Origin of the sequence: Gilliamella sp. B2923 (genome assembly GCF_026536565.1) — a bacterium.
Taxonomy (GTDB): Bacteria; Pseudomonadota; Gammaproteobacteria; order Enterobacterales; family Orbaceae; genus Gilliamella.
Window position 1 is genome coordinate 346,028 of the sequence record NZ_JAFNNZ010000002.1, and the last position, 57,671, is coordinate 403,698.

The 57,671-nt window shown below is 38.2% G+C and carries 56 protein-coding genes and 2 CRISPR repeat arrays (2 of these 58 running past the window's edge); of the genes, 26 read left to right on the forward strand and 30 right to left on the reverse strand.

All coding sequences use genetic code 11. The annotated features are described in order from the left end of the window. On the reverse strand, positions 1-845 hold the 5' portion of the coding sequence (locus J3U42_RS04275) for an MFS transporter (RefSeq protein ID WP_267335686.1). The gene continues 475 nt to the left of window position 1, outside the view; 845 of the gene's 1,320 nt are visible here — the first part of the coding sequence; its start codon is at positions 843-845; its stop codon lies beyond the left edge, outside the window. A gap of 255 nt (positions 846-1,100) precedes the next feature. Here J3U42_RS04275 and J3U42_RS04280 point away from each other — a divergent pair, with 255 nt between their 5' ends. Then, positions 1,101-2,135, forward strand: a complete 1,035-nt coding sequence (locus J3U42_RS04280; RefSeq protein WP_416380439.1) for a tagatose 1,6-diphosphate aldolase — start codon at positions 1,101-1,103, stop codon at positions 2,133-2,135. Between the two features lie 113 nt (positions 2,136-2,248). On the opposite strand, the gene grxB is transcribed toward J3U42_RS04280, so the two are convergent. Together grxB and J3U42_RS04290 are read right to left on the reverse strand one after the other, a co-directional pair. Further along, on the reverse strand, positions 2,249-2,896 hold the full coding sequence (grxB, locus tag J3U42_RS04285; RefSeq protein ID WP_267335690.1) for a glutaredoxin 2: 648 nt from the start codon (positions 2,894-2,896) through the stop codon (positions 2,249-2,251). After that, positions 2,893-3,525, reverse strand: a complete 633-nt coding sequence (locus J3U42_RS04290; RefSeq protein ID WP_220218810.1) for a Pr6Pr family membrane protein — start codon at positions 3,523-3,525, stop codon at positions 2,893-2,895. The genes grxB and J3U42_RS04290 overlap by 4 nt, the downstream gene beginning before the upstream one ends. Before the next feature lie 275 nt (positions 3,526-3,800). Between J3U42_RS04290 and xerD the strand changes: the two genes are divergently transcribed. From xerD to J3U42_RS04320, 6 genes are all read left to right on the forward strand, one after another. Further along, complete coding sequence (gene xerD, locus J3U42_RS04295) at positions 3,801-4,700, forward strand: site-specific tyrosine recombinase XerD (RefSeq protein ID WP_366518701.1); 900 nt, start codon at positions 3,801-3,803, stop codon at positions 4,698-4,700. 25 nt (positions 4,701-4,725) lie between these two features. Further along, positions 4,726-5,421: a bifunctional protein-disulfide isomerase/oxidoreductase DsbC gene (gene dsbC / locus J3U42_RS04300; protein WP_267329308.1), complete on the forward strand. Its 696-nt coding sequence runs from the start codon at positions 4,726-4,728 to the stop codon at positions 5,419-5,421. A gap of 73 nt (positions 5,422-5,494) precedes the next feature. Beyond that, a complete protein-coding gene (recJ, locus tag J3U42_RS04305; RefSeq protein ID WP_267335692.1) occupies positions 5,495-7,231 on the forward strand; it encodes a single-stranded-DNA-specific exonuclease RecJ in 1,737 nt (578 codons plus the stop codon). Positions 7,232-7,342: 111 nt separating this feature from the next. After that, a complete protein-coding gene (gene mpl / locus J3U42_RS04310; RefSeq protein WP_220218806.1) occupies positions 7,343-8,740 on the forward strand; it encodes a UDP-N-acetylmuramate:L-alanyl-gamma-D-glutamyl-meso-diaminopimelate ligase in 1,398 nt (465 codons plus the stop codon). Positions 8,741-8,804: 64 nt separating this feature from the next. Continuing rightward, positions 8,805-10,289 (forward strand): NAD(P)H-hydrate dehydratase, encoded by a 1,485-nt coding sequence (locus J3U42_RS04315; RefSeq protein ID WP_267335694.1) that lies wholly within the window; start codon positions 8,805-8,807, stop codon positions 10,287-10,289. A gap of 55 nt (positions 10,290-10,344) precedes the next feature. Then, positions 10,345-10,704 (forward strand): helix-turn-helix domain-containing protein, encoded by a 360-nt coding sequence (locus tag J3U42_RS04320; RefSeq protein WP_267329311.1) that lies wholly within the window; start codon positions 10,345-10,347, stop codon positions 10,702-10,704. 72 nt (positions 10,705-10,776) lie between these two features. On the opposite strand, the gene J3U42_RS04325 is transcribed toward J3U42_RS04320, so the two are convergent. Both J3U42_RS04325 and J3U42_RS04330 read right to left on the reverse strand, forming a co-directional pair. After that, positions 10,777-12,144 carry an L-serine ammonia-lyase gene (locus tag J3U42_RS04325; RefSeq protein ID WP_220218803.1) on the reverse strand — a complete coding sequence of 456 codons (1,368 nt, stop codon included), beginning with the start codon at positions 12,142-12,144 and terminating at the stop codon, positions 10,777-10,779. A 255-nt stretch (positions 12,145-12,399) separates the two neighbouring features. Next, the gene (locus J3U42_RS04330; RefSeq protein ID WP_267335696.1) at positions 12,400-13,704 is read right to left on the reverse strand and encodes a serine/threonine transporter; all 1,305 of its coding nucleotides are present in this window, start codon (positions 13,702-13,704) and stop codon (positions 12,400-12,402) included. A 359-nt stretch (positions 13,705-14,063) separates the two neighbouring features. Here J3U42_RS04330 and proS point away from each other — a divergent pair, with 359 nt between their 5' ends. From proS to J3U42_RS04345, 3 genes are all read left to right on the forward strand, one after another. Then, positions 14,064-15,785, forward strand: a complete 1,722-nt coding sequence (gene proS, locus J3U42_RS04335) for a proline--tRNA ligase (RefSeq protein ID WP_267335698.1) — start codon at positions 14,064-14,066, stop codon at positions 15,783-15,785. A 62-nt stretch (positions 15,786-15,847) separates the two neighbouring features. After that, positions 15,848-16,390: a tyrosine-protein phosphatase gene (locus J3U42_RS04340; protein WP_267335699.1), complete on the forward strand. Its 543-nt coding sequence runs from the start codon at positions 15,848-15,850 to the stop codon at positions 16,388-16,390. Between the two features lie 138 nt (positions 16,391-16,528). Next, positions 16,529-17,992, forward strand: coding sequence for a M48 family metalloprotease (locus J3U42_RS04345; protein ID WP_416380437.1), 1,464 nt, complete (start codon positions 16,529-16,531; stop codon positions 17,990-17,992). Positions 17,993-18,049: 57 nt separating this feature from the next. On the opposite strand, the gene J3U42_RS04350 is transcribed toward J3U42_RS04345, so the two are convergent. Genes J3U42_RS04350 through J3U42_RS04360 form a run of 3 tightly spaced genes read right to left on the reverse strand, consistent with a single transcriptional unit; the run spans position 18,050 to position 20,194 of the window. After that, positions 18,050-18,712: a histidine phosphatase family protein gene (locus tag J3U42_RS04350; protein WP_267335703.1), complete on the reverse strand. Its 663-nt coding sequence runs from the start codon at positions 18,710-18,712 to the stop codon at positions 18,050-18,052. A 22-nt stretch (positions 18,713-18,734) separates the two neighbouring features. Further along, positions 18,735-19,718: a 23S rRNA pseudouridine(955/2504/2580) synthase RluC gene (rluC, locus tag J3U42_RS04355; protein WP_267335705.1), complete on the reverse strand. Its 984-nt coding sequence runs from the start codon at positions 19,716-19,718 to the stop codon at positions 18,735-18,737. Next, positions 19,688-20,194, reverse strand: a complete 507-nt coding sequence (locus tag J3U42_RS04360) for a hypothetical protein (RefSeq protein ID WP_267335707.1) — start codon at positions 20,192-20,194, stop codon at positions 19,688-19,690. Before J3U42_RS04360 ends, rluC begins: the two co-directional genes overlap by 31 nt. A gap of 262 nt (positions 20,195-20,456) precedes the next feature. Between J3U42_RS04360 and dsbB the strand changes: the two genes are divergently transcribed. The 4 genes from dsbB (at position 20,457) to rapZ (ending at position 23,338) form a co-directional block, all read left to right on the forward strand. Then, a complete protein-coding gene (gene dsbB, locus J3U42_RS04365) occupies positions 20,457-20,990 on the forward strand; it encodes a disulfide bond formation protein DsbB (protein ID WP_267335709.1) in 534 nt (177 codons plus the stop codon). Between the two features lie 72 nt (positions 20,991-21,062). After that, on the forward strand, positions 21,063-21,719 hold the full coding sequence (rluA, locus tag J3U42_RS04370) for a bifunctional tRNA pseudouridine(32) synthase/23S rRNA pseudouridine(746) synthase RluA (RefSeq protein ID WP_267335711.1): 657 nt from the start codon (positions 21,063-21,065) through the stop codon (positions 21,717-21,719). Between the two features lie 78 nt (positions 21,720-21,797). Continuing rightward, the gene (locus J3U42_RS04375; protein WP_267335713.1) at positions 21,798-22,394 is read left to right on the forward strand and encodes an XTP/dITP diphosphatase; all 597 of its coding nucleotides are present in this window, start codon (positions 21,798-21,800) and stop codon (positions 22,392-22,394) included. Positions 22,395-22,489: 95 nt separating this feature from the next. Further along, positions 22,490-23,338 (forward strand): RNase adapter RapZ, encoded by an 849-nt coding sequence (rapZ, locus tag J3U42_RS04380; protein ID WP_220218792.1) that lies wholly within the window; start codon positions 22,490-22,492, stop codon positions 23,336-23,338. Positions 23,339-23,341: 3 nt separating this feature from the next. Here rapZ and J3U42_RS04385 read toward each other — a convergent pair whose 3' ends face one another. Then, on the reverse strand, positions 23,342-24,163 hold the full coding sequence (locus J3U42_RS04385) for a divergent polysaccharide deacetylase family protein (RefSeq protein ID WP_267335714.1): 822 nt from the start codon (positions 24,161-24,163) through the stop codon (positions 23,342-23,344). Then, entirely contained in the window at positions 24,160-25,368 is a 1,209-nt protein-coding gene (envC, locus tag J3U42_RS04390; protein WP_220218790.1) for a murein hydrolase activator EnvC, read from the reverse strand. The genes J3U42_RS04385 and envC overlap by 4 nt, the downstream gene beginning before the upstream one ends. A 213-nt stretch (positions 25,369-25,581) precedes the next feature. On the opposite strand from envC, the gene glyQ reads away from it, so the two are divergent. The 4 genes from glyQ to ybaK all read left to right on the forward strand — a co-directional run bounded on the left by glyQ (position 25,582) and on the right by ybaK (position 30,051). Continuing rightward, positions 25,582-26,517 carry a glycine--tRNA ligase subunit alpha gene (gene glyQ / locus J3U42_RS04395; RefSeq protein ID WP_220218789.1) on the forward strand — a complete coding sequence of 312 codons (936 nt, stop codon included), beginning with the start codon at positions 25,582-25,584 and terminating at the stop codon, positions 26,515-26,517. 10 nt (positions 26,518-26,527) lie between these two features. Further along, a complete protein-coding gene (gene glyS, locus J3U42_RS04400) occupies positions 26,528-28,600 on the forward strand; it encodes a glycine--tRNA ligase subunit beta (RefSeq protein ID WP_366915707.1) in 2,073 nt (690 codons plus the stop codon). Positions 28,601-28,660: 60 nt separating this feature from the next. Next, positions 28,661-29,479: a hypothetical protein gene (locus tag J3U42_RS04405; protein WP_267335719.1), complete on the forward strand. Its 819-nt coding sequence runs from the start codon at positions 28,661-28,663 to the stop codon at positions 29,477-29,479. 86 nt (positions 29,480-29,565) lie between these two features. Further along, positions 29,566-30,051, forward strand: a complete 486-nt coding sequence (gene ybaK / locus J3U42_RS04410) for a Cys-tRNA(Pro) deacylase (protein ID WP_220218786.1) — start codon at positions 29,566-29,568, stop codon at positions 30,049-30,051. 173 nt (positions 30,052-30,224) lie between these two features. Here the strand turns inward: ybaK and J3U42_RS04415 are convergent, their stop codons facing one another. The 4 genes from J3U42_RS04415 to J3U42_RS04430 all read right to left on the reverse strand — a co-directional run bounded on the left by J3U42_RS04415 (position 30,225) and on the right by J3U42_RS04430 (position 33,389). Continuing rightward, positions 30,225-30,497, reverse strand: a complete 273-nt coding sequence (locus J3U42_RS04415) for an HU family DNA-binding protein (RefSeq protein ID WP_220218785.1) — start codon at positions 30,495-30,497, stop codon at positions 30,225-30,227. Between the two features lie 165 nt (positions 30,498-30,662). Further along, positions 30,663-31,265: a YjaG family protein gene (locus J3U42_RS04420; protein WP_220218784.1), complete on the reverse strand. Its 603-nt coding sequence runs from the start codon at positions 31,263-31,265 to the stop codon at positions 30,663-30,665. Then, complete coding sequence (hemE, locus tag J3U42_RS04425) at positions 31,258-32,331, reverse strand: uroporphyrinogen decarboxylase (protein ID WP_267335721.1); 1,074 nt, start codon at positions 32,329-32,331, stop codon at positions 31,258-31,260. The genes J3U42_RS04420 and hemE overlap by 8 nt, the downstream gene beginning before the upstream one ends. 152 nt (positions 32,332-32,483) lie before the next feature. Then, positions 32,484-33,389 carry a LysR family transcriptional regulator ArgP gene (locus tag J3U42_RS04430; RefSeq protein WP_267335722.1) on the reverse strand — a complete coding sequence of 302 codons (906 nt, stop codon included), beginning with the start codon at positions 33,387-33,389 and terminating at the stop codon, positions 32,484-32,486. A gap of 208 nt (positions 33,390-33,597) precedes the next feature. Here J3U42_RS04430 and rpiA point away from each other — a divergent pair, with 208 nt between their 5' ends. Both rpiA and serA read left to right on the forward strand, forming a co-directional pair. Next, positions 33,598-34,254, forward strand: a complete 657-nt coding sequence (gene rpiA / locus J3U42_RS04435; protein WP_220218781.1) for a ribose-5-phosphate isomerase RpiA — start codon at positions 33,598-33,600, stop codon at positions 34,252-34,254. Between the two features lie 61 nt (positions 34,255-34,315). Next, on the forward strand, positions 34,316-35,557 hold the full coding sequence (serA, locus tag J3U42_RS04440; RefSeq protein WP_220218780.1) for a phosphoglycerate dehydrogenase: 1,242 nt from the start codon (positions 34,316-34,318) through the stop codon (positions 35,555-35,557). Positions 35,558-35,816: 259 nt separating this feature from the next. After that, positions 35,817-36,205: a CRISPR direct-repeat array (repeat unit 28 nt; unit sequence TTTCTAAACGGCTTATGCAGCCGTGAAG). Positions 36,206-36,836: 631 nt separating this feature from the next. Then, a CRISPR array of direct repeats spans positions 36,837-37,224; the repeat unit is 28 nt. A 188-nt stretch (positions 37,225-37,412) separates the two neighbouring features. On the opposite strand, the gene J3U42_RS04445 is transcribed toward serA, so the two are convergent. The 7 genes from J3U42_RS04445 to srlA form a co-directional block, all read right to left on the reverse strand. After that, entirely contained in the window at positions 37,413-37,619 is a 207-nt protein-coding gene (locus J3U42_RS04445) for a hypothetical protein (protein WP_267335725.1), read from the reverse strand. A 292-nt stretch (positions 37,620-37,911) separates the two neighbouring features. Further along, the gene (gene srlR, locus J3U42_RS04450; RefSeq protein ID WP_267335727.1) at positions 37,912-38,691 is read right to left on the reverse strand and encodes a glucitol operon DNA-binding transcriptional repressor SrlR; all 780 of its coding nucleotides are present in this window, start codon (positions 38,689-38,691) and stop codon (positions 37,912-37,914) included. A gap of 101 nt (positions 38,692-38,792) precedes the next feature. Next, positions 38,793-39,158: a transcriptional regulator GutM gene (locus J3U42_RS04455; RefSeq protein ID WP_220218778.1), complete on the reverse strand. Its 366-nt coding sequence runs from the start codon at positions 39,156-39,158 to the stop codon at positions 38,793-38,795. A gap of 74 nt (positions 39,159-39,232) precedes the next feature. Further along, the gene (gene srlD / locus J3U42_RS04460) at positions 39,233-40,012 is read right to left on the reverse strand and encodes a sorbitol-6-phosphate dehydrogenase (RefSeq protein WP_220218777.1); all 780 of its coding nucleotides are present in this window, start codon (positions 40,010-40,012) and stop codon (positions 39,233-39,235) included. Between the two features lie 10 nt (positions 40,013-40,022). Then, a complete protein-coding gene (locus tag J3U42_RS04465) occupies positions 40,023-40,391 on the reverse strand; it encodes a PTS glucitol/sorbitol transporter subunit IIA (protein ID WP_220218776.1) in 369 nt (122 codons plus the stop codon). 102 nt (positions 40,392-40,493) lie between these two features. Continuing rightward, on the reverse strand, positions 40,494-41,501 hold the full coding sequence (locus tag J3U42_RS04470; RefSeq protein WP_267335730.1) for a PTS glucitol/sorbitol transporter subunit IIB: 1,008 nt from the start codon (positions 41,499-41,501) through the stop codon (positions 40,494-40,496). Positions 41,502-41,535: 34 nt separating this feature from the next. Beyond that, positions 41,536-42,084 (reverse strand): glucitol/sorbitol-specific PTS transporter subunit IIC, encoded by a 549-nt coding sequence (srlA, locus tag J3U42_RS04475; RefSeq protein WP_220218774.1) that lies wholly within the window; start codon positions 42,082-42,084, stop codon positions 41,536-41,538. Between the two features lie 268 nt (positions 42,085-42,352). Between srlA and J3U42_RS04480 the strand changes: the two genes are divergently transcribed. From J3U42_RS04480 to J3U42_RS04495, 4 genes are all read left to right on the forward strand, one after another. Beyond that, a complete protein-coding gene (locus J3U42_RS04480; protein WP_220218773.1) occupies positions 42,353-42,907 on the forward strand; it encodes a Dps family protein in 555 nt (184 codons plus the stop codon). A gap of 77 nt (positions 42,908-42,984) precedes the next feature. Beyond that, positions 42,985-43,533 carry an NADPH-dependent FMN reductase gene (locus J3U42_RS04485; RefSeq protein ID WP_267329034.1) on the forward strand — a complete coding sequence of 183 codons (549 nt, stop codon included), beginning with the start codon at positions 42,985-42,987 and terminating at the stop codon, positions 43,531-43,533. Between the two features lie 73 nt (positions 43,534-43,606). Then, positions 43,607-44,278, forward strand: a complete 672-nt coding sequence (gene mutH, locus J3U42_RS04490) for a DNA mismatch repair endonuclease MutH (RefSeq protein ID WP_220218771.1) — start codon at positions 43,607-43,609, stop codon at positions 44,276-44,278. 395 nt (positions 44,279-44,673) lie between these two features. Further along, a complete protein-coding gene (locus J3U42_RS04495; RefSeq protein ID WP_267329036.1) occupies positions 44,674-45,927 on the forward strand; it encodes a PTS ascorbate transporter subunit IIC in 1,254 nt (417 codons plus the stop codon). A 95-nt stretch (positions 45,928-46,022) separates the two neighbouring features. Here the strand turns inward: J3U42_RS04495 and argA are convergent, their stop codons facing one another. The 7 genes from argA to J3U42_RS04530 all read right to left on the reverse strand — a co-directional run bounded on the left by argA (position 46,023) and on the right by J3U42_RS04530 (position 53,791). Continuing rightward, the gene (gene argA, locus J3U42_RS04500; RefSeq protein WP_294834426.1) at positions 46,023-47,351 is read right to left on the reverse strand and encodes an amino-acid N-acetyltransferase; all 1,329 of its coding nucleotides are present in this window, start codon (positions 47,349-47,351) and stop codon (positions 46,023-46,025) included. Positions 47,352-47,679: 328 nt separating this feature from the next. Continuing rightward, positions 47,680-48,960 carry an MFS transporter gene (locus J3U42_RS04505; protein ID WP_267329038.1) on the reverse strand — a complete coding sequence of 427 codons (1,281 nt, stop codon included), beginning with the start codon at positions 48,958-48,960 and terminating at the stop codon, positions 47,680-47,682. A gap of 91 nt (positions 48,961-49,051) precedes the next feature. After that, positions 49,052-50,251 (reverse strand): MFS transporter, encoded by a 1,200-nt coding sequence (locus J3U42_RS04510; protein WP_220218766.1) that lies wholly within the window; start codon positions 50,249-50,251, stop codon positions 49,052-49,054. 294 nt (positions 50,252-50,545) lie between these two features. Beyond that, a complete protein-coding gene (gene aroL, locus J3U42_RS04515; protein ID WP_220218765.1) occupies positions 50,546-51,058 on the reverse strand; it encodes a shikimate kinase AroL in 513 nt (170 codons plus the stop codon). Positions 51,059-51,270: 212 nt separating this feature from the next. Continuing rightward, entirely contained in the window at positions 51,271-51,624 is a 354-nt protein-coding gene (locus J3U42_RS04520; protein WP_267335733.1) for a DUF1870 family protein, read from the reverse strand. Between the two features lie 148 nt (positions 51,625-51,772). Continuing rightward, positions 51,773-52,603, reverse strand: coding sequence for a shikimate dehydrogenase (gene aroE / locus J3U42_RS04525; RefSeq protein WP_267329041.1), 831 nt, complete (start codon positions 52,601-52,603; stop codon positions 51,773-51,775). A 288-nt stretch (positions 52,604-52,891) separates the two neighbouring features. After that, entirely contained in the window at positions 52,892-53,791 is a 900-nt protein-coding gene (locus J3U42_RS04530; protein ID WP_220218762.1) for a LysR family transcriptional regulator, read from the reverse strand. A 300-nt stretch (positions 53,792-54,091) separates the two neighbouring features. Here J3U42_RS04530 and rpmB point away from each other — a divergent pair, with 300 nt between their 5' ends. Further along, on the forward strand, positions 54,092-54,328 hold the full coding sequence (gene rpmB, locus J3U42_RS04535; RefSeq protein WP_220218761.1) for a 50S ribosomal protein L28: 237 nt from the start codon (positions 54,092-54,094) through the stop codon (positions 54,326-54,328). Positions 54,329-54,343: 15 nt separating this feature from the next. Next, positions 54,344-54,511 (forward strand): 50S ribosomal protein L33, encoded by a 168-nt coding sequence (gene rpmG / locus J3U42_RS04540; RefSeq protein WP_034884348.1) that lies wholly within the window; start codon positions 54,344-54,346, stop codon positions 54,509-54,511. A 124-nt stretch (positions 54,512-54,635) separates the two neighbouring features. Here the strand turns inward: rpmG and gltP are convergent, their stop codons facing one another. Beyond that, a complete protein-coding gene (gltP, locus tag J3U42_RS04545) occupies positions 54,636-55,946 on the reverse strand; it encodes a glutamate/aspartate:proton symporter GltP (RefSeq protein ID WP_416380440.1) in 1,311 nt (436 codons plus the stop codon). 87 nt (positions 55,947-56,033) lie between these two features. Next, positions 56,034-57,671: the 3' portion of a DNA topoisomerase (ATP-hydrolyzing) subunit A gene (gene gyrA, locus J3U42_RS04550; RefSeq protein WP_267335737.1), read on the reverse strand. Its footprint extends 1,056 nt past the window's final position; 1,638 of the gene's 2,694 nt are visible here — the last part of the coding sequence; its start codon lies beyond the right edge, outside the window; it ends in the stop codon at positions 56,034-56,036.

Genomic DNA, 57,671 nt, shown 5'->3' on the forward strand with positions numbered 1-57,671 from the left:
GAATAGCCAAACTGTTTTTGTAATAAAATTGGGGTCATGAGCATTATCACCATAATGCCTGCTGATAACACCCAAGTAAGTAACATTGATAGTATGGTTTGCGGCAGATATTGGGTTAAGACAGTGACTACCGGTAATTTTTGGGATTGTTCTTGCTGTTTACGTTTTTGGATCTCAAGAAAAATTGGGGTCTCTTTCAACCAACGACGTAAATACATCGCAATTAAGCCAAAAATACCGCCGATAATAAAGGGTATACGCCACCCCCAATCAACCATTTGTGCTGGAGATAAGCTTTTATTCATGACGGTTGAAACTAACGATCCAAGTAAAATACCTAAACTTAATCCGCTGGTTAAAATGCCACAGGCTAAACCGATTTTATTTCTGGGAACATGCTCAGCCACAAATGTCCATGCGCCTGGCACTTCGCCGCCAACGGCTAAACCCTGACAAAGCCGCATGAGTAAGAGTAATATCGGCGCAAAAATACCAATACTGGCATAAGTGGGTAAACAACCAATAAACAAGGTGGGTAGTGCCATAAGCAAAATACTGAGTGTAAACATTCTTTTGCGACCAAACAGATCACCAAAATGCGCCATAACAATGCCACCAAACGGGCGAATCAGATAGCCAGCGGCAAAAATACCAAAGGTTTGTACTTGACTTAGCCATTGCGGCATATCTTGCGGAAAAAACAGATGACTAATGGTGATAGAAAAAAAGACAAAAATGATAAAATCATAAAATTCTAAAGCCCCACCCAGAGCAGAAAGCGCAAGCGTTTTATAGTCTTGATTATTGAGTTTGCGCAATGGAGCGTGTGAAACAAAGTCTGACATAGTAATCCTTGCAAATTATTGTTTACAAACAGTCGGTTATGCTGCCTTACTATACCCGAACGTCTTTTTATTGTGAAGAAATTATCATTTGAAACCTGTTTTATTAATGACATAATAGTGACATCAGTTATCATATCAACTAATTAAATCAATTAAATGTAGAATTGGATTGAAACTAGCACAAATGATTAATAAACGGTCATTCATCCAATCTATAATAATTTCTCATTATTAAATGGAGAGTTGAAAATGGCTATAAAACGTATTTCTCGCGGCAAATTTAACCGTATGCAACAATTATCAAACCAAGATGGTGTGATTGCCGCTTTAGCTATCGACCAACGCGGCTCAATGGTCAAAATGATGGAAGCCGCAGTCGGTAAAGATCGTTATCACGTTGATATGGTCTATGAATTTAAGGAGCTGGTTTCTCAAGAATTGACGAAATATGTCAGTGCAATTTTACTTGATGAGCAATACGGTTATAAAGGCATGGCAGCCAAAAATGAGAATGCCGGATTAATCATGTCGTATGAAAAAACAGGCTATGATGCCAATATGCCGGGACGTTTACCCGATATTTTGCCCGAAGACTCACTCCAACGCCTTATCAAAAAAGGGGCCGATGCTGCAAAAGTATTGGTTTACTACAATCCCGATGATCCACAAGATATTTTAGATAAAAAGCATGCATTTTTAGAGCGCTTAGGCAACGAAGCAAGAGCAGCCGATATTCCTGTTTTTGTTGAGCCAATTGTCTATGACAATCAAATCACCGATGATAAGAGCCCCGAATTTGCCAAAATTAAACCACAAAAAGTGATTAAAACTATTGAAGAATTTACTAAAGATCACTATTACATCGATGTGTTAAAAGTTGAAGTACCGGTACTTTTCAAAAATGTCGAAGGCTTTAATGATAATAACGTTGTGGTTTATTCCCAAAAAGAAGCAGCAGACTATTTTAAACAAGCAAGCGATGCCGCTACTCGTCCTTTCATCTATTTAAGTGCCGGCGTACCGACGAAGACTTTCCATGAAGAACTAATTTTTGCCGGTGAACACGGCGCAAAATATAGTGGTATTTTAGGTGGTCGAGCTACATGGTTTGAAGGTGTTGCCGCTTATGCTAAAGGTGGTAAAGATGAGCTAAAACGTTGGTTAGATAAAACCGGACGTGAAAATGTTGAACACCTCAATAAAATTTTAAAACAATATGCTACCCCTTGGTATGATATCTACGGTGGTAAAGATAATATCGAAGTAATCGATATTAAATTGGGTAATTAAGGACGTTAGATTTTATTATTAATGGATTAAAAAAAAGAGTACAAGTTTTCTTCCTATTTTGCTTGTACTCTTTCCCCCGCAGGAATCGAATGCAATCTGCAATAACGACAATCTTAAATAGCTCTATCAAAAAATAGCTCCACGCCGCTATCTGCCGCCATAGATAAAAGATAGGCTTTTATTTTCGGTGGAAAAGTTAACCCTTTCACGCAGGTTAAATTACGTAGCACCGGAAATAAGCAAATATCATCTAACGATAGTTCGCCATTACACGCATTTTGCGAAACAATAACAGCGTCAAACTGGTTTAAAATTTCACTCACCGCTAAAATTAATTTTTCACTTTGAGCTAAACACTCGTCGATAGAACCAATTTTTGCCACTTTACTGTTAATAAAATAATCAATCGCACTTTGGGTGGCAAATTCCGCTAACCCTAGCTTGATATAACGAGGGATTTCAAGCTTATAATCATATTGCTGTAGCTGTTTAATCAAGTCGGCTATTTGAGGAGATTTAGCGCCGGTTAAAATAGGCTGACCATAGTTATTATCAATATATTCGACGATATCTAAACTTTCTGGCATATAACTACCATCCGCTTTTTGCAAAATCGGCGCCATTTTTTTGCCAATCATCTTTTCGGGCGTTTTAAAATCATCACTCAGCAAAACATGTTGCTCAACGGGTATATGTTTTAAACCAAATATCATTCTTGCTCTTACACAAAATGGACAGTGCTCATAGATATACAGTTTCATTTTCGTCTCCTTAAGGCATCTATACCCCAAAACAATAAAGCTAAGGCTACAAACATGAGGAAAACGATACCGGCAGCAAGCAAAGCTTTGGGATAACCAATGCGAGTAACATTGATAAATGGATAGGGGTATCGATTAGTATAATAACCACGCACAAAAATATAAACCCCATAAGCCAACAACGAAAGCGCTGAACCCATTACGACCTTAAAATTGATACGCCTAAATGGCCCCCAAATCAGCCAGGTCAGTACAGCCAGAGCAGGCGCAATAACATGTAAACTTTCATTGGCAAACCGAGCGATGCTGTTTGGAGGTATATGGATCTTTCGTAAAACTAAATTATAAACAATAGCCGTAATGACTACACCAATTAAGCCATTTAGCCGAATCACCTTAAAACCATATCGATCACATTGAGGATTTAAGCTTAAAAATATGCAACTTACCGCTAACAGAATATTTGAAAGCACAGTAAAAAAACTGAAATAATATTCAAGGCGCCCTAATGGTGATTTTGGTTGCCAAGGGCGAAGTTGGATATGCCAATAGGTATAGGTCTCAATACCAATTACAAAAAAAATATATAACGCAATAAGACAATAGATATTTCGTTTCAACATGATCATAAAGTGAACAGCCCAAATTTTGGCAGGAAGTATATATCAGAAAATAAAAAAAATACAAAACAATGTATAAATTAAAATCCTTTTAGCAACGTTTGACAAGAAGTTTCAGAAATACCCTATGTTTAAGTATAAAAATAGGTAAATTTATAGCAATTTAAACTCAATTGAATGAGCTTCGTCTAATCTTATCGCCGAAACTGCAACTTGACTCTTGTTGGTATATAATAGTTGCAATACGTGTCATAAAGAGCAGGCTTTTTATGTCTGAAAAAGATATACCACCACAAAATAAAATGTTAATTGAACAATTTTTAGACTCAATTTGGTTAGAACGCAATTTAGCCGAAAATACGGTTGAATCTTACCGACACGATCTATTTGCATTAAGCCAATCGCTACAACAGCAACAAGTTAATTTTGTCAACGCACAAACGCATAACTTGCAAGAATTTTTGATGTCGAGAGTCAATGCCGGTTACCAAGCCAGTAGTTCAGCCCGGTTACTGAGCGCAACTAAGCGCTTTTTTCAGTACTTATATCAAGAAAATTATCGCACTGACGATCCGTCAGCGGTTTTATCCGCGCCCAAACTACCGAAAAAGCTCCCGAAAGATCTCACTGAATCACAAGTTGATGCTTTACTTCAATCGCCTAGTATAGACGATCCAATCGAATTACGTGATAAAGCCATGTTAGAAGTGCTTTATGCAACAGGTTTGCGGGTTTCTGAATTAGTTAATTTAGAAATCAGTGATATTAGCCTTCGGCAAGGAGTGATAAGAGTTATCGGTAAAGGCAATAAAGAACGGCTAGTCCCGTTAGGGGAAGAAGCAGTCTACTGGCTTGAATACTACTTTAAATATGCCCGTAATGATCTGTTAAAAACCGGGCCAATTGATATCCTGTTTCCCAGTCGATTGGGCAAAAAAATGACACGACAGACGTTCTGGCATCGGATAAAATATTATGCCATACTAACCGGGATTAATATTGACTCGCTATCTCCCCATGTACTACGGCATGCGTTTGCAACACATTTGCTTAATCATGGCGCCGATTTGCGTGTTGTACAAATGTTACTTGGACATAGTAGTTTATCCACCACGCAAATTTATACACACGTGGCAACAGAGAGATTAAAACAGTTACACACTAAACATCATCCTCGAGCATAAAAGTTCAAAAAATAAGGGTAATTGAATGAAAAAATTAGTTTTAGCTTTAGCATTAATTTCAACCTCTGCGCTTGCAAGCAATAGTGATATTTTAAAAAGCTTCGAAAAACTGGGGTACAATTCCAATACAATAAAAATTAATAATTCGCCGATAAAAGGCTTAAAAGCGGTTACCACAGATGACGGAATATTTTATGTTACTGCTGATGGGAAATATCTAACACAAGGTCCTTTTTATAACGTTGAAGGTGATGAACCGGAAAATATTGCCAATAAAGATAATTTAAATGCAATTAAAAAAATTGAAAAAGATGCAATCGTTTATCAAGCTAAAAATGAAAAGTATGTCATTTGGGTTTTCACTGATTATACATGCCATTACTGTAAATTACTCCACGAAAATATTGATCAATATTTAGATGCGGGCATTTCTGTTCACTACTTTGCCTTCCCACGAAGCGGTGTTAATAGTGAAGCAGGAAAAAATATGCAGTCAATTTGGAGTGTAGCTGATCGTAAAGCAGCCTTTGACGATGCTTACAAAGGCAAAAAAATCTCACCAGCAACAAGCATGGTACCTTACGTCACCCAACAATTTGATGTGGGTAGAAGTTTAGGTATTTCTGGTACGCCAGCCATTGTTTTGCCTGACGGACAACTTGTTTCGGGTTATGTACCGGCCGATAAGTTAATTGAAATTTTAGATAAAAAAAATCCTTAAAACATTTTGATTAATTAATAATTTAGCACCAATTTAATATCCATGTTAGCGCCAATGCGCTAACATTTACATTATGAGAAAAAATAGACTATTACATCGTCCGTTACCGCAATCGCTCCCGGAATTACCGAAAGATATTCCGCAACTATTGCAGCGAATTTATGCACTACGAGGCGTAAAATCAATAAAAGAACTTGACTATACCACACGCAATTTAACCGGTTATGATAATTTAGATGGTATCAATGATGCTGTCGAATTGCTTTATCAAGCAATGAAAAATAATCAACGTGTTATGATTGTCGGTGATTTTGATACAGACGGCGCAACCAGCACCGCTTTAACAGTCAGAGCCCTAAAAAAAATGGGGTGCCAATTTGTTGATTATATTATACCTGATCGTTTTCAAGACGGTTATGGCTTAAGCACCAGTGTGGTTGAGAAAGCCATAGCTCAAAAAGCCGATCTTATTGTGACTGTCGATAATGGGATATCTTCATTCGATGCGGTTGAATTTGCCAAACAATCGAATATTGCGGTTATCATCACCGATCATCACTTATGTCCGGAGCAGTTACCTAATGCTGATGCCATAGTCAATCCGAATTTGCCTGATTGCGCTTTCCCTTCTAAACATTTAGCCGGCGTAGGTGTGGCGTTTTATTTAATGCTGGCTTTACGGGCTAAATTGCGCAAGGAAAACTGGTTTGCTAGCAATAACTTAGAAGAATATAACATTGCCAGCTTACTAGACTTAGTGGCTTTAGGAACGATTGCTGATGTGGTGCAATTAGATCATAACAATCGTATATTAGTACATCAAGGAGTCAATCGGATTCGTTCCGGCTATTGTTGTGCTGGTATCAAAGCATTATTGCAAGTTGCGAAAAAAGAGGCGGCTTGTTTTACCTCTATCGATCTTGCTTACTATATTGCGCCGCGCTTAAATGCCGCAGGAAGAATGGATAATATGTCATTGGGAGTGGAATTATTACTCTGTGATGATTTTGACACCGCCATTAAACAAGCAACCGAACTTGATGCGTTAAATAACGATCGCAAATTAATCGAACAAACAATGCATAAAGAAGCGTTATCGCTTATTGAAAAGATAGAAACACAAAAAGCGGCAATTCCTAGTGCATTAGTTGTTCATCATCCACAATGGCATCAAGGGATTATTGGGATATTATCGGCTCGGTTGAAAGAGAAATATTATCGGCCAGTGATTTCATTTGCTTCAACACAAGACGGTCTATTAAAAGGCTCCGGCCGATCGATTACCGGTTTACATTTGCGTGATCTGATTGAACAGTTAGATCAGCTTCATCCTGATCTTTTAGTCAGCTTTGGTGGACACGCTATGGCGGTGGGTTTGTCTATTCGAGAACAAGATTTAGCCCATTTTACCGACAGTTTTGAAGCACTGGTTGATCAAGTATTAAATGATGAACTGCTTGAACAAGTGATTGAAACCGACGGTGAGATAGCCGGTCAAGATTTCAATTATGCTATAGCCAAACAGCTAAAAGATTCCGGCCCATGGGGAGAAGGCTTTTCCGAACCAATTTTTGACGGTGAGTTTATCGTTCACAGACAGCAGTTATTTGCCGAAAAACATCTTAGATTAGTACTGGAGCCGAAACAAGGTGGACCCATTATTGAAGGGATATATTTCAATGCTGATACAACTAAATGGCCTGATCAATCAATCAAAAATGTAACCATCGTTTATCACTTAGGTGTCGATGAGTTTCGAGGCAATCAAGCTGCAAAATTAATGATAAGGCATTTATGGCCTATCGCATAAGCCATAAAAATCGACTATAATTAACGAAACTACTTCAAAAAACCTATTTAACCAAACTGGTAACAAAACCATTATTTTTTACTACAATTTATACAAAGTTAAGGACTAAAAATGCATATTCATATTCTTGGTATCTGTGGCACATTTATGGGAGGAATTGCATTAATAGCCCGCTCACTAGGTCACAAAGTCACCGGTTCAGACAAAAATGTTTACCCGCCGATGAGCACCTTGTTACAACGAGAAAATGTCGAAATCATTGAAGGCGACGATCCAGCGCAATTAAATCCTACACCGGATTTAGTTATCATTGGTAACGCATTATCACGGGGTAATCCTTGTGTGGAATACATTTTAGATAATAACATTCCTTATATCTCAGCACCGCAATGGTTGCATGACAATGTATTAAAAGATCGCTGGGTGATTGCGGTTGCCGGTACTCATGGTAAAACTACTACTGCCAGCATGGTAAACTGGATCTTAGAACAACAAGGCTTTAAGCAAGGCTTTGTTATTGGTGGCGTACCTGGAAACTTTGACATATCAGCCAGATTAGGCGAAGGAAATTTCTTTGTTATTGAAGCTGACGAGTATGACTGTTCGTTCTTTGATAAACGCTCCAAATTCATGCACTATTGCCCGAAAACGCTAATAATGAACAATTTAGAATTTGACCACGCTGACATATTTGATGATCTCAGCTCAATTCAAAAACAGTTTCATCACTTAGTGCGCTTAGTGCCAAGTAAAGGTCTGATTATTGCACCTCAAGAAGATGTCAATCTTAAACAGGTGTTAGCCAAAGGTTGTTGGAGTGATCAAATTTTTACTGAATCGGAAACAGGTTGGTTAGCCCAACGAATGAATAACGATGCCAGCCACTTTGCGGTCTACTTTAATGGTAATAAAGTAGGCGAAGTTCGATACTCTTTAGTTGGTGAACATAATATGCACAACGCCATAATGGCTATTGCCGCTGCCAACAATGTCGGGGTTAAAGCTGAAGATGCTTGTCAGGCATTAGGCTCATTTATCAATGCCAAACGACGTTTAGAGTTATATGGTCAAGTGAATAATATTGAAATTTATGACGACTTTGCGCATCATCCAACCGCAATTTTAGCGACGTTAGAAGCATTACGCAGTAAAATTGGTGCTAATCGCCGAATTTTAGCCGTACTCGAACCACGTTCCAACACCATGAAACTCGGTATATCTAAAGATGAGCTTGCACCGTCGCTTGGGCGGGCTGACGAAGTTTACATGTTCCAACCGGAACAGTTACCTTGGTTGGTTGTTGATGTTGTTGATGCCTGTATTCAACCGGCTTATTGGTCGGGCGATATCGATCTTTTAGTTGAAATGATCACAAAATCCGCAAAACCGACCGACGCCATATTGATTATGAGTAATGGTGGTTTTAATGGTATTCATAAAAAGATTTTAGATAGTCTTGAAAAACAACAAATTAAAAATCAGCAAGACAAACCCTTGTTAATCAAATAGTCGTTTTCACCCTTTCAAAGATATGCCACAGCGTGTGGCATATCGTTACCAACAAGGAGACTGCATGCAATACTTAGTCACCTCGTCTGAAATGCAGCACTATGATGCTCATACTTCGCAAACAATCGGCTTACCTTCACTAGTGTTAATGGAACGAGCGGCATTAGCGGTCGCCAATCAACTTCAAACTGAAGATTTTAACCTAAGCAGAGTTGCGCTCATATGTGGTTATGGTAACAATGGTGGAGACGGCATTGCCGTTGCGCGTTTACTCAAATTACACCATATCGATGTGACAGTCTATTTAGTTGGCTTACCTAATAGTGCATCAGCTCAAACATTACAGCAAATTAAAATCGCTCAGCACTATCAAATCCCTGTCATGACATCGTTACCCGATTCACTTTCGTCCTATACAACGGTTGTCGATGCTATTTTCGGTATCGGTCTTAATCGCAATGTTAGCGGTGAATTTTTGCGGGCAATTGAGCTGATTAATCAAAGTCATGCCGATGTGCTAGCGATTGATATCCCTTCCGGCGTGTGTGCCGACACCGGAAAAATATTAGGTGCGGCGGTAAAAGCGAAACAGACAGTAACCTTTGCCTATTCTAAGCTCGGATTATCCTTCTATCCCGGCCTTGAGTTAGCCGGCAAAGTAACGATTGCCGATATTGGGATTTATGCCGACAAACCGGCTTCGCATTATACTTTCGAGCAAGATGATCTCGATAAATTATTACCGGTACGAGCAAATGACTCCCATAAAGGCTCTTATGGTAAAGTATTGACAATCGCCGGTTCGCAAAACATGTCCGGTGCCGCTTACTTATCGGCTAAAGCCGCCTATCGAGCCGGCGCCGGGTTAGTACGTATTTACACACCAATTTGTAATAGCACTATTTTATTATCCCAACTCCCCGAAGCATTATTATCGCCTTTTACACCAAATCACGTTAATTTTACTGAACTTGAAACATGGATAAATTGGGCATCGGTAATTGTTATCGGCCCCGGTATGGGGGTATCAGATGATAGTCATCAGATTTTATCTTACGTGCTTAACCATGCGACCGTGCCAATTATTATTGATGCTGACGGACTTAATGTGTTATCGCAAGATTTGTCATTACTTAAGCAAGCCAAATCGCCCATTATCCTTACACCACATTTAGGTGAAATGGCCAGCCTAACCAAACGCGCTATCGATGAAATTAAACATAATTTAATCGCAACAGCAAAAACTTTTTCGCAAAAGCACAATGTCATTTGTGTGTTAAAAGATGCTAAGACCGTCGTTGCCCAACCTCACAAACCGACTTATATTAATCAATCGGGTAATAATGGTATGGCAACGGCTGGATCAGGTGATGTGTTAACTGGCATTATAGCCGGACTCATTGCCGGTCATTTACCCGCCGCTCAAGCAGCCCCAGTAAGTGTTTACTTGCACGGTTTGGCTGGTAATAAAGCGGCTGAAAAATTAAATAAATACAGTTTATTAGCTTCTGATATTATCGAAGGTTTAACCCATATACTACCCAATTAATCCCAAAATAACAGGCTCGAAACCCAATGCATTATCTCTATATTGAGGATAACTCATGAATGAAACAACCGAAATGGTTGCCATGTTATGTCGCAGAATAAAAATGGCAAGAATTGAAAAAAATTTATCACAACAAGAACTTGCCCAAAAATCTGAGCTTGGCATAGCAACCATTAAACGCATCGAAAGTGGTGAATCCATTACTTTACATACACTGATTAACGTACTAAAAGGATTGGGCGAGCTTGATCAGCTCAATAATTTACTTGCCTACAATGAACTGATGCATCATACATCAACTGAGCAAGCTAAACGAAAAAGAAAGTTACGTTCAATAAAAAGTGAAAAAGTCGATATGCTGGCCAATAATGATTTTTTACGTTCTAAAGTCAATACCATGCGCTGGAAATATTAACTTTGATCGCTTCAATTCGCCAAATTGTTAGTCGGCGAATTGAAGGATTAACTTATCGCAGTTAACGGCAAATTAACTACAATGAACGGTAATTGCCAGCCCGCCTCGTGATGTTTCACGATATTTAGCGTTCATGTCTTTACCGGTTTCATACATGGTTTCAATCACCTTATCAAGCGACACTTTGGCAACGGTTGTGCGTCTTAAAGCCATACGAGTGGCATTAATTGCTTTAACAGCGGCGATAGCATTACGCTCAATACATGGCACTTGTACTTGCCCGGCAACCGGATCGCAAGTTAAACCTAAATTATGTTCCATGGCAATTTCAGCGGCCATACAAACTTGTTGCGGATTCCCACCTAAAAGCTCAGCAAGCCCAGCGGCAGCCATGGAGCAAGCAACACCAACTTCACCCTGACACCCTACTTCTGCACCCGATATTGAGGCATTTTTTTGATAAAGCTGCCCAATTGCTCCACAAGTTAAAAAGAAACGCATTGAGATATCCGGCGTAACAGGATTAATAAACTTATCATAATAGGCAAGCACCGCAGGAATGATACCACATGCACCATTAGTTGGCGCCGTGACAACCCGCCCACCGGCAGCATTCTCTTCACTCACCGCTAAGGCAAACATATTGACCCAATCAATAATGACCATAGGATCGCTGATAATATTATCTTTGGTGGTCGATAATTGACGGTACAAGGAAAACGCTCGGCGTGGCACTTTAAGCGGGCCGGGTAATAACCCTTCGGTGTTCATGCCACGTTTAATACAATCTAAAATAGTCTGCCCGACACGATGAAAATAGTCTTCAATCTCTTCATAAGAGTGCAATTCCAGCTCGTTTTTCATCATAATACTGGAAATGGATAACGAATTATCTTCACACGATTTTAATAGCTGTGCGGCAGTCGAAAATGGATAAGGCAACAAAACCGGATTTTGCTCTTGCTGACCAAATTGCGCCTCTTCAACAATTTTGCCCCCACCAACAGAGTAGTAAGTTTTTTGAAACAGCAGCTCATCGCCATGATAAGCGCTTAATGTCATACCATTTTCATGTAATGGTAAAAATTTAGAATGAAAAACCATACACTCAGCTAGTGGAAAATCAATTTCATAACGATTGTCATAAATCGATAACCGATTAGTCTGACTAATTTTTTCAATAAATATCGGGATGTTATCAATATTGACGGTATCGGGTTTTTCACCAGCCAGCCCCAGAATAATGGCGATATCGGTCTGATGCCCCTTACCGGTTAGTGATAATGAACCATAAACATCTGCTACAATTTTGGTTACAGACGGCATCAACCCTTGACTTATCAGCTCATCGACAAATGCTTTTCCAGCTCGCATTGGTCCGACTGTATGTGAACTTGACGGCCCAATACCGATTTTAAATATTTCAAATACCGAACTCATATTTTTCCCTTTTCAAAGCCCAATGTAACTGAGCCTTTTTGATAAAAACTTTATAGATTACTCAAACAAATTGGATAACAAACATCTGTGTTAAACGCTTAACAACCACCAGTTAGGACAAAACGCCTCACGCTTAGAATGAAAAATTAGGACTGCTTTATAACACAATTGCTATCAACTTGAAGAATATTTATCCGCCTATTAACCTAAGCGGATTTTTTCTTTAAATGGTCATCATTACTGATAAATTCAAGCTTAAAGCAAATTATAAATAGCTGCTGAAATAGCAATCAAACCCATAATGACAATAAATACATTACTTAATTTGCCACGATACTTAGCTAATGCCGGTAATTTGTTGATCGCATACATTGGCATTAAAAACAGCAGTATCGCTAAAATTGGACCACCCAATGATTCAATTAAACCTAAAATACTCGGATTAAGTGTGGCTGTTCCCCAGGCCGTGATAAACATAAAGCCAATGGCAATTTTATCTAATTTTGCCGGTGAAATTGTCTTATCACAGCTACGCAGTGCTTTATTAATCACGCCATTAAAGCCCTCTTTACCCCCTAAATAGTGCCCTAAAAATGATTTCGCCATTGCAATAAACGCAATTGGGGGACCAATATACTCAATAACAGGTGAATTAAATCGGTTTGCCAAATAAGATAATGTCGAAATATTTTGTGCTTTTGCATCCAACAGCTCAGCAGGAGTTAAGCAAAGTGCACAGCTAAACACAAAAAACATGACCGTTACAACCATCATTATATTACTTGCGGCAATAATTGTAGAGCATTTTGGTTCAGCGTAAACATCGCCATACTCTTTGCGTTTAGCAACGGCTAAAGAAGAGATAATTGGAGAGTGATTAAATGCAAATACCATAACCGGAATAACCAGCCACAGCGTCATTAAAATACTTTGACTGCCGTCACTACCGGCCCCACTTAATGATACGTTAGCAAAAATTTCACCATTCCATTCCGGAATTAAAAATAGCGCTAAAATCATCAATACAGCAATAAAAGGAAACACTAAAATCGACATCACTTTGACAATCAGCTCTTCACCAAAGTGAACAATCGACATTAAAAAAGCGACTAATACAAAAGATAATAACGCCCTTGGTATCGATGCCATGCCTAATTGATGTACCATAAAGCTATCAACAGTATTGGTGATACCAACGCTGTAAACCAATAAAATCGGGTAGATAGCAAAAAAATAAAGCACCGTGATAAAGTTGCCAGCAGTTCGTCCAAATGCCTCTTCAACCACCACCGTGATATCACCTTCAGGATTTTTACCCGATAAAACAAATCTACATAACGCTTGATGAGCATAAAATGTCATCGGAAAGGCAAGGACTAACATCACCAATAGTGGAATCAAGCCCCCGACACCGGCATTTATTGGTAAAAACAGAACGCCAGCCCCGATTGCAGTGCCATACAGACTTAGCATCCATAAGGTATCACTTTTACGCCACTTAGGTAATTTTACCCCATTGGTACCCCCGACAACATCTTTGTTTTCTACAGCATTATCCATATTAAAATTCTCCTATACCTAAAAATTTGGGCGTATGATATCAATTTAACAACGTTACTAAAGTGATCTACATCACACAAATAAATAAAAAATTAAATATAATCAATGGGATAAACATATCTTTTTTGATACCTAGCCAACTTCCTAATTACTAAGGCATCATTTTTGATACGAAATGCATAAAAATCACTATCCTAATTACATAAATCTGTGGGTTGATCTAACCAAACTCTTTTAAACCAATTATGCCACTGCAAAAAAAATAACAATAAAATTACTTTAGTGTTACGTTAGGTACTGCTAAACTAGCTAACATTTTTATTATATTTATAGATAAATTATTTTTTCAGGATAAACGTATGCGAACCAGTAAATATCTTCTTTCTACGTTAAAAGAAACGCCTGCTGATGCTGAAGTCATTAGCCATCAATTAATGTTACGTGCCGGAATGATCCGCAAAGTTGCCTCGGGATTATATACTTGGCTACCGACTGGTTATCGTGTGCTAAAAAAAGTTGAAAACATTGTTCGTGAAGAGATGAATAAAGCCGGTGCGATCGAAGTGCTAATGCCGGTTGTTCAACCTGCCGATATTTGGCAAGAGAGCGGACGCTGGGAACAATATGGTCCGGAATTATTAAGAATTAAAGATCGTGGCGATCGTGATTTTGTCTTAGGTCCAACCCATGAAGAAGTCATTACTGATTTAGTGCGTAATGAAGTGAGTTCATATAAACAATTACCGCTAAATATTTATCAAATTCAAACAAAATTCCGTGATGAAGTTCGCCCAAGATTTGGCGTGATGCGATCACGTGAATTTATTATGAAAGATGCTTATTCGTTCCATACCACTCAAGAATCGCTTCAAGAAACTTATGATGATATGTATAAAGCCTATAGTGCGGTATTTACTCGTGCCGGATTAAACTTTAGAGCGGTGCGAGCGGATACAGGCTCAATTGGTGGTAACTGGTCACACGAATTTCAGGTATTAGCTGACAGCGGCGAGGATGATATTGTTTTTTCAACCGAATCGGATTACGCTGCCAATATTGAAATGGCACAAGCATTAGCACCAACGCAAACTCGCCTTGCGCCAACAAGCGCCATGACATTAGTTGATACGCCTAATGCCAAAACTATTGAGGAATTAGTCGAACAATTTGAATTACCGATTGAAAAAACGGTTAAAACACTCATGGTTAAAGCAAGTAAAGAGAGTGGGCACCAGCTAGTTGCACTATTAGTCCGTGGTGACCATAGTTTAAATGAGATTAAAGCAGAAAAGATTGATATTGTGGCATCTCCTCTTGAATTTGCGACCGAAGAAGAGATACGGGCAATTGTTAAAGCTGGACCAGGATCATTGGGACCAATTAATCTCAATATGCCAATCATTATTGACCGTGATGTGGCTGTAATGAGTGATTTTAGTGCGGGCGCCAATATCGATCATAAGCACTACTTTAATATCAACTGGGAACGTGATTGCCCGCTTCCTCGCATCGAAGATATTCGTAATGTTGTTGAAGGAGATATCAGCCCGGATGGTAAAGGCACGCTACAAATAAAACGAGGTATCGAAGTTGGGCATATTTTCCAACTGGGTACTAAGTACTCACAAGCAATGAAAGCCACTGTACAAGGTGAAGATGGTCAAAATCATGTGATGATCATGGGCTGTTATGGTATTGGTGTAAGCCGTATTGTTGCTGCTGCCATTGAGCAGTGTCATGATGAACGTGGGATTGTATGGCCGGAAGCAATTGCGCCTTTCAGTGTTGTGATTATACCTATGAACATGCATAAATCAGAAAAAGTACAAGCAACGGCTGAAAAGCTCTATACCGACTTGCAAGCTGCTGGCATAGAAGTACTATTTGATGATCGTAAAGAGCGCCCGGGCGTTATGTTTGCTGATGCTGAGCTTATCGGTATTCCACACACCATTGTCATTGGCGAAAGAAACTTAGATAACGGCGAAGTTGAATATAAACATCGTGCCGGTGGTGATAAAACGCTGGTAAAAGTTGAAGATATCCTTAGCTTTATCCAAAAACGCCGTCAGTCAATTTAACACTGAATCAATTATCGAAGATGAATTATAAAACACAACATCTAATAGCAAACTATCCAAGCATGCTAAAACAATTGGTGATGCTATTATTGTTGTGTTATTTAATTTTGATTACCGCCGGTTGCCAGTTGCCGAATAAAAACCAGCTGGAACTACCCGGCAATTTTCATAAAATTTCTGATGATGTTTATCGCGCCGAACAACCAACAACGAAACAGCTACAGAATCTTAATGAGCTGGGCTTTAAAACTATCATTAATTTACGATTATTGCACAGCGATCGTGGTAGATTAACCGATACTAACCTCTCTGAGGTTTGGGTTAGAATGCGAGCCGGAGATATCAATGATGAAAACATGATTGAAGTGCTGACCGCTATTGCCAAATCCCCTAAACCGATTCTCATCCATTGTTGGCATGGTAGCGATCGCACCGGTGTAGTCAGTGCGATGTACCGTTTGGTTTTTCAAAACTGGACAAAAGAGCAAGCAATAAACGAATTGATGCAACCGGAATTGGGTTATCACAAAAAAGTATACCCCAATATCATACAATATCTGAAACAAGTGGATATTGAAAAAATCCGTGCAGTCGTATTTCAATAATTCATTTTAGGTATAAAAAACCGTTCAAGTTCGCCTCAATACGCATTTTATGCTTTTTTAGGAAAGGTTATTAAAATTCAGTGTGGTATTGTCTTTTTTTTCAGCTAAAATAACTGCCTATCACTCCTATGATTATGGTTGAAAAGAATGTTAAAGAAAGCAATCGCATTAGTTTTATCAAGTACATTATTATTACAAAATAGCGCTGTCGTCTACGCGAATAACATCTCCCTACCGGATATCGGCACCGCTGCCGCTTCGACCTTAAGTATTGGTCAAGAACTGGAAATGGGCGATTACTACATGCGAATGCTTCGAGCCAGTGCGCCAATCATTAACGATCCGGTTTTGAACCAATATATTAATGAGATTGGTAAAAAGTTAGTGTCAAAATCTGAATCCGTGCAAACCCCTTTCCATTTTTACATTATGCGAAGCGATGTGCTAAATGCTTTCGCCTTTTTTGGTGGAAATGTGGTGATTCATTCTAAACTTATATTAGATACCGATAACGAAAGCCAACTCGCCTCCGTTATGGCGCACGAAATTGGCCATGTTACTCAACGCCATTTGGCAAGAGCAATGGAAGCACAGAATCGTAATAGCCCTTATGTCTGGGGAGCTACGTTAGGCTCGTTATTGCTTACTTTAGCCAATCCTGAAGCTGGCATGGCAGCCATGACCGGCACGATGGCAGGATCGCAACAAAGCATGATAAGCTTTACTCAATCAAATGAACAAGAGGCCGATCGTGTCGGGCTTAGAACATTAGTGAAAGCGGGTTTTGATCCTAACGCTTCATCTGAATTTTTACAAAAACTCGCCGATCAAAGCCGTTTTACCACTAAACCGCCAGAAATTTTATTGACTCACCCCTTACCCAATAGCCGTTTAAGCGATGTTCGCAGCCGTTCCTTACAGTACGGTAAAAAAAATGTCTCCTCGTCAATAGACTACTATTTAGCCAAAGCACGACTTGCTATTCTTTATAACTCAAGAAATAAAAACATTGCTAAACTCTTGATTGAAGATTACAAAAAACTCAATACGCCACAAAGTAAAGTAGCCATTATCTATGCCAATGCGCTGGTTGATAATCATAATGGCAATAATCAGAAAGCTAAAGAGCAACTACAACCATTATTAGATAATGATCCAAACAATATCTGGTATATCGATTTAATGACCGATATTGATTTGGCAATGAATAATGGCAGCAGCGCTATTACTCGCCTGCAAGCGGCACTGAAACATTCACCGAATAACGTGGCATTAAAGCTTAACCTTGCAAATGCCTATATTAAAACGAAAAACTATCAGCAAGCTGCCAGTTTGTTACATCGTTATACCTTTGATAACAGTGATGATCAAAACGGCTGGGAATTACTGGTACAAGCTTACGGTGGCTTAAATTCACGCGCGCAAGAGATGAGCGCTCAAGCTGAAGTACAAGCGTTAGACGGTGATTTTGAGGGGGCAATTAATATCTTGCAAAATGCCAAACGTCAAACCAAAAACAATCAGACTTTAATTTCAAAGATTGATGCAAGAATTAATCAAATACAAAAACTACAAAAACGCTATGCGCCTTATCGAAGATAACAAGTAGCAAAACATCTCCAGACGACATTCACGATGAGTCTGGAGAATAAAATCACACTATTTTTGGTTTAAATGATCGACATTATTGAAGAATTTAACTGAAAATTGACCTTCTGTCTGATCATCTGATTGCTGATAGTTCACCACGCTAACACTGGTATTTAACATTCGTGGGAAGTAATCCTCGTCACGATGCAACCGCCAGTCACCGCCATTTAGAACGCAAAGCAATAAGCGCAATACCGTGCCATGCGAAACCACAAGAATGTTACCATTTTGTTCGGGTGCATTTTGCACAATGGTGGTTAATGCGTTTTTCATTCGGGATAGCACTTCAAGGTAGTTTTCACCTTGATTGACACTTGCATCAAAATTAGCCGGATCGGTTAAATAAGTATTAAATTCCGGGACTTCTTTTTTCAGCATAGGAACATGCTGACCTTCCCAGGTACCAAAATCCATTTCCCGAAGATCGGCAAGTTCAAATGTTGGTATCACATTATCATTTTCATGAATAATATAATCTCGAGTTTCCATTGCTCGTTGCTGAGGGCTGGAATACGCCTGCATAAAAGGCACATTTTTTAAATGCTGTCCGGTCACTTTAGCCCCTAAAATACCGTCTTGTGTTAAAGGAGAATTTTGCGATCCTTGCATCTGATCTTTAATATTCCATTCAGTTTGACCGTGTCTTATTAGATATAAATTTAGATCTTTCATTCGTGCTTACTACCTTTTAATTTTATGATTTTGACTGTTGATGTTTATCTTTTCTCAGCAATGCCAAACAAGTTTGCAAAGTCTCATCCATCGGCGCTTGTAGTTGCATTGGCTCTAAGCTTTTGGGATGAATAAATTTTACATTGGCAGCGTGTAAAAATAATCGTTTCAACTCGGTTTTATTTAATAATGCATCAAATTGATGACAACCATACCTGTCATCAAAAGCAATCGGGTGTCCGGTATATTGAGTATGCACCCGAATTTGATGCGTTCGCCCTGTGACAGGACTTGCTTTTATCAATGTGGCACATTCAAACCGCTCTTCAACTTTAAAGCGTGTTTCTGAAGGTTTACCATTTTTATCGACTTTAACCACACGTTCACCACTTTTAAGCACATTTTTAAGCAACGGCGCTTGCACGACTTTGCATTCAGAAGGCCAACTGCCTTTGACTAAAGCAAGATAGTTTTTGGTCATCTGTTTTAATCGGAGTTGTTCATGCAGTGCTTTTAAAGCTGAACGTTTTTTAGCAATTAACAGCACACCCGAGGTTTCACGGTCGATACGGTGAACTAATTCAAGAAACTTTGCTTCTGGTCTTAACGCACGTAATCCCTCAATAACGCCAAAACTTAGCCCACTACCGCCGTGCACCGCTATGCCGGAAGGTTTGTTAATGGCCAAAATGACCTCATCTTCATAAATAATCGCTTTTTCTAAATCAGCCACTTTGTTGAGCTTAGTTGATATTTCCGGCGCGGGCTTTTCTGACACACGAATAGGCGGAATACGAATTTCATCCCCGATATTTAACTTATATTCGGGTTTTATACGTTTTTTGTTAACCCGCACTTCCCCCTTTCTCAATATGCGATAAATCATACTTTTTGGGACACCTTTTAAATGTGTGATCAAAAAGTTATCGATACGTTGAGTCGCATTTTCTTCAGATATCGTCACAAAAGTAACGTTTAATTTTTTTTGTGGGGCGTTTGTATGCATATAGGTGATAACTCGTTGATAATTGCTTCCCAATAATAATCCAGACTTTGAAAATGATTATTTAATATATTCATTTTTTGTTCAAAATCATCAAAATAGTGTGCTCTATTTTTTTTATCATTTTTCCAATTATTTAAAAATAATTCATAATAATAAATAGAGAATAGAAATTGAAATAATCCAACATTTAATATAATTTTTTTCTTATTTGAAGGAAAAAATAAATAAACGTGATGATTAGTAATATTATATATTATCTTTCCATTTTCACTATCATCTAAAATTAATTCATTATTATTGAGATAGTTAGTTTCTTTTGTAAATTTAAAATCTAATTCTGTGGAGTTGGGTAAACCGATATTAAATAGTATTTCTGCATCTTCAATATTTAAACTATCTCTTAAATCATTGTTATCGTTTTTTATAATTAAATTATCTTGAAAAAATAATTTGATTTGCGCTAGTTGATTTGTCATTCTTCTTCCATTATTACTAGGGAAAACCGGTTTTTTGCAAATATTAAATTTTCAATATCTGCTTAAACTATTTAAGTTTCTTTTGTTAAAACCGGATAGTCATAACTTTGATTAATTAGAGATGATGAGTCCACTATCAATGAGTAAAAGTCGTTTTACATTATTGAAAAATCCTCTACACTACCGCTAACTTAATAATAGAACATTTTCCAATACACTCACTGATGAATGATTATAACGGAATACGGGAGAATAAAATAGTATGTTAGCATTGCTCAATCAATACTCACGTGGAAGAATAGCATGGGCGCTATTATTTTTATCTACAGCTGTTTTTGAAATAACCGCACTCTATTTTCAACACGGTTTAGGGCTAGCCCCTTGTACGCTTTGTATTTATCAACGATGTGCAATTTACGGCATCATGTTAGGCAGTATTTTCGGATTAATTGCACCCCAAAAGCTAATTTATCGCCTATTGGGTATTGCAATTTGGTTATATAGTGCCTATAAAGGTTTGAACTTAGCCATGTATCACGCCCATTTACAATTTGAACCCAATTTAACCGATAGCTGTGCTATAAACGTTCAATTTCCAAGCTGGCTACCATTAAATCAATGGTTTCCAAGCATGTTTAATGCTTACGGTAGCTGCGCTGAAAAAATATGGTCATTTTTAACCATTGAAATGTCACAATGGATGATTATCATTTTTGCCTGCTATATTATTGTCGGTTTCATTGTCCTGTTTTCCCAAATTTTCCCAACAGCCAAAAGCTCGACGTGGCATAAATAATATTAGACTGGCACTTTTTGCCGAGTTTGTTAGAATGTGTGACAATTTTATTTTACAAATTGTCACACACAAATGCTTTTGGAATATCATCCGCCTACTGATCCGTGGCTTTCAATTCTATATCAAGATGATCATATTGTGGTTGTTAATAAGCAATCTGGTCTGCTATCTGTTTCGGGTAATAAGCCTCAATTTATTGACAGTATTATTCATCGTCTACAACAAAAATACAGTTATGTTGAATCGGTACATCGTTTAGATATGGCAACCAGCGGTATTATGGTCGCTGCGCTATCTAAACTTGCCGATCGTGAAATTAAGAAACAATTTAGAGAACGGATTCCGAAAAAAACTTATATCGCTGTTGTACATGGGCATATTGAACAAGATTGTGGCCAAGTTGAACTGCCTTTGATTTGTGATTGGCCTAATCGTCCACGGCAAATGGTTGATATGCAAAACGGTAAACATGCATTAACCGAGTATCAAGTCGTTGCACGCAATAGTGACAACACCACACGGGTTGAGTTATACCCGTTTACTGGTCGTTCGCATCAATTACGGGTACATATGCAAGCTATCGGACACCCAATTTTAGGCGATAAATTTTATGCGCACCCGCAAGCTTTTGCGATGTCGAAAAGATTGCTATTACACGCACAATCACTCACGATTAATCACCCTAAAACCGGGGAAAGCATGACATTTACTTGTGAACCGGAATTTTAAACCGCTAGGTAATCAGTAACCGTTTAACTTACTGACTAAAATAGCCTAAACAACATCAATCAATTAAGGAGCAACAAAATGCAACAAATTGTTTTAGCAACCAATAATCAAGGTAAGGTCAATGAGTTACAAACGCTATTAGCCGACGCCGGTTTTAATATTGTTGCGCAAAAACAGTTCAATGTTCCGGACGCTGAAGAAACAGGCTTAACCTTTGTTGAAAATGCTATTTTAAAAGCTCGTCATACTGCAAAATTAACCGGTTTACCCGCCATTGCTGACGACTCAGGATTAGTTGTTCAAGCGCTTAATGGCGCTCCCGGGATCTATTCGGCTCGTTATGCCGGTGAGCATGGCAACGACCAGAGTAATAATGAAAAATTACTCAATGCATTAAAAAATGTCCCGCCGGAAAATCGGCAAGCTTACTTTTATTGTGCGCTGGTATATTTGCAACATGAAAACGACCCAACGCCAATTATCTGTTTAGGTAAATGGGATGGTGTTATCTTAAATGAATTAAAAGGCGAAGGTGGTTTTGGTTACGATCCGCTGTTTTATATACCGCAACTCAATTGCACAGCGGCGGAGTTAACCAAAGATCACAAAAGCCAGATATCACACCGTGGATTAGCGCTTAAGCAGTTAATTGCCCAAATTAAAGCTAAGCACTAAAGCATAATGTTTTGCATGATTGTTTATACACAAAATTGCACAACAAGAAGTAAAAAGTATATACTTAAGGCAACAAATATGCTGGAGTTGTTATCATGATTTTAATGATAGTAAGTGGTCGTTCAGGTTCCGGAAAATCGATTGCGTTACGTGCATTAGAGGATATGGGGTTTTATTGTGTCGATAATATCCCGCTTGCACTATTACCACAATTAGCCGATTCATTAAAAAACAACAATACCCCTGTTGCCGTTAGTATTGATATCCGAAATTTACCCGCCAATTTTGACTTTAATCACGATGTATTACAGCGTTTACCGGCATCGGTAACCCCCGAAATTATCTTTTTCGATTGCAGTCGAAACACCCTTATTCGCCGTTACAGTGAAACAAGGCGCATTCACCCTTTAACCAATCAAAAATATTCGTTAGAAGAAGCTATCGACCTTGAAGAAAAATTTCTGGAGCCATTAAAATCGCACGCTAGCTTAGTGATTAATACCGATAATCTTTCGGTACATGAGCTATCAAGTATTTTAAGATCTCGAATTTTAGGTAAAAAAGAGCGTGAATTAACTATTATTTTTGAATCGTTTGGCTTTAAACATGGTTTGCCGGTCGACGCCGATTTCGTTTTTGATGTGCGCTTTTTACCCAACCCACACTGGGATATCAATTTACGTGCCCTAACCGGATTAGATGAGCCGGTTAAGCAATATCTGTTAAAACATGACGAAGTGACCAATTTTATCTATCAAACAGCCAATTACCTTAAGCAATGGCTGCCTCTTTTAGAAAAAAATAACCGCAGTTATTTAACCATTGCTATCGGTTGTACGGGTGGTCAACATCGTTCGGTTTTTATTGCTGAGCAGTTAGCGGCGTTTTTCCGGGCGCAAAATAAACAAATTCAAGTTCGTCATCGCACGTTGGAAAAAAAGTAACCGCTACTGTTTGGTTAGCATAAACTGACACAATAGCTCAAATAATTGTCGATATTTGTCGAGTAGTTTTTCTAAGTAAAGTGGGTTTTGCGTAGGTAACTCCGGGGCTGGAATTAACTCGCTGATTTTAATTAATTCAATATCATCGGGTAAATTTGCCAGTTTAGATGTTAGCACATTCACCGTTTGTGGATGAGGATGACCAATTGCAATTGCCACGCCATGCTTGCGCGCAACGTTAATTGCTGATTCAAATTGCTGGCCGATTGCGGTTTCAGTTATTTTATCATCTAAAAAGACATCTCGCTCAAGAACGGGAATAGCGTACTGGCTTGCCGCCTCTTTAGTTTTAGTTCGACCGATTGTCTTACTATCTAAAAAAAACATTGAGTAGTTGCTTAAGGCTTTCATCACATGATTCATACCCGTAAGATCCGAGGTCATCAAACTCCCCATATGGTTATTGACACCAATTGCATAAGGTACACGCTTTACTGCGTCGGTTACAATTCGACTTACGACAGACTCTTCCATATAAGGAAATAGGGTATCTTTTTCGAGCGGTTGTTTTCCCGTAGGTGCCATAGGTAAATGAATAATCACATCATTACCATGCTGATGAGCTAGCGTTGCAATCTTCTGTGCATTTGGAGAATTAGGTAAAACAGCGATAGTAATATTGGGTGAAAGCGCAATAATTTTCTGTTCGTTACTTTGCCGATAACCAAAATCGTCGATAACCAAAGCGAGTTTTGCCGCCCAAACACAGTGGACATTAACGATCATTAAGCTTAAAAAAATAAAATGTACTAAACGTATCATCATTTTAACCACCCTCTTGGATCAAGCGCTTTACCGTCTCGCCTAATTTCAAAATATAAGCTTGGCGTATTTTGCCCGCCGCTTGAACCAACTAAAGCAATAGGTTGATTGGCATGAATTTTATCCCCAACATCAACTAAAACTCGTTGATTATATCCATATAAGCTCATATCACCTTTCCCATGTTCCAGTGCAACAACAAAACCATATCCTTGTAACCAACTGGCAAGAATAACTCGCCCGTCTGCAATCGCTTTTACTTGTGTACCGTCATTAGCATTGATTACCATTCCTTTCCAATGAAGTTCACCTTGTAAAGACTCACCAAATCGATGCGCAACAGTTCCGCTAACCGGCCAATCAAATTGGTGTCCGGGCTGACCAATACCACTGACACGAGCCATTAAACTGCGTTCGTCTGCGCTAAGTGTATAATTTGTATTTTTCTGTTTTGCCTCAATGTGTTTTGCTTGTCTGGCTTCTTCTTCAGCAATAAGACGGCTCTCTCTTTCTGCCTGAGCAATTTTAGCTTGTAGTTTGGTTTCGTTTTCTTTTAGCTGAGCCAATTTTTGCTCATTTATTTGCATCGACGATTCAAGCGAGTTAATGGTTTTTTGCCGATCTTTTTGATTTTTCACAAGCCCGACTTGCTCTTGTTTCTGTTTGGTTTGTAATGCTTTTTGCGTAGTGAGTTTTATTTGTAACGCCGCTTTTTTATCGTTAAGTTGTAATTGCGTTTCACGCAGGGCATTAATTTGCTGCTCTCTTGCCTGATTGATATAACGATAATAGGTAATTAAACGTTCATTGCGATCGTTCTCTTCACTGGCAAAAATAAGTTCGAAACCGGTACTTTTTCCCAATTTAAACGCACTTTCAAGCTGTTTAGCTAATACCTGCCGTTGTTGCGTTTGTTTAGCGCTCAAATCATCGATTTGTTTAATTAATTGGTTAATTTCAGAATTGAGTTTTTTAAGTATGGTGCCATTTTTTTCAATGGATGTAAGCAGTTTGGCTATTTGTGTTTCTTGTTCTTTAAGCGCATTAACTAATTGTGTTCGCTCTTTTTTTTGCTCAGCTAAACGGGTTTCTTGCTCTTCAATGGATTGACGTATAATTTGTAATTGCTGATTATCATCAGCATACAAAAAACTAACTTTCATTAAGCAAATTAGCGTTACGACGACAATTTTGTTATGAATAGACATGGCGTTTGAATTTTTAATTTATTACCAAGCAATTAAGATAGTTTTACTATACCGATAAATAAGCCAATATGCAAAATGAAAACAGTATCAAATCGGTTAAACAATATATTAAATTATATAATGATTAGGCATTTCACAAGCTTGAATAAAAAGTATAAAATACAGCACTATTTAAATTATTGAAAAATCAATTCAACCATTAAAGATAACATCATGCAAAAGTTTAATGTCAAAACCTTTCAAGGGTTAATACTTACGTTACAAGATTACTGGGCTAATCAAGGTTGCACGGTAATTCAACCGTTAGATATGGAAGTTGGCGCCGGCACCTCTCATCCGATGACCTGTTTACGTGCACTAGGACCTGAGCCTATCAATGCCGCTTATGTTCAACCTTCACGCCGCCCAACCGATGGTCGCTATGGTGAAAATCCCAACAGGTTACAACATTATTATCAGTTTCAAGTTATCTTAAAACCGTCACCAGAGAATATCCAAGAGCTCTATTTAGGATCACTCAAAGAGCTAGGACTCGATCCAACAATTAATGATATTCGTTTTGTCGAAGACAATTGGGAAAACCCTACGTTAGGCGCATGGGGATTAGGCTGGGAAGTTTGGTTGAATGGTATGGAAGTGACTCAGTTCACCTACTTTCAGCAAGTAGGCGGGCTTGAGTGTAAACCGGTAACAGGCGAAATAACTTATGGTTTAGAACGCTTAGCGATGTATATTCAAGGTGTCGATAGTGTTTACGATTTAATCTGGAGCGACGGTGCTTTTGGTAAAACTACCTATGGCGATGTGTTTCATCAAAACGAAGTTGAACAATCGACTTACAATTTTGAATATGCCAATATCGACTTTTTATTTTACTGCTTTGAACAACATGAAAAAGAAGCAAAATTTTTACTTGAATTAGAAAAACCTTTACCGCTACCTGCTTATGAACGAATTTTAAAAGCTGCACATTGCTTTAATTTACTTGATGCCCGTAAAGCGATTTCAGTAACTGAGCGACAACGCTATATATTGCGGATCAGAACATTAACCAAAATGGTTGCTGAAGCTTATTACGCCTCGCGTGAAGCACTTGGATTCCCGATGTGCCAAAATTCACCGTCAAACGAAAATGCATCATCTAAGTAGGAAGATAAATATTATGCAAAAAACATTTTTAGTGGAAATTGGTACAGAAGAGTTACCACCAAAATCACTCCGCACATTAGCGCAAAGTTTTGCCGCTAACTTTATTGAACAACTGGATAATGCTAATTTAGAACATGGTGAAGTACTTTGGTACGCATCGCCACGGCGTTTAGCGTTAAAAGTATTAAATTTAAATGATACTCAGCCCGATAGCCAAATTGTTAAACGTGGCCCGGCAGTGAGTGCCGCTTTCGATCAAGCAGGCAATCCAACCAAAGCGGCAGAAGGTTGGGCTCGTGGTTGTGGTATTAGCGTCGATCAAGCTGAGCGTGTGCAAACCGACAAAGGTGAATGGCTATCTTATACCCAATATCAAAAAGGTCAGGCGGTTGTTGATCTATTGTGTGATATGGTAAAAGCCGCGCTGAGCAAATTACCAATACCTAAACCGATGCGCTGGGCGACTCGTCAAGTTGAGTTTATCCGCCCTAGCCATACTGTGACAATGCTATATGGTGATGAGCTGGTTCCCGGCACAATTTTAGATATTCAATCAGACCGCATTATCCGTGGTCACCGTTTTATGGGTGAACAAGAGTTTACCATTGATCATGCTGATCAGTATCCGGACATTCTTGAGCAGCGTGGTAAAGTCATTGCTGATTATGACAAACGTAAATCAATTATCAAACAGCAAGCACAAGAGGCGGCAGCCAAACTTAACGGTAAAGCAGATTTAACCGAAAGTTTACTTGAAGAAGTCTCATCTTTGGTTGAATGGCCGGTTGTGTTAACGGCAAAATTTGAAGAGCGATTTTTAGATGTGCCGGCCGAATCACTGGTGTATACCATGAAAGGCGATCAAAAATATTTCCCTGTTTATGATAATCAAGGCAAATTACTGCCGAATTTTATTTTTGTTGCCAATATTGAATCAAAAGATCCACAAGTGGTGATTGCCGGTAATGAAAAAGTGGTGCGCCCACGTTTAGCCGACGCCGAATTTTTTTATAAAACCGATTTAAAACAGCGTTTAGAAGACCGCTTACCTCGCCTTGAAACCGTGTTATTTCAACAACAACTTGGCACCGTTAAAGATAAATCATTACGAATCGAAGCACTGGCCGGTTATATAGCTGAGCAAATTGGCGCTGATGTTGCTAAGGCCAAACGTGCCGGAAAATTAACTAAGTGTGACTTAGTCACTAATACCGTGTTTGAGTTTCCCGAAACGCAAGGTATTATGGGACGATATTTAGCCATAAAAGACGGCGAAAGTATTGAAGTTGCCACTGCCATTGAAGAACAGTATAAACCACGTTTTTCAGGTGATGAATTGCCGAGCACAAACGTATCATGCGCGGTTTCAATCGCTGAAAAAATGGATACCTTAGCGGGTATTTTTGGTATCGGTCAACACCCTAAAGGCGATAAAGACCCGTTCGCATTACGCCGTGCGGCAATCGGTGTTTTACGTATTATTGTTGAAAAAAGCTTACCTTTAGATTTGCTTGATTTAACAAACTATGCGACATCACTATATGGCGATAAGTTAAACAATAAAAACGTTGTGACCGATATTGTCAGCTTTATGCAAGGTCGCTTCCGAGCATGGTATCAAGAGCTTGGTTTTGCAATCGATACCATTCAAGCGGTGTTAGCACTTAATCCAACTAAACCGGCTGATTTTGATGCCCGGATTAAAGCTGTTACCCATTTTAGAACGCTACCGGAAGCCTCTTCACTGGCTGAAGCCAATAAACGGGTTTCAAATATTTTATCAAAAGCACAAGTGCAAATTCCCGATACTATTAATACGGCATTATTAGAAGCCGGAGCAGAAGGTGAATTAGCGAAACAAGTGGTGATATTAAACGATAAGTTAGCACCTTATTTTAATGAAGGTCGTTATCAAGATGCGTTAGTTGAATTATCATCATTAAAATCACCTGTTGATGAATTTTTTGCATCAGTCATGGTGATGGCTGATGATGAAAAAATTAAACTCAATCGCTTGGCCTTGTTGAAGAAACTGCAAAATTTATTTTTAAAAGTTGCCGATATCTCTTTATTACAAGCATAACAACTTTCTTATTTATAATAACAAGTGGTAATCAAGCGATTGCCACTCAGTGGATATAATATGAACAAACAATCAAGTTTAAGATTTAATGAAGTTTTCAAGCAAACTATTCATTTTATTAGCAATCGAATTGGGACGATTATTATTACCTGCATCATTTTTGGTGTATTAATGACATTGGCTATCAATAGTTTCTTTTATCAAGAATTACTAACTGAATTTGAAACTAATCCTGCTGTTATTATCTATCCCTTTTTTCAGTTTTATTTATTTCACACGTTTATAATTGCAATCATTATTGCAATGATTTATAGTTTTTCTCACTGTGATAATTTAAATATCAATAAATTAATATCTAACTCAGTAGCGAAATTTTTTCAGTTATGCGTTTTTTATTTACTATTTATTGGGGTGACATTAGTTCCTTTAATGATCATCATTTTTTTATTACAGCATGTATTGTTATTACTATTTCCCCAACAAGGTGAAACGATATTTGACCTAATGATGACGATTGTTTCTTTAATTTTTCTATTTGTATTTTATTTTTATTGCGCATCTATCGTTGAACCTAAACAAAAAAGATTTAAGGATCTTTTTGCCGATGCCTTTAATTTTAGGATAAATCTTAAATCAGCAACAGCAATAATGTTCATTTGTTATATTGTTTGTGTCTGTGTTGTCTTACCACCGGTATTAAACTCACTAAACGCTGAAAATTACTTTGTTGTTATGAGTATTTTATTTTGTTTGACTTACTTTCTGATTTTTGTGTTGATAAGCTTTTTTTATCGTTTCATCACTTTACAGACCAATAATCAAACACCTGTATCGAAAAAAGATGAAGATGATCAGCAGTATAACAGTCTTATTTTGTAATCACTTTGCTTACTCGCTGGCTTTCCGTCAGCGGGTTGTTAAAGTTAGTTATTCAACGATTAAGGCCAATATCCGGATTAAATATCATGACACCTGCGATAAATCTTCTCAAAAAGCACAATATTCGTTTTCATCTTCATCAATATGATCATGACCCCAAACAGACACATTTTGGTCAAGAAGCCATTGATAAACTTGATCCTGATTCAAATGTAGCTGCCGGTCAAATATTCAAAACGCTCATTGTCAATTTAAATGGTGACAATAAAACATTTGCTGTTTGTGTTGTACCGGTTAATACCCATTTGGATTTGAAAAAAGCCGCTAAAGCGCTCGAATGTAAAAAAGTTGAGTTAGCCGATCCAAATTTGGCACAAAAAATTACCGGTTATTTGGTGGGTGGAATAAGCCCATTAGGTCAAAAAAAGCAATTACCCACACTCATTGACATAAGTGCAAATCAATTCGAAACGATGTTTATATCAGGTGGGAAACGTGGTTTAGAAATTGAGATTGCACCGCAAGCATTGGCAAGTATAGTAAATGCTAAATTGGTTGATGTTAGTGTTTAAACCAAAACAGTTTTAACCGGATAAATAGGGGTTATTAAATCAGGAAGAAGGAATAAAAGATAAGATAAAACTATAATATTTTACGGCGTAAAAAAAGTTAATAGGCCACAAGACTAGGTCTTATGACCTCTAGATATCTTCTATCAATAAATCGACAGAAAATAAGCAAACAATTATTTGATTGCTTCTTTTAAGCTTTTACCAGAAACAAATGCTGGTACTTTACTTGCAGCAATTTTAATTTCTTTACCTGTTTTAGGGTTACGACCGGTACGAGCTTTACGAGCATTAACTTTAAACGTCCCAAAACCAACTAATTGAACTGGTTCACCTGCTTTTAATGATTCAGTTATAGCAGCTAAAGTAGCTTCTAAAGCTGTCTTTGCAGCAACTTTAGTTACACCAGCTTTGCTAGCAATTGCATCTACAAGTTCTGTTTTATTCATGGAGATATCCTTACATATTTATTTTATTGTTAATGTTGACATGATAAACAAAGTTAAAAAAAACTTTGCAGCTGTAAACGTCTTTCAGACTACATTACTAGTAAATGTAGTCTATATTTCTCTAATGTTAAAGAAAAATTTATTAAAAAATAAAAAAAACACCCATTAAATGACTTGATTGCTCAAAAAAACACCAATATTACTGATTTTTTCAGACCTTATATCCGTCTTTAAGCCTTTTATTAAATCGATCATAACATTATTCTCATTACATAATAATCTAAATATCTCCCATTGCAAATCAAATTCTTCAATAACATCAGATAATTTTTCTTGCTCGCTTTCAGATAGAGAAATATTCGATTTGGTCATCTCAAATTCGGCAACGGTAGTGGCCGATATGCTGCTGACTTTAGCGGTATGTTCAGCGATCTCACCACTTAAATAGGAGTGCAAGATTTCACTTAATGCATGACAAGCATCAATCGCCGGATAAACCATATAAGGGCTATCTTCAGTAACGGTTGGAATAATCGCTTCTAATTTTTCAAGTTGTAAATCGAAGTTAATTTTGGCATCTTGAACTAAGAGCGACTCCCAGATTAAATCTAGAATTTTTTTGAAGTTTTTGGCATCTTGTTCACACTGTTGTAAATTACAATAATAAACAAAGTTTGGATACATTCGTTCACACAAGCAAACCATAAATAATCGTTGTTGCCAATCTGCTAATTTTTCCACTCTTAATTGGACGGGATTTTTAATCATAATGAAACCTTTTGGACTGACGATGTACGGCGTCAACTAAATATTGTACATGCTCTACCGGAATATCGGGCAAAATTCCATGACCCAAATTAAAAACATGCCCATTATTATAGCCAAATTCTGATAAGAGTGATTCAACATTTGCTTCAATTGTCGGCTTATTGGCATATAAAACCGTCGGATCGAGATTACCTTGCAACGCAATTTGCCCTTTATTGGCAATTTGACTTAAATTAACCGTCCAATCGACACCAACTGCATCACAGCCCGAACGTATAATGGTGTCTAACCATAATCCGCCACCTTTGGTAAATAATGTCACTGGTACATAAGACGTGATATCCTCACTCTTTTTACCTCGTTTTAATTGTGACAAAATTAGCTGCATATAATCTAATGAAAACGTTTGATAAGCTTGATGAGATAACACGCCGCCCCAAGAGTCAAAAATCATTACCGATTGCGCACCTGCTTCAATCTGAGCATTAAGATAGAGTGCAATACTGTGGGCTAACTTCTCTAATAAAAGATGCAGGGCTTTTGGTTCGCAATAAAGCATCTTTTTGATTTTACTGAAAGATTTGCTGCTTCCCCCTTCAATCATATAAGTGGCTAATGTCCATGGGCTGCCGGAAAAACCAATTAACGGCACTTTTCCATTTAAGCTTTTTTTGGTTAAGCTAATTGCATCAGTAACATATTTAAGTGATTGATTGGGATCGGGAATCGGCAATTTTTCGATATCAGATAATTGAGTAATTGATCGGCTGAATTTAGGACCTTCTCCCGCTTCAAAATAGAGACCAAGCCCCATTGCATCAGGAATCGTTAAGATATCAGAAAAAATAATAGCGGCATCAAGATCAAAGCGTTGCAGTGGTTGTAAAGTGGCTTCGCAGGCCAGTTCAGGATTTTGACACATGGTCATAAAATTTCCGGCTTTGGCTCTTAATTGCCGATATTCAGGCAAGTAACGCCCCGCTTGACGCATCATCCATATTGGCGTGTAGTCTACCGGTAAACACTGCAAGGCACGTAAATAACGATCATTTTGTAATTGGCTCATTTTATCGACTCTTTAATAGAAGATGTTACGCTGTCAAAAAGTTTCAGAAAAGCACCATGTATCATAAGCACATGTCTAAAAAGCAATATATTTCAAATGGTTATCCTAAAAAATAATATGTTTCAGTAAAAAAGCTCAATACCCTTTGTATATTATTTTTTATCTTGCGGCTGTGATAATGTTCGCTGAGCATAACTAATCAATGTTTCTGAGATTTTTTGCATGACACTGCTTTCCGGCGCAAAGCGATGCCAGTAAAGCATACGTCTTTGGTATAAACCTTCAGTTAAATTGACCAGCTCACCGGTTTTTAATTCCTGCTCAACTTGCAACATTGGGATCATACAGCACGCCGAACCTTGTTTAGCTAGCTGAACAAAAGCTTCAGATGAGCTCGTGATATGGCAAATCACACTGCCGGGGGTAAGATTAAAATTCTCTTGTAAAAACGCTTGATGCATATCATCCAAATGGTCAAAAGCCACCGCCGGCGCTTTTAATAGCGATGAGCGAGTTACGCCGTTAGGAAAGTATTTTTTAGCAAATTCCGGAGAAGCCACAAAAATATAGTCAAGCGCACCTAATCGATCCGACAAACAGCCAGGCAAAGGGTTGGCTTGAATACTAATGGCGGCAACAACGGTACCTAAACGCAATAGCTCTAAAGTATGCTCTTCATCTTTGACTTGAATATCAAAACGTAAGATATTTTTATCCAAAACTGGCTTTAATGCAGGCAAAACCCACGTTGCTAACGAATCGGCGTTAATGGCAATAGAGAGTGATAACGGCGTTGAATTTTGTTCATTGTCACCTAACCACTGCTGTTCTAACAATTCGACTTGATGCAATAATCCTAAAAGATGCTCACCTTGTTTAGTCGCTTTAGGCGGAATTGTTCTAACCAGTAATTGTTGGCCAAAAAAGCTTTCTAGTTGCTTGATACGTTGTGAAACCGCAGGTTGGGTAATACACAGTTTATCAGCCGCTCTTTCAAATCCTCGTTCTTTTATTACCGCATCTAATGCTTGTAATGCTCTATAATCTGGACGCTTCATAATCTCTTTACTAATGATTTGACCACAGCTTGGATAGTCAAGCTATATTAATTTTGCAAAAAAATTTAAACAGAACTTAAACTTAACATATTTTATAAAAATACTAATGATTTTTGCTTTCCAATTGGTTACTATGCCATATCTTCAACAATTTTGCTTTCAAAATTTTAATTTTTTAAGAAAAATTATACTTAAGTACGGTGATATCATGACGCAAGATGAATTAAAAAAAGCGGTGGGCTGGTCAGCATTAAAATTTGTTAAACCCGGCGCACTAGTTGGTGTTGGCACAGGATCGACAGCTGCTCACTTTATTGATGCTTTAGCGACGATGAAAGATCAGATTAAAGGCGCTGTCTCAAGCTCGGAAGCATCGACCCAAAAATTAAAAAGCTATGGTATCACAGTGTTAGACTGTAACGATGTTGATAGTTTAGATGTCTACGTTGACGGTGCTGATGAAATTAATCATCAGTTACAAATGATTAAAGGCGGTGGCGCTGCGCTAACTCGTGAAAAAATTGTCTCAGCATTAGCCAAACAGTTTATCTGCATAGTTGATCAATCAAAAGTTGTTGATGTGCTAGGTAAATTTCCGTTACCGGTTGAAGTGATCCCAATGGCTCGCTCATATGTGGCAAGAGAGCTATTTAAACTCGGCGGAAAACCGATTTATCGTCAGGGTGTGATAACTGACAACGGTAATGTCATACTTGATGTCCACGACCTTGTCATTTCAACACCAACAGAACTTGAAGACCGCATCAATGGCATTGCCGGTGTGGTAACGGTAGGATTATTTGCCAACAAAGGCGCCGATGTTGCTCTAGTCGGTACGCCAAATGGTGTGACAGAATTAAGATAAAGCCTATTGCGCAAGCTGGCAGTATGTAACAATGATATAAAAAAGAAAGAGAGAGGAAAAAATGGTTGTTCAGGCGTTAACCAAAGATGAAAACAAATTTTTATTGCTTGAAGGGGTACACCCGACTGCGATAGAAACACTCAAATCAGCAGGCTTTACCAATATTGAGTATCATAAAAGTGCCTTATCGCAATCCGAACTGATCGAAGCATTAAAAGATGCACGTTTTATTGGCATACGTTCCCGAACAAACTTAACCAAAGAAATCATCGAAGCGGCGCCAAAACTAGCCGGTATTGGTTGTTTTTGTATCGGCACCAATCAAGTGGATCTTGATGCCGCTGCGGTAAAAGGAATACCTGTTTTTAACGCTCCCTTTTCCAATACTCGCTCAGTTGCTGAATTAGTGCTGGCCGAAGCCATTTTACTGTTACGCCGGGTACCAGAAGCGAACGCTAAAGCACATCAAGGAAAATGGAATAAAATAGCCACCGGATCGCATGAAGCTCGAGGCAAAAATCTGGGAATTATTGGTTATGGACATATCGGCAGTCAATTAAGTGTGCTAGCTGAATCACTGGGTATGAACGTTTACTTTTACGATATTGAAACCAAATTACCATTAGGAAATGCCAAACAGATAGCCAGTATCAAAGAGTTACTCGCTATGAGCGATATTGTCAGTATGCACGTGCCGGAAAACGCAACCACAATAAAAATGATCAGTCACACTGAGTTTGACATGATGAAACCCGGCGCAATTTTAATTAACGCCTCACGTGGTAAAGTGATTGATCTGCAAGCATTAACGCAAGCGCTTGAAAGCGAAAAAATTAGCGGCGCAGCAATTGATGTTTTCCCAACTGAACCGGCGAGCAATAGCGATCCTTTTGATTCACCACTATGCAAATTTGATAATGTGATCATCACCCCCCATATTGGCGGATCCACAACCGAAGCGCAAGAAAATATCGGTATCGAAGTGGCGACAAAACTCGCCAAATACTCAGATACCGGCGCCACCCTTTCGGCGGTTAACTTCCCGGAAGCATCATTACCGATTCCGGCGAAAGGATCCAGTCGTTTTATCAACATTCACCATAACCAGCCCGGCGTACTAACCGCAATCAACACCCTATTTGCCGAACAAGGCTTAAATATCTCAGCCCAGTATCTGCAAACCGATCCAAAAATTGGTTATGTGGTGATTGATATTGATCGCGTTGAGCAAAACAAAGCCGAAGAGTTATTAGTAAAACTTAAAAACGTCACCGGCACAATCAGAGCCAGACTCCTATTCTAATCACAACCCACGCAAGTGAACTCAGCGTCACTTGCGTAAAAATGCCAACCGCTAACCTTTCACCAAAGCCAAAAAATGCTTGTCAAGAAGTTTCAGAAAATATAGGTGTTTAAGCAAAAAACACAAATCCTTGACAAGAACTTTCAGAAAATACCCACGTTTTAGTATAAAAACAAAAAGTTTTAAATATTTCAAAAATATCCTAAACTCCTTATTCAGCTTTCAAGCATTAGAATATTTTTTAAATCTGATTGTTTTCTTTCTAAACAGCTTATGCAGCCGTGAAGTTTTAGCTATGCGTGATTATTTTGATACCGTCTTTCTAAACGGCTTATGCAGCCGTGAAGTCATAACACGCAGACTGTATCCGTTGGCTTGTTTTCTAAACGGCTTATGCAGCCGTGAAGTCATCTTCTCGCTTTTTCTGCAACATGAAATTTTTCTAAACGGCTTATGCAGCCGTGAAGTTGTTCTTATGCGCGATGGAACAGTGCCTAAATTTCTAAACGGCTTATGCAGCCGTGAAGGGCTAAAGGCTTGACAGGTAAGATGCTTAACATTTCTAAACGGCTTATGCAGCCGTGAAGCACCATTCGGGCAATCTTAATAAAATGTTGGTTTTCTAAACGGCTTATGCAGCCGTGAAGTAGAAACTTACATACTATAAACATCGTTTATAAAAACATAAAGGGCAATTTTAGGTTTAAAAACCCTTTTTTTTAGCGCTTTTGCAATATATTGATTTTTAATAGTTTTATTTTTAGCTAAAAAAAAGGGGTCATAAAGTTTGTATTTTGAACTCCACGACTATTTCTAAACGACTAACCATTACCTTTCCCAAAAGCAAACAAGTGCACCAGACCGCACCTTCACAAAGCGCCGACAACTGAGCGAGGTTAGCACGCCAAACAGGGATGTTTGGCGAGGCGCTGCTTTGTCCGGAACAAATCAGCGCCGGTGCGTTAAGACCGAACGAAGGCGGAGGGCTGTCGAAGACCGCTTTGGGTGGTGCTGCGAGGGGGTTATTAGGGGGATTTCGCACAAAATCCCCCTAATTCGGACGCTGACACCAAAATGAAAATATCAACCAATTAACAGCGTCCCAAACCTACGGACTAAAAAACTGTAACTTTCAAAGAAAGTAAAAAACCTTGTCAAAAACTTTCAGAAAATACTTATGTTTCAGTATAAAAGCAAAAAGTTTTAGATATTTCAAAAATATCCTAAACCCCTTATGCAGCTTCCAAGCATTAGAATGTTTTTAAATCTGATTGTTTTCTTTCTAAACAGCTTATGCAGCCGTGAAGATACTGCTGTTAGAGTTGTTGAACATGTAACGTTTCTAAACGGCTTATGCAGCTTTGAAGACGGGCGAGGTTATTTTGAGCGTCCAGTTAACTTTCTAAACAGCTTATACAGCTTTGAAGTGCAATTGATAATTGAGCCTCATACCCTTCACTTTCTAAACAGCTTATACAGCTTTGAAGACCACATCTTAAAAGCCTCGGGGAATCAAGGTTTTCTAAACAGCTTATACAGCTTTGAAGTAGTGAAAATTGGCCTGGTGGGCTTTATTCTTTTTCTAAACAGCTTATACAGCTTTGAAGCACAACGATTTCTAACAGACGCATGTTTGGATTTTCTAAACAGCTTATACAGCTTTGAAGTAGAAACTCACATACTATAAACATCGTTAATAAAAACATAAAGGGCAATTTTAGGTTTAAAAACCCTTTTTTTTAGCGCTTTTGCAATATATTGATTTTTAATGGTTTTATTTTTAGCTAAAAAAAAGGGTTTATAAAGTTAGTACTTTAAACTCCACTACTATTTTTAAACCGCTTACCATTAGCTTTCACAAAAGCAAACAAGTGCACCAACCCGCACCTTCACAAAGCGCCGACAACTGAGCGAGGTTAGCACGCCAAACAGGGACGTTTGGCGAGGCGCTGCTTTGTCGGGAACAAATCAGCGCCGGTGCGTTAAGACCTAACGAAGGCGGAAGGCAGTCGAAGACCGCTTTGGGTGGTGCTGCGATGGGGTTATTAGGGGGATTTCGCACAAAATCCCCCTAATTCGGACGCAGACACTGAAATGAAAATATCGACCAATCAACAGCGTCCGAAACTTGCGGACTAAAAACCCACAACTTTTAACTAAATTAAAAAACCTTGTCAAAAAGTTTCAGAAAATATAGGCGTTTAAGCAAAAAACACAAAACCTTGACAAGAATTTTCAGAAAACATAGGTGTTTAAGTAAAAAACGGTAATGGTAACCAAAGCCGCAATAAATAGTCGCATGCACGTATTTGGCTTATCAATAAGCTATAAAAAAGAACAACTACACTACGCCGTTAGCTATCAGCGACCTTAACTTTGATAACTTTGATGTTTCGTTGAGCAAGGGCATCATAATATTTATCATCTAAATTATCATCGGTAATAATGGTATCAACCGCACTTAAATCACACACCACATTGGGACTACGGCGGCCAAATTTTGAAGAATCGGCAAGTAAAATTAACTTAGCAGCGGCTTTACTCATCGCAACACTACCATGATAGCTTTCGTTAAAGGTTGTCACGCCACCGACCAAATCTACACCGTCAGCTCCCATAAACAGTTTATCAAAAGTATAGGATTCAAAAGCGGCAATCGCTGAAGCATTATTACTGTGAAAAGAGGCTGATTTACGGCGAAAGGTGCCACCTGTTAGGATAATAGTTTGATCGTTATCATTCGCCACCAGCTCATTTACCATATGTAAGCTGTTGGTCATAATAGTGAGATTATTAAATTGGGCTAACATGGGGATCATCTGTGCCACAGTGCTACCGGCATCAAAAATAATTGAATCACCTTCATGAATTAGCTTAGCCGCTTCGGCTGCTATCGCCTTTTTTGCGGCGGTATTGATGTAAGTTTTATGGTCAATGGCTCGATCGCCAATCTCCCGATTTAACATAGCACCGCCATAAGTTCTTAAAACTAAACCACTTTCATTCAGTTGGGTAAGATCTTTACGAATGGTTGTACCGGTCGTTTGGAAATGAGCAACCAATTGATCAACACTTACTTGCCCATGATTTTGCAGATACTCTAAAATTGCAGTTTGTCTTTGCTTTACCTTCATGCTTAGATTCCATCATCATTATTAGCAGATATAAGAACTTATTTCGAAACTTATTATACTTTAAAATAAAAGAAAATACTTTTCATAATAAAAGTTTATTACTAATTATTTGCAGTAAGGGCGACACGTAATGCACTTTGTGAGGCAAGATCGTTTGGAAAGTATTGTATTGGATCGATTTGAGTGATCGATAAGCCATGTAAATCGCTCATCGCTTTTGGTAAAGCAAAAACGGTAATGCCCTTCATGATAACAGAGTCGATAACTACTTGATTTTCATCTAATGATAAAGCAATTAACACTCTAGGTTTAAAGCGTTTGGTTTGACTACGACCGACACCCAAATAAGTGCCCTTTTTCATGGCTAAAAATGCTTGATTGAAACGTCGAATCTGCACCCAGCTAAACACAATTTGGGTGCACCATGCAATAAAAGCCAGCACAATTAAGGTTGTTGTCATATTCATGGTGATCTCCGTTGATAAGCAAGGTAAATAGATGCGGCGAAAGCAATTGGTTTTGCTTTCGCGCGCTATTTTAACTAGAACATCACTTGTCCACCAGTAATATTAATAGATTGCCCGGTGCAGTAAGAGGCTTTATCGCTGGCATAAAACAGTAATACATTTAACACATCTTGATAATCACATCCTCTTTTGAGTGGCACTTTATCAATATAGACTTGCTCAACTTCGCTTTCGGCAATACCTAATTTTTTCGCATATTGCGGGATCAATGATTGGAACATTGGCGATTTGAGTAAATTGCCTAACATCAGTGAATTGACCGTAATGCCATAATCAGCCAGATCGAGCGCCAGCGATTGAGTTAATCCCACCCCACCGAATTTAGCTGCACTGTATCCGCAATTATGTTTGCTGCCGACTTTTCCTGATTTTGAGTTGATTTGAATAATGCGACCGGCTATTTTGTGTTTTATCATCAATTTAGCAAATTCACGTGCACATAGAAAATAGCCGGTTAGATTGACATCAACCGACAGTTGAAAATCTTTTAAACTAAAATCGGTAATTGGTGCCGCTTTGGCCACCCCTGCACTATAGACAATTAAATCAACCCGATGAAAGGTATTATCGACATCTTGCGCCAGTTTAACGACACTTTCTTGATTGCCGGCATCAACCTTAAATCCTTGTGCCGTACCTGCACCATGTTTTTGATTAATTGCTTCGGCCACTTTGTTAGCATTATCTAAATTTAAATCCGCAACAACCACTTTATAACCGGCATCAGCAATCCCCAGGCTTAAAAATTCCCCTAGCGTTTGCCCGCCACCAATAACAACTGCAACTTGTTTCATTTTATATTCCTTAATTATTTACAATGCTAATTTCATCACCCACAAAAAGTTGAGCGGGTATGTCGCCTTTTACATGTACTGTTCCGGGTAATTCCGCTTGGCTACTACCGTCAAATCTTAATGTGATGTGACCCAATTGACGAAAATTGATGTTAGCGACATCGCCAACAGCTGTGATGTGATAAAGGTGCTTGCCTAATTGGAGTGTTTGCCCAACTTGCAGATCGTGTTTTAAATCGTCATGACTATGCACAAAACAGTAATCCGCCAAATCTGCCGGCGCGCCATTTTTAAACAGAATTAACATACCGTCAGCTAACGCTTCTTGAGCAAATTCACCGATTAGATCGATTTTTGAATGATAAATAACATTAGACATTATTAACCTTCTTTATTTGTAAGTTCTTAATCCAAAAATTTCTATTTTTTCCACTACTTTTAGCAGGGATGAAATTCATCCCCGTGCTTTTGTTCAAATCATTTAATGATAGATAAAAAACGAGACTGCCCATGCAATAAGTACCGTTGGTGCGCCGGTCAGAAAACGGCTGACTAAAACAGCAGGTACCCCAACACGAACGGTATCTTGTTTAGCTTCCGCTAGCGATAAGCCAACCGGTATAAAGTCACATGCCGCTTGAGCATTAATGGCAAACAGTGCCGGTAATGCTAAATGAGGCGGAATATTACCCAGTCCAATTTGAACGCCAACTAAGGTGCCAATCACTTGCGCAATAACGGCGCCGGGTCCTAAAAATGGTGAAAGTAGTGGGAATGAGCAGATCAACGCTAAAATGATTAACCCTATCGGGTTATTTGCCAAAGGCACTAAACCATGGGCAATAAAGTCACCGAGTCCGGAGGCAATGATGATCCCAATAAGCGCCGAAACAAATGCCATAAAAGGTAGTATTGTTTTCAATACGGTATCTATCGTGTCACGGCCAGCTTGGAAAAATACCGCTACCCCCGACCCCATACCAATCCCGATTTTGGCTAACAGACCGTCACTTTGTTCGGTGATTTTTTTACTGCTGTCGTATTGCTTATAGTCGGTTGATTTTTGCTCTTCATCTATGATTGGCGGATTAGCGGATGCGTGATCGGCCGTATCACTTTGCTTTTCAATCAGTTGGATGTTATTGGGTTTGACTGCTGACACATAGATATCTTCCACAATATATTGCGCTAAAGGTCCGGATTTACCGGTGGCATGAATATTAATTGTAGGTACACGATTTTTAGGGTAGATACCACAACGCAAGGTACCGCCACAATCAATGACAGCAACCCCGATCTCTTCTTTTGCCGGCTCGCCTTCTTTAAAACCGTCGATAGCTTCCCAGCCGGTTAATTCTACTAATGTGTCAACAATTGCTGGTCTTGTGCCGGCGGCGATATACACAATTTTTTTACCTGCAATAACCGGCAATTCTAAAGGGCCACCCCAACCCGCTTCGCCTTTTTCAATTCGAATAAATTTAGCCATTGTTGTATTCCTTCTTATAATGATTGATAAATATTTAGAGATGAACTTTTCTGTCTAATTTGATACCCATTTTTTTCTCAAAAATGGCGGTACAAAAGTCAGTTATCCAACCCCTAAAGAAGTTAGTGACAAGACCAACAAGAAAATAGCTAACCGCTAGCGGTCCTAATGGAAGATTTAATTGGGTTAAACCAGCGGCAATCCCTAAATAGACAAACAGCTCACCGGGATTAACGTGGGGAAATAGCCCATTCATGGAGTGGCAACTATAGGAAGAAGCTGCATAATAACTTGGCTTGTAAAACTCTGGCATAAAGCGACCTAAGCTTAATGTCATTGGATTACAAAATACAAATGTGCCAATTAAAGGTAATAACAGATAGCGTGAAATCGGATTACCGGCACAAGCTTGCGCTAAACGCTCAATCCGATCTTGCCCAATAAATTTAATTAGCGCATTCATCACAACGAGTAACGAAATTAACAATGGCAAAATGGCTGTTACCATGCCCACAAACACTTTGCCGCCCTCTTGGAATAAACCTATGAACCATTCGGCTCCAAACGAAATTGCATCAATCATATTGTCTCCTATTGAGTTAAATTTCGAAGGAATAGTAACAACTTTAAAAATCAAAAACTTTTAACTTTGTCACATTTTGAAATATTTTCTTTTATTTTGAAAGAAAATATTTAAAACAAAAGTTAACTTTAAAAGTTTTACAGATTCATAGATTGCTAAAATAGCAGTGATAGTCAACAATAGCTGTTTTTTATTGGACTTTGCTTCATAGTTAGCGTAATTTGATACTACAAAGCGTTTTTATTATAAATTTAGAGGAGAATCTAATATGGCTAAAAGCACTAAAAGTACCAAAAGTACGACTTCTGCAAAAAGGCTCCAACAAAAAGCAATTTTGTTTCCAACTGATTTAGGGCAAAAAGCATCAAGAGATATTTCCGGCGCAATGAATTCCGTTTTGGCAGATGTATTTGCCCTTTATTTAAAAACTAAAAATTTCCATTGGCATGTCAGTGGACCACATTTCCGTGATTACCACTTAATGTTAGATGATCATGGTGAAGAATTATTTGCAATGACAGACCCTATTGCAGAACGTGTGCGTAAATTAGGTGGTACGACATTACGCTCAATCGGTCATATCTCAAAATTACAAAGTATTTCTGATAATGATGCTGATTTTGTTGAACCGTCTGATATGCTTGCCGAACTTTGCCAAGATAATATTAAACTCACCGAGCGCATGCGTGTTGCTCATGATATTTGTGATAAATATAACGACTCAGCAACAGCAAGCTTGATTGAAGAGTGGATTGACCAAGCTGAACGCCGTGCATGGTTCTTATTTGAAACCGGTCGTCGACTTGATTCATCTGGTCACTAAAAAAGTATTATGCTCAATTATTACAACCCATAAGAGACACATTTGTGTCTCTTAATTCAAATTTAAGGGGTCGACAAATGAGTAAAAAAATTGCTGTATTGGTTGGAAGTCTACGTAAAGATTCGTACAACTTAAAAGTTGCTAAAGTTTTACAACAAATTGCCCCACCTTCTTTATCACTATTAATCATTGAGATCGGCGATCTGCCGTTATATAACGAAGATATCGATACCGACAACCCTCCCGCTTCTTATACCCTTTTCCGTCAAGAAATTACTGATTGCCAAGGCGTCATTTTTGTCACACCGGAATACAATCGTGGTTTACCGGCAGTAATTAAAAATGCGATCGATGTTGGCTCTCGCCCTTATGGTAAAAATGCCTGGGCGAAAAAACCTGCGGCGGTGGTTTCCGTATCACAAGGTGCGATCGGCGGTTTCGGTGCTAATCATCAACTACGCCAATCTTTAGTCTTTCTTGATATGCCTACCTTACAACAGCCTGAAGCGTATATCGGCAATATCAATACTGCTTTTGATGAAAACGGTAATATTAGCGAAAAAACCAAAGCGTTCCTTTCACAAATTATTAATAGTTACGCCAGTTGGATTGAAAAGCTAAGCTAATAAGCCTTTCTTTTACGATTCACAGTCAATATAATTGACTGTGTTTAATCCGTTCGCTGGTAAGAATTGCTTTATGACACTGTTTTTTCCCAAAAATGAACAAGAATTACTAAATCGAGCCAAACTGGTTGCCGGCTACAGCTTTGGTGAAATAGCACAATATTTAAATATTGCAATTCCCGCTAATTTAAACAAGCAAAAAGGTTGGGTGGGTAATTTGCTTGAAACATTTTTAGGAGCGAATGCCGGCAGTAAAGCGCAGCAGGATTTTGCCGACTTAGGCATCGAGCTTAAAACCATTCCGGTTGATAAAGAAGGTGAACCGTTAGAAACCACCTTTGTCAGTGTCACACCGCTCATGGCAAATTACGGCGTTATTTGGGAAACCAGCCACGTAAAATATAAACTTAATAAAGTCCTTTGGATCCCAATCGAAGGTGAAAGATCCATTCCCCTTGCTGAACGTAAAGTCGGCCACCCTATCTTATGGACACCCACTGCCGAGCAGGAACAGCAACTTAAACAAGATTGGCAAGAATTAATGGATATGATTGCCCTAGGACAAGTTGAAAAAATTACAGCCCGCTATGGCACTTATTTGCAAATTAGACCGAAAGCGGCTAACGGCAAAGCATTAACCCAAGCAATTGGCGAACACGGGCAAATAATATTAACCCGACCAAGAGGCTTCTATCTAAAAAAAGCATTTACCCGACAAATCCTCAATTGTGTCATCAACGATTAAATATTTTGTCGCCTAATACAGCTTTTTCCAAAAAACTTCAATCGTTCAATTTTCTAACTGTTTTTATCTAACCGTTTTTCTCTCTAACACTATTCATCTTTTAAGAACTCGTCCTAAAAAAATAGTCTTTTGATTTTTATGATCATTCTATAAAAAAGGTCTTCCCACTCCCCACATCTTGCCAAATAACAAAGCAAGGTAGCCTAGTCTCAACGATTTTTAATCTTTGTGATTGTTTTTTGTCGCAATGAGTTTCAGCTTATAACCGGTTGTTTAGTGTCACACTGTAACATTTTGATGCTTACTTTCGTTAAATTGTGATCCCTAACACAATTACAAAACAATGTTTTAATTATAATAAATTTTAGTTTTAATATTGTTTAGGGAGTAAGTATATGGACCTATTTTTAAATATTTTTGGGCAACCTGCGATTATTATCGCCTTAGTCGCTTTTATCGGTTTAGTTTTACAACGGGCTAAATTATCAAAAATCATTACCGGAACGCTGTTATCTTTTATTGGATTTGTCTTAATTAAGACCGGTGGCAAGATACTTGGTGGCGTATTGGTGATGTTTAGTAATATGTTTACCCACGCATTTGGCATGCATGGCGTAGTACCAAGTAATGAAGCTATCACTGCCTTAACAATGGAGTCTTTGGGCGCAAGTGCGGCATTTATCTTATTTTTTGCCATGATTATTAACTTGTTATTAGCCCGTTTCACACGGTTTAAATCGATCTATTTATCGCTGCATCTCATTTTGTTTATGGCATTTTCCTATACTGCGGTGCTTAAAGGTATGGGCTATGACGGTGTGATTATCGTGGCTTCCGGTGCCATAATTATTGGGTTTTATATGGCAATATTTCCTACTTTGCTCTCTCGATTTAGCCAAAAAATTATTGGCCATAACGATTATTGCATAGCGCATGCCGGCACTATTTCTTACTTGATTGGCGCCTATAGCGGTCGGTTAATTGGCAATGCCAAAAACGATATTGAGCAGATTAAAATTAACGACCGTTTTAGCTTTTTAAGGCAAGCTGATGTAGCAACTTTTATCACGATGTTTGTTTTGTTGTGCCTCTCTGGATTATTTTCACAACCGGAATATTTAAAACAGATATTGAAGAATAATACCTTTATTATTTTTGCTTTGGAGCAGTCAGCTATTTTTGCTGGCGGTTTATATATTGCTAAAAAAGGGGTGGCTATTTTTACCGAAGAGATTATTCCGGCTTTTAAAGGCTTTGCACAAGTTGTTGCGCCCGGTTGTGTGCCAGCCGTTGATCCTATGGTGTTGTTTGATAAAGCGCCAAACTGTGTGTTGGTCGGGTTTATCGTCAGCTTTTTTACTGAAGTGGCTTGCGTGGTGATTTTTCCTTTTATTGGTTTACCCATTATTATTCCGGGAATTATGGCAAGTTTTATAACTGGCGGAACGGCAGCTATTTTTGGTAATTCAACCGGCGGGGCGATAGGTGCAATAATTGCGGCGTTTATCAATGGGTTATTATTGTGTATTTTACCGGCTTTAGCATTACCACTTTTCGCCTTTTTAGGGGTTGAAGGGGTCACTTTTGCCGATCCGGATTTTACCACGCTTTCACTGCTAACCGAAGGAGTGATGAAACTGTTTCATTAATGTTATAGGTGCGCCATTTAGCCTATATTCCTTGTATCAATTAGCCATTGGCTAGGTAAAAAAAGTCCGCCGAAGCGGACTTTGGGTTGAGGCAATTATAAAATATCTAACATTAAAATTTTGGAATTACGCTGATAGTTGTACAACTGTTTCTTTTTAATCGGTAAATCATCGACTTGAGCAGGATTAAAGCCTTTTTCTCTAAACCAATGAATGCTGCGGGTAGTTAAAACAAAGATTTTCTCTAATCCTAAACGATTAGCACTTTCAGCGATTTTTTCAATTAACAGATCGCCTCGTGAGGAGTTACGATATTGTGGATGAATGGCAACACAAGCCATTTCACCCATTTTTTCATCCAGATATGGATAAAGCGCAGCGCAACCAATTGTCATGTTATCCCGCTCGATTATGGTAAATTTATCAATTTCGATCTCTAATTGTTCTCTTGAGCGTTTAACTAAAATGCCTTGCTCTTCCAATGGGCGTATCAGCTCTAGGATGCCACCGATATCGTTAATGGTTGCTTGGCGAACTTGTTCGGAGTGTTCCATGGCAACTTGCGTTCCAATCCCGTCCCGAGAGAATAACTCTTGTAAAATCGAGCCATCAACCAGATAACTCACTAAATGACTGCGCCGTACACCATTACGGCAAGCCTTCGATGCTGCACGTAAAAAGCGAGCTTCACTCGATAAGTGTTTTCCTTGTAGCGCTTTTTGATCGACATAATTATCGGCATCGATTGGAAACAGATCAGTAATAACATGCCCTTGTTCATCAAGCACACCTTGTTCGGCACAAAAGCTAATCAACTTATCGGCTTTTAATCGAATGGCAACCTCTGCTGCGACATCTTCTGATGCTAAGTTAAAACTCTCACCGGTAACAGAAACTCCCACCGGTCCTAACAAAACAATCGAGCCTCGATTTAATTGTTCATCAATCGCTTCACCATTAATCCGGCGAATTTTACCGGTATGACAATAATCAATGCCGTCATCAACACCGAGAGGCTGGGCAATGACAAAATTACCACTTACCACATTAATATGCGCACCTTGCAACGGGGTATTATTCAAGCTCATCGATAAACTGGCGGTAATATTAAGCTGTAATAGCCCGGTGACCTGTTTGACTATGTCAAGAGTGGGAGCATCGGTGATGCGGGTGTTTTTATAGTATTTCGGTTCGATATTGTGTTGTTTTAGTGATTCATCAATTTGATTACGAGCGCCGTTAACAATGACCAGTTTAATGCCCAGACTATACAGTAGACCAATATCGCTAATGATACTTGAATAATTATTACTTTTTAGAACAGCGCCGGTTAATAAAATAACAAACGTTTTTCCATGATGTGCATTGATATAAGGGACGCTATGCCTTAACCCTTCAACTAATTCAGTTGTTCTTTCTTTCATCATTACAATCACCAAAATGAATATTTATTCAGATTTTGTGTATTTTTATTTATTTTTAGCGGATTAGCAAGTAATATTTGTTAAAATATAGACAATATTCAGTGCTAACTTAGGGGTAGCAAAGGGCGATGAAATTCGGCAAAGTTCAGGTTAGATAATGTTTAAAGGCGAAATAAGGTTACATTACCAATAGTTAAAAAGCACACCTTTTTTGTGGTGTGCTTTTTTATTAAGATAATAGAAATTATTTTAAATAGTGGTGTTAAATATAGTTATGATCAACTAAATACAATTCTCTGTCACCCCTATTTCAGCGTGAATATTTTGCTTATTTTGTCACATTAAAAGTTTTACGATAACGCATCAGCACAATCAGCGCCATTACCGTTCCTAAACCGGCAAAGAAGGCATCCGTAAGCATAACGTAACGCAAACCATACATCGTTGATACCCAGCCGATTATAAATGGAATAACCATGGTGGCAAAGCTTGAAGAGGTAAAGAAAATACCCAATACTTTACCTTTACCGGACGGGAAAAACTCCGCCATAGTGGTGAGTGCCAATTGTAATACGCCGCCTGCTGCGGTAAATCCAAGCACAAACCCGCCGACAATACACATCATTGGGGTCGGATAAGAATACAGGGCGATCAGCATAAAGGTAGACAGTAACGGATAGAGCACCACAATATAAACAGGTCTAATTAAGCTTTTAACTAAAATTGATGTTAAAAAGACGCTAGCAAGTGTACCGATACCATACGCAGAAAAAGCTTTAACGGCACCCGCGGCATCCATATCTGCAACCGTTTGTGAAAAATCTTTCAAACATGAAGAGACTAAATAAAATGTTGCCGTTGAGGTAAAACCAATGACAATAAAACAGATTCCTTCGATCATTCTATTTGAATTCTGTTTCAACGTTGCAGGATTTTTTTCAATGGTTTGCAGATCTTTTACTTCCTCTTCTGGGGTAATTTTATGGTTAGGGAATGGCATTTTAAGCACGATTAGCGCATTTAAAGCCAGAACAACACAGCAGAAGATAAATGACCAACCATAATACCCCTGACTTGCCATAATAATCCCCATAATCAACGGTAAAACCGATTGACCAGCGGCAATCGCCGCTTTAGTGAGAATAGAAGCCGATCCCGGTGATTTCGGGAATGATTCCATTAATGCCGGGTATGTACCTGCATCAAGTGTTGAGTTGGCAATACCACCTAATACGGCAAACAAGAACGCAATATCAGCGTTAGGGCTAAATAAAATGCCAAGCAAGAAGCCAATATAAAATAATCCACCTAAGGCAATAAATGGTTTACGTCCATACTTATCTGATAATGTTCCCATGACAAATAACACGAGTAAACGACCAACACCTAATCCCATCATCACGTTGTAAACACTCTGTTTTGCCTCACCAATTTGGCTCAGCTGATCGGGCGTGAGTGCATCTTTAGCGATATTAAACAGATACGCTACTTGCGGATTAAATTGCGCGGCTAAATAGTCAATATTTAAACCAAGAATGATTGCGCCCATTCCATGCACAAAATAGTTCATATACATACAAACCGCTGTGCCTAAATATTTATTCTTCATCTATTTACTTCCTATATAAATTATGTAAAAACGCCTGAGTTTTTATTACAAAAGTAGGCGAGTATTTTGTAATTTTGTCTCTTTTTGCGATTTATATTTTGTTGATATCAATAACTTTTTTAAACCGATAAAAAACAATCGATCCTAAAATGACACTTAACATAGCGATAAAAAAGTCGAGCAAAATTGCGTAACTAACGTTAGTCATGGCCAGTTTCGGTACAATACGTGGTATAACAACGAAAGTCAGTCCACTAAAGGTGTACATACAACCGACCGCTAATCCTTTACGGGTTGGGAACATTTGCTGCATCACAACCAGTGTGAGTTGCAATACGCCACCAGCAGCAGTAAAGCCCATGCCGATAGCGGCAATAAGGCACATTAATGGTGAAATATTGAAATAAAATAAAATCAGAACAATGGCAGATAGCGCCGGCAATATAATGATACAAAAGATCGGTTTTAAGAATCGTTTTACGATAAATGCTGTTGCAAAAACCGAAATGATCGAAGCCGTACTGTAACAGCTAATCAGCAGGTTGGCGTCATCATCAGACATATTTACGCTTTTCATTGCGATAGTGGGTAACCACTGTAAGATAACAACGAAAGTTGCTGTGGTGGTAAATCCCATCAGCGTTAATAAAATGCCTTCAATTTCAAATCGAGGCGTAGCTTTAAAATAGTCCCCTGAACCTTTACTCCCTTTGATAGCGGTGTCTTTATGCGGAAATTTTTGCGGGAGTATTAATAAGCAATTAATTAAGAGATAAAAAGTGAACCCCCAAAATGCCCAGCCATACCATATGTGATTGGAATGAAAAAATGTGACAATAAAAGGAAGGACTAAAGAACCAATTGAGATAAATGCTTTAATCAGTACGCTTGCTGAGCCTGCCGAATTAGGAAAACATTCCGTTAATGCCGGCATTGAACCGGTATCTAAAAATGAGTTTCCGGCGCCGACTGCAATAGCTAAACAAAAGGCGACATGAATATTAGTACAAAAAGTCATGCCGATAAAGAAAATGGCATAGCAACTCATACCTAATAAGATAAACAGTTTTCGCCCAAATTTATCTGATAATAACCCGCCAATAAACATTAGACCTATCTTACCAATTCCAATACCGGAAGCGATATAGCCAAGATCAACAAGATCGGCATTGAGTTGGGTAAACAGATCTAGGGAGAATTGCATTATTACTATCAGCGCAATACTTTGAATAATATAATTAGCATAAATTGAACCGACAATTCCATATGAATTGACCTTTCGATTATCCATTGGTAATACTCCATATTTTAAAATTGAAAACTTTAACTACATTCAATATACAAGTATCAATATTAATCTGAAAGCGATAAGTACAAATTTATTGCTAAAATTTAACCTGCGTCACATTTATTTATAGATTTTAAACTATTTATAAAAAAAATAGCATGTTTTTGCGCAAGAATTATTCTTATACATAAAATTATTTTATAAGATTAGCAAAATCTATTCTTTTTTATTATCAAAAAAAATACCACGTTTAGGCGGTATTTTTAATAATGATCATGATAAGAATGATGATTAATATTAATTTTGTAATACTGTTAATATTTGAGCGAGAATCTGACTTTCATCCTGATCGACATTGATAACATGATGTGCTGCATCATGATAGAGTGGTAAGCGGTCAGCTAATACTTTTTCCATTTCATCAACAATCGATAAACCTGTCAAAGAGGGGCGCTGGGCAACATTTGGGTCTTTCATTAAACGAGCCGCTAGCGTTGCAGCTGGCGCAGAAAGAAAAATCACAATGCCATTTTCTTTCATAAAATCTCGATTATGATCAGCCAGTACCATTCCCCCGCCAGTCGCAATAACACGATTGGGCTTTGTTGTATCAACAAGTACTTGGCTCTCTCTTGCACGAAAACCTTCCCAACCCTCTTTTTCAACTATTTCAGCAACGGTTTTTTGTGTGGTTTCAAGTAGATGACAATCTGTATCAATAAAAGAATACGCTAACTTGTTGGCTAACATCTTTCCCATCGTGGTTTTGCCTGCGGCTCTTGCACCAACTAAAAAAATTGTATTATTCATTTTGTGTCCTTTTAGATATACAGATCTCACAATATGCTAACTATGCTAGTGATTCACTTGCCATTTTGCAACATTTATTTTACATTTTATTTGATAAATATTTAACATTATGAATTTATTTAAATTAATCACAAAATAAAATGCTCAATTTTGTAAACTAAAGTTTACATCGTTGATTTTTACAATCTGCTATACCCTATTATGGTTGCCAATTAGCACAGCTTTTCTAAGCCACGAAAATAGAGCTCAGTGGCTATGGATTGGTGCAATCGCCATTGAATAACGTCAAGATCGGGATTGACCTTTTTAAACTCGGCATAAGTCATAAAATAACGAATCGTATTGCTACCGACGCGATCATTAATGCTATTAATGATGATATTGATTTTGTCACTTCGCAATTTTTTCAGTTCTTGCATGGCATTTGCTACCGATTCCGGCACGGGTTTTGAACCGTTTTCCCATTCATGCCATGTGCTAGCATCCGTTTTACCAATATATTCACTTGCCTCTGGCACTTTTAACATCAGAAAACGACGATATGCCTGTAATTCTAAATTGGTCATAATGACTCCTTTTGATAACATTTTTCATTTATACAACTGGCTAACACCCTATTTATTTTTCAATAGTTGAGCTAAACAATTAGAGTGAAGTGTATAAATTTATTATTGATGCACCAAACGATTTCGGTTTGATGCATACTTTTTTGATCTATTTTTCAGCTAAAGCATCGATGACCGCTTGTTTGGCTTTTTCAGAAAGGTCTTTTCCTGTCCAAATTTTAAATTGCGCATTTGCTTGACCTATAAACATTTCACGCCCTGATATCGAGTCCCAGCCAGCTTTTTCTGCTGCTTGTCGGAATTTTGTATTATAAGGGGTGTAGACAATATCATAAGCCACACCTTTGCCTTTAAACCAATCTTGTTCGTAAGGTGTTTGATCTTCAAATTTACCTTTCATTCCTAGCGGCGTTGAGTTAATAATAATTTGTGCTTCAACTTTATGACGATCTTCCCAGGCAACAACCTTGAGGTTGAACTCTTTGGCTAAAGCTTCTGGTAGATCGGTTACAATATCGGTAACAGTGATATCGGTATAGCCTAGATCATGCAATCCAACCACAGCGGCACGCGCTGCGCCACCGGCACCAAGTAATAAAACTTTTTTATACTCTGGTGGTAACTTTTTCTGTTCAAGGGGCTGCATAAAGCCAACAATATCTGTGTTATCACCACAAAGCTTATCGCCATCCCAATAAACTAAGTTTGCTGCCCCAGCTTTTTTTACATGTTCAGTTACTTCATCTAAATAAGGGATAATTGTTTGCTTATGTGGAATGGTGACACATAATCCCCTTATATTAAGTAATCTGACCGATTTAAACAGAGTTGCAATTTCTTCTGGTGGGGTAGGAAATGGGACTAAAACTGCTGGAATGCCATAATCTTGAAATGATGTCGTATGAATTAGTGGGCTCATACTATGCCCTAAAGGATAACCGATAATGCCGTATATGCTATATGGCGTGAACTGGCTCATATAATCTCCTTGAAAGTTAGAAAATTAAAGCGAATAAATAAAATCTTTATCAAGAGTATTAAAGCATATTTATTATAAAATTAAATCATTTTTTCTTAATTTATAGATACAGTTAATGTTTTGTTTTATAACAATATGTTTAATATATAAAAAATAATTATTCCGACTTATTGACTGAAAATTTTCTGACTTGCAAGGCGATGATCGTAGCCTGATTCTATTTGGCATTTGTGCCAAATAAAATCAATCTGATTTGATGCTACCTGCAATATTGTTAATTATTGGCTCTCACCGGCCAAAGATTGCATCATCGCTATGTTCGATTAAAAAGTGGTAAAATTTTTGTGCCGCAGGCAAAAGTGGTCTGTTTTCCATGGTGGCAATAAAGATATCTCTTTTTTGATAGTTTTTACTCATCGGCACCAGCGTTACGTTAAACTCTTCAGGTATCAACACTCTTGGCATAATACCGATACCATAATTGATTGAAACTAATCCCATCATGGCACCTTCTGTTTCTACTCGACAAGCTATATTGGGTTTTACCCCTGTTTTATATAACATCTCATCAACGACATTTTTCATTCCACTCCTTTCGGTAAATAAGATTAGCGGTTCGTTAATCAGATCTTTTAAATCGAGTTTTTTACGTTTCGATAACGGGTGATCGTTAGAAATTATAAACACCAGTTCTTGTTTAGTTAATTTTTGAAAATGAACATCGGGTTCATCTTGCAAACGGGAACAGATCGCAATTTCATATTTTTTTGCTTTCAACCCTTCAATAATATTTTGTGACATTCCTTCATAAAATGAGAAAGTAATATTTTTATTGTCCGGTTGATCTAAGAAAGCTTTAATGATTTTTGGCATGTAATTGGTACTTATAGAATAGATGAAAGCTAGCCCGATATGCCCATGCGAAACGCTGGTTAGCTCTCTAACAAATTGTTCACCTTCTGACAAGGCGCTTAAAGCTTGTTCTACATAAGTTAGATACTGCTTACCCTCTTTTGTCAGTTCGACATTGCGCCCGCGTTTTTGAAACAGTTTGATTCCTACTTCTTTTTCAAGTTCTGAAATTGAATGACTTAAACTAGGTTGGCTAATGGAGAAATATTCTGATGTTGATGTGTAATGTTGTGTTTTAGCCAGTACCTGAAAGTACTTTAATTGTTTTAGATTCATGTCATCAAACTCTCTTAACTGATCTGTGCCCAAGACAGTATAGGAGAATTTTAGATTTACACAATATTTGTCGATTATTTAAATTTACCTTGTCGCTACTTATTTTTCGCATAAAATAAGATAATACTTGAGAATCTTTGCATAAAAGCGTATACTTCGCTACCTCATTATTATGGGTGTAGTGTGAGAGGTTAGTCTGCTTCTCAGATAGACTGCAGCAAACTAAAAGCCTGACGAGGTTAATTCCATTAACATATTACGCCCAAGGCTTAAGCATAGAAATTTCGGAGAATTATTGACATGTCACGAGTATGCCAAGTAACAGGAAAAAAACCTTTAGTAGGGAATAATCGTTCTCATGCGATGAATGCTACTAAACGTCGTTTTCTACCAAATCTTCAAACTCACCGTTTTTGGGTTGAGAGTGAAAAACGTTTTGTAAAATTACGTATATCTGCTAAAGGTATGCGAACTATCGATAAAAAGGGTATTGATGCAGTTTTAGCTGAACTTCGTGCCCGTGGTGAAAAGTACTAATAAGGAAACCATATCATGGCTAAAGGTGTACGTGAGAAAATTAGATTAGTTTCTTCTGCTGGTACCGGTCATTTTTATACCACTAGCAAAAATAAAAGAACAATGCCTGAAAAAATGGAGATCAAAAAATACGATCCTGTTGTTCGTCAGCACGTTGTTTATAAAGAAGCTAAAATTAAATAATTTTACTTTTAAATAAAAAACCCAGCTTAAGCTGGGTTTTTTTATATATATAATTGTGCAAATTAGATTAAGTTAATAAAAAAGCTCCAGTTTTAACTGAAGCTTTATAAATTATAATGATGTTTTATTTTAAATATTGTTGCTCATATGCTCTTGCTTTTTTATCATCAAAAACATGTTCCCACCGAGCGATAACGATAGCAGCCAATGCATTACCCACAACATTCACAACTGTTCTACCCATATCTAAAATACGCTCAACACCCATAATATAACCAATACCGGCGATTGGGATATCAACACTACCGAGTGTAGCTGATAACACTAAAATTGAAGCGCCTGGTACACCAGCAATCCCTTTTGATGCTATCATTAATGTGATAACGATGATAATTTGATCGAGAATACTTAAATTCATACCAAATAATTGCGCGAGAAAAATAACAGTTATACTTTGATATAGTGTTGAACCATCAAGATTAAATGAATATCCAGTCGGGATAACAAAACTGGTAATTGATTTCGGAGCACCATAAGCTTCCATTTTTTCAATGATCTTAGGCAAAGCTGTCTCGGAGCTTGCCGTTGAAAACGCAATAACGAGTTCTTCTTTTAATATTTTTAATAAAGTAAAAATATTAAATCGGCACAATTTACAAACTAAACCTAATATGACCAGGGTAAATACAATCATTGCTGAATAGACCGTTAAAATCAATTTCACTAATGGCAGTAATGAAGCAAAGCCATATTTGGCAACGGTTACTGTGATTAAGGCAAATACCCCAATAGGTGCGTAACGCATAATCATATTTGTTACTTTAAACATTGTATCTGATACCACTTTTAATAAGAATAAAAATGGATCACGCTGTTTATCAGGTAACGACATTAAGCCTAAGCCAAAAAAGACACAGAAGAAGATAACAGGTAAAACTGCACCATCAGACATTGCTTTAAAGATATTAGCCGGAATCATGTCTAAAATCATAACAATTAAACCATGCGGTTTACCGCTAAGTTCTTCAGCTGCTTTCGTATATTTACTAATATCTGCTGAAGCTAACGTTGAAGAATCTATTCCCGCGCCAGGTGCAAAGAAATTACCCCAAAAAAGACCTAATAAAATAGCAATAGTGGTGATAACTTCAAAATAAAGAATAGTTTTAAAGCCAAGCATTCCTAAACGTTTTGAACCACCAATGCCTGCTATACCTAACGTTAAAGTACTAAGAATAATTGGCAATACAATCATCTTAATTAAACGGATAAAAATATCACCTGCAGGTTGGAAAATATTAACAATGGCAAATTGATAATATGAATGTAATTCATGATTAGGATTTGCTAATTCATATAGAAAAGCACCTGTCACTACACCTAAGATCAAGGCAATTAAAATTTGCCATGCAAGATTAGTTAAGATTTTTTTAATAAAAAATGACATCTCATACGATTCCTTTTGAGGTTTTCTAAAACAAAAAAGGATTAGTTTTTCACTAATCCTTTTAATAATAAAGATTTATTCTTCGGATTCCTGTGCGGAATCACCCAGCTCCTCATTTTGCTGAGATAATTCCGTATCTGCCTCATCCTCAGTTTCAGCAATTCGCTGTAATCCGACCACTTTCTCGTTATCCGCAGTACGAATTAACATCACGCCTTGCGTATTTCGACCAACAACACTCACTTCTGATACACGAGTACGGACTAATGTACCGGCATCAGTAATTAACATGATTTGATCCGTTTCTTCAACTTGTACTGCACCAACTACTGCACCATTTCGCTCACTGACTTTAATCGATATTACGCCTTTAGTTGCACGTGATTTAGTTGGATATAATTCTTGTTCAGTACGTTTACCATAACCATTTTGCGTTGCAGTTAAAATTGCACCATTTCCACGAGGAACAATAAGTGAGACAACTTTATCATCGCCCTCTAATTTTATTCCTCTAACACCTGTTGCCGTTCGTCCCATGCAACGAACTTTATTTGCCGGGAATCGAACAACTTTACCATTAGCTGAAAATAACATAATGTCTTCTGTATTAGAGATTTGAGACACTTCGTCATCATTGTCTGCCTCATCAACGATTAAATCATCATTCAGCTCTTCATCATCAACGATATCAGATGTTTCATTACTAGTTAAATCAACGCCGATTAATTCGTCATCATCACGTAAGTTAATCGCAATAATTCCACCACTGCGAGGGCGGCTAAATTCAATAAGTGAAGTTTTCTTAACCGTTCCTTGCGCGGTTGCCATAAAGACGCAATGTTCATCATCAAATTCCCGAACAGGCAAAATGGCAGTAATGCGCTCATCAGCTTCCAGTGGTAATAAATTGATGATTGGTCGACCACGTGATCCACGGCTGGCTTCCGGTAATTGATAAACCTTCATCCAATACAATCGCCCACGGCTTGAGAAACATAAAATAGTGTCGTGAGTATTTGCTACGAGTAATTTTTCAACAAAATCTTCTTCTTTGATTTTGGTCGCTGACTTACCTTTACCACCACGACGCTGAGCTTCGTAATCTGATAATGGTTGATATTTTACGTAACCTTGATGCGATAACGTCACAACAACATCTTCTTGAGCGATAAGATCTTCAATATTGATATCTGCGCTACTTGCCGTGATTTCAGTTCTACGAGCATCTTGGAATTGGTCACGAACAGCTTCAAGCTCTTCGCGAATCACTTCCATCAATCGTTCCGGGCTTGATAAGATAAATAATAGTTCACCAATTAAAACTAATAGCTCTTTATATTCATCAAGGATTTTTTCATGTTCAAGACCAGTTAAACGGTGTAAACGTAGATCTAAAATAGCTTGTGCTTGCGCTTCAGATAGGTAATAGTGACCATCACGAATACCAAATTCCGGTGCAAGGTCTTCCGGACGAGCGGCATCATCACCGGCCTTTTCCAGCATAGCGGCAACATGGCCTAATTGCCAAGCTTGCGCTAATAATTTGGCTTTCGCTTCCGCTGGCGTTGCTGCCGCGCGGATTAACTCAATCACTGGATCGATATTGGCCAGCGCAATAGCGAGGCCTTCTAACACATGGGCACGCTCACGTGCTTTACGCAGTTCATAAATGGTACGACGAGTGACCACTTCTCGACGGTGAAGCACAAATGC

Excerpts from the sequence above, each read along its gene's own strand:
- grxB (WP_267335690.1), bottom strand. The coding sequence starts at position 2,896 with ATGAAACTGTATATCTATGAGCACTGTCCATTTTGTGTAAGAGCAAGA.
- J3U42_RS04290 (WP_220218810.1), bottom strand. The coding sequence starts at position 3,525 with ATGATCATGTTGAAACGAAATATCTATTGTCTTATTGCGTTATATATT.
- dsbC (WP_267329308.1), top strand. The coding sequence starts at position 4,726 with ATGAAAAAATTAGTTTTAGCTTTAGCATTAATTTCAACCTCTGCGCTT.
- recJ (WP_267335692.1), top strand. The coding sequence starts at position 5,495 with ATGAGAAAAAATAGACTATTACATCGTCCGTTACCGCAATCGCTCCCG.
- mpl (WP_220218806.1), top strand. The coding sequence starts at position 7,343 with ATGCATATTCATATTCTTGGTATCTGTGGCACATTTATGGGAGGAATT.
- J3U42_RS04315 (WP_267335694.1), top strand. The coding sequence starts at position 8,805 with ATGCAATACTTAGTCACCTCGTCTGAAATGCAGCACTATGATGCTCAT.
- J3U42_RS04320 (WP_267329311.1), top strand. The coding sequence starts at position 10,345 with ATGAATGAAACAACCGAAATGGTTGCCATGTTATGTCGCAGAATAAAA.
- J3U42_RS04325 (WP_220218803.1), bottom strand. The coding sequence starts at position 12,144 with ATGAGTTCGGTATTTGAAATATTTAAAATCGGTATTGGGCCGTCAAGT.
- J3U42_RS04330 (WP_267335696.1), bottom strand. The coding sequence starts at position 13,704 with ATGGATAATGCTGTAGAAAACAAAGATGTTGTCGGGGGTACCAATGGG.
- proS (WP_267335698.1), top strand. The coding sequence starts at position 14,064 with ATGCGAACCAGTAAATATCTTCTTTCTACGTTAAAAGAAACGCCTGCT.
- J3U42_RS04340 (WP_267335699.1), top strand. The coding sequence starts at position 15,848 with ATGCTAAAACAATTGGTGATGCTATTATTGTTGTGTTATTTAATTTTG.
- J3U42_RS04350 (WP_267335703.1), bottom strand. The coding sequence starts at position 18,712 with ATGAAAGATCTAAATTTATATCTAATAAGACACGGTCAAACTGAATGG.
- rluC (WP_267335705.1), bottom strand. The coding sequence starts at position 19,718 with ATGCATACAAACGCCCCACAAAAAAAATTAAACGTTACTTTTGTGACG.
- J3U42_RS04360 (WP_267335707.1), bottom strand. The coding sequence starts at position 20,194 with ATGACAAATCAACTAGCGCAAATCAAATTATTTTTTCAAGATAATTTA.
- dsbB (WP_267335709.1), top strand. The coding sequence starts at position 20,457 with ATGTTAGCATTGCTCAATCAATACTCACGTGGAAGAATAGCATGGGCG.
- rluA (WP_267335711.1), top strand. The coding sequence starts at position 21,063 with ATGCTTTTGGAATATCATCCGCCTACTGATCCGTGGCTTTCAATTCTA.
- J3U42_RS04375 (WP_267335713.1), top strand. The coding sequence starts at position 21,798 with ATGCAACAAATTGTTTTAGCAACCAATAATCAAGGTAAGGTCAATGAG.
- rapZ (WP_220218792.1), top strand. The coding sequence starts at position 22,490 with ATGATTTTAATGATAGTAAGTGGTCGTTCAGGTTCCGGAAAATCGATT.
- J3U42_RS04385 (WP_267335714.1), bottom strand. The coding sequence starts at position 24,163 with ATGATGATACGTTTAGTACATTTTATTTTTTTAAGCTTAATGATCGTT.
- envC (WP_220218790.1), bottom strand. The coding sequence starts at position 25,368 with ATGTCTATTCATAACAAAATTGTCGTCGTAACGCTAATTTGCTTAATG.
- glyQ (WP_220218789.1), top strand. The coding sequence starts at position 25,582 with ATGCAAAAGTTTAATGTCAAAACCTTTCAAGGGTTAATACTTACGTTA.
- J3U42_RS04405 (WP_267335719.1), top strand. The coding sequence starts at position 28,661 with ATGAACAAACAATCAAGTTTAAGATTTAATGAAGTTTTCAAGCAAACT.
- ybaK (WP_220218786.1), top strand. The coding sequence starts at position 29,566 with ATGACACCTGCGATAAATCTTCTCAAAAAGCACAATATTCGTTTTCAT.
- J3U42_RS04415 (WP_220218785.1), bottom strand. The coding sequence starts at position 30,497 with ATGAATAAAACAGAACTTGTAGATGCAATTGCTAGCAAAGCTGGTGTA.
- J3U42_RS04420 (WP_220218784.1), bottom strand. The coding sequence starts at position 31,265 with ATGATTAAAAATCCCGTCCAATTAAGAGTGGAAAAATTAGCAGATTGG.
- hemE (WP_267335721.1), bottom strand. The coding sequence starts at position 32,331 with ATGAGCCAATTACAAAATGATCGTTATTTACGTGCCTTGCAGTGTTTA.
- J3U42_RS04430 (WP_267335722.1), bottom strand. The coding sequence starts at position 33,389 with ATGAAGCGTCCAGATTATAGAGCATTACAAGCATTAGATGCGGTAATA.
- rpiA (WP_220218781.1), top strand. The coding sequence starts at position 33,598 with ATGACGCAAGATGAATTAAAAAAAGCGGTGGGCTGGTCAGCATTAAAA.
- serA (WP_220218780.1), top strand. The coding sequence starts at position 34,316 with ATGGTTGTTCAGGCGTTAACCAAAGATGAAAACAAATTTTTATTGCTT.
- srlR (WP_267335727.1), bottom strand. The coding sequence starts at position 38,691 with ATGAAGGTAAAGCAAAGACAAACTGCAATTTTAGAGTATCTGCAAAAT.
- J3U42_RS04455 (WP_220218778.1), bottom strand. The coding sequence starts at position 39,158 with ATGAATATGACAACAACCTTAATTGTGCTGGCTTTTATTGCATGGTGC.
- srlD (WP_220218777.1), bottom strand. The coding sequence starts at position 40,012 with ATGAAACAAGTTGCAGTTGTTATTGGTGGCGGGCAAACGCTAGGGGAA.
- J3U42_RS04465 (WP_220218776.1), bottom strand. The coding sequence starts at position 40,391 with ATGTCTAATGTTATTTATCATTCAAAAATCGATCTAATCGGTGAATTT.
- J3U42_RS04470 (WP_267335730.1), bottom strand. The coding sequence starts at position 41,501 with ATGGCTAAATTTATTCGAATTGAAAAAGGCGAAGCGGGTTGGGGTGGC.
- srlA (WP_220218774.1), bottom strand. The coding sequence starts at position 42,084 with ATGATTGATGCAATTTCGTTTGGAGCCGAATGGTTCATAGGTTTATTC.
- J3U42_RS04480 (WP_220218773.1), top strand. The coding sequence starts at position 42,353 with ATGGCTAAAAGCACTAAAAGTACCAAAAGTACGACTTCTGCAAAAAGG.
- J3U42_RS04485 (WP_267329034.1), top strand. The coding sequence starts at position 42,985 with ATGAGTAAAAAAATTGCTGTATTGGTTGGAAGTCTACGTAAAGATTCG.
- mutH (WP_220218771.1), top strand. The coding sequence starts at position 43,607 with ATGACACTGTTTTTTCCCAAAAATGAACAAGAATTACTAAATCGAGCC.
- J3U42_RS04495 (WP_267329036.1), top strand. The coding sequence starts at position 44,674 with ATGGACCTATTTTTAAATATTTTTGGGCAACCTGCGATTATTATCGCC.
- argA (WP_294834426.1), bottom strand. The coding sequence starts at position 47,351 with ATGAAAGAAAGAACAACTGAATTAGTTGAAGGGTTAAGGCATAGCGTC.
- J3U42_RS04505 (WP_267329038.1), bottom strand. The coding sequence starts at position 48,960 with ATGAAGAATAAATATTTAGGCACAGCGGTTTGTATGTATATGAACTAT.
- J3U42_RS04510 (WP_220218766.1), bottom strand. The coding sequence starts at position 50,251 with ATGGATAATCGAAAGGTCAATTCATATGGAATTGTCGGTTCAATTTAT.
- aroL (WP_220218765.1), bottom strand. The coding sequence starts at position 51,058 with ATGAATAATACAATTTTTTTAGTTGGTGCAAGAGCCGCAGGCAAAACC.
- J3U42_RS04520 (WP_267335733.1), bottom strand. The coding sequence starts at position 51,624 with ATGACCAATTTAGAATTACAGGCATATCGTCGTTTTCTGATGTTAAAA.
- aroE (WP_267329041.1), bottom strand. The coding sequence starts at position 52,603 with ATGAGCCAGTTCACGCCATATAGCATATACGGCATTATCGGTTATCCT.
- J3U42_RS04530 (WP_220218762.1), bottom strand. The coding sequence starts at position 53,791 with ATGAATCTAAAACAATTAAAGTACTTTCAGGTACTGGCTAAAACACAA.
- rpmB (WP_220218761.1), top strand. The coding sequence starts at position 54,092 with ATGTCACGAGTATGCCAAGTAACAGGAAAAAAACCTTTAGTAGGGAAT.
- rpmG (WP_034884348.1), top strand. The coding sequence starts at position 54,344 with ATGGCTAAAGGTGTACGTGAGAAAATTAGATTAGTTTCTTCTGCTGGT.